This is a genomic window from Myroides guanonis (assembly GCF_900114085.1).
Classification (GTDB): domain Bacteria; phylum Bacteroidota; class Bacteroidia; order Flavobacteriales; family Flavobacteriaceae; genus Flavobacterium; species Flavobacterium guanonis.
This window is the reverse complement of the sequence record NZ_FORU01000003.1, coordinates 115,343-173,013: the sequence shown is the minus strand read 5'-3', so window position 1 is coordinate 173,013 and position 57,671 is coordinate 115,343. Positions and strand designations below refer to the sequence as shown.

The 57,671-nt window shown below is 33.3% G+C and carries 58 protein-coding genes (2 of these 58 running past the window's edge); 34 read left to right on the top strand and 24 right to left on the bottom strand.

From position 1 onward, the window contains the following. On the bottom strand, positions 1-125 hold the beginning of the coding sequence (gene tamL / locus BM024_RS04300; protein WP_394333267.1) for a translocation and assembly module lipoprotein TamL. Its footprint begins 2,440 nt before the window's first position; the window shows 125 of its 2,565 coding nt (coding positions 1-125); it begins with the start codon at positions 123-125; its stop codon lies off the left edge, out of view. A gap of 37 nt (positions 126-162) precedes the next feature. Between tamL and BM024_RS04295 the strand changes: the two genes are divergently transcribed. Beyond that, positions 163-894, top strand: a complete 732-nt coding sequence (locus BM024_RS04295) for a TrmH family RNA methyltransferase (RefSeq protein ID WP_090678224.1) — start codon at positions 163-165, stop codon at positions 892-894. Here the strand turns inward: BM024_RS04295 and porT are convergent. Together porT and ubiE are read right to left on the bottom strand one after the other, a co-directional pair. Beyond that, positions 891-1,619, bottom strand: coding sequence for a type IX secretion/gliding motility protein PorT/SprT (gene porT, locus BM024_RS04290; RefSeq protein ID WP_090678223.1), 729 nt, complete (start codon positions 1,617-1,619; stop codon positions 891-893). The genes BM024_RS04295 and porT overlap by 4 nt on opposite strands. Positions 1,620-1,621: 2 nt before the next feature. Then, entirely contained in the window at positions 1,622-2,350 is a 729-nt protein-coding gene (gene ubiE, locus BM024_RS04285) for a bifunctional demethylmenaquinone methyltransferase/2-methoxy-6-polyprenyl-1,4-benzoquinol methylase UbiE (RefSeq protein WP_090678222.1), read from the bottom strand. Between the two features lie 392 nt (positions 2,351-2,742). On the opposite strand from ubiE, the gene BM024_RS04280 reads away from it, so the two are divergent. After that, a complete protein-coding gene (locus BM024_RS04280; RefSeq protein ID WP_090678221.1) occupies positions 2,743-3,777 on the top strand; it encodes an AI-2E family transporter in 1,035 nt (344 codons plus the stop codon). A gap of 108 nt (positions 3,778-3,885) precedes the next feature. Here BM024_RS04280 and BM024_RS04275 read toward each other — a convergent pair whose 3' ends face one another. The 6 genes from BM024_RS04275 to BM024_RS04250 form a co-directional block, all read right to left on the bottom strand. Next, positions 3,886-5,880: a TonB-dependent receptor gene (locus tag BM024_RS04275; protein WP_090678220.1), complete on the bottom strand. Its 1,995-nt coding sequence runs from the start codon at positions 5,878-5,880 to the stop codon at positions 3,886-3,888. Positions 5,881-5,928: 48 nt separating this feature from the next. After that, positions 5,929-6,792, bottom strand: a complete 864-nt coding sequence (locus BM024_RS04270; protein WP_090678219.1) for a FixH family protein — start codon at positions 6,790-6,792, stop codon at positions 5,929-5,931. Between the two features lie 206 nt (positions 6,793-6,998). Further along, positions 6,999-7,361, bottom strand: a complete 363-nt coding sequence (locus BM024_RS04265; RefSeq protein ID WP_090678218.1) for a hypothetical protein — start codon at positions 7,359-7,361, stop codon at positions 6,999-7,001. Between the two features lie 65 nt (positions 7,362-7,426). Then, a complete protein-coding gene (locus BM024_RS04260; protein ID WP_143077716.1) occupies positions 7,427-8,821 on the bottom strand; it encodes a sensor histidine kinase in 1,395 nt (464 codons plus the stop codon). Further along, complete coding sequence (locus BM024_RS04255; RefSeq protein WP_090678297.1) at positions 8,814-9,497, bottom strand: response regulator transcription factor; 684 nt, start codon at positions 9,495-9,497, stop codon at positions 8,814-8,816. Before BM024_RS04255 ends, BM024_RS04260 begins: the two co-directional genes overlap by 8 nt. A gap of 421 nt (positions 9,498-9,918) precedes the next feature. After that, on the bottom strand, positions 9,919-11,610 hold the full coding sequence (locus BM024_RS04250; protein ID WP_245753857.1) for an LTA synthase family protein: 1,692 nt from the start codon (positions 11,608-11,610) through the stop codon (positions 9,919-9,921). 435 nt (positions 11,611-12,045) lie between these two features. Here BM024_RS04250 and BM024_RS04245 point away from each other — a divergent pair, with 435 nt between their 5' ends. Next, on the top strand, positions 12,046-12,489 hold the full coding sequence (locus BM024_RS04245; RefSeq protein WP_143077715.1) for an acyl-CoA thioesterase: 444 nt from the start codon (positions 12,046-12,048) through the stop codon (positions 12,487-12,489). A 54-nt stretch (positions 12,490-12,543) separates the two neighbouring features. Here the strand turns inward: BM024_RS04245 and BM024_RS04240 are convergent, their stop codons facing one another. After that, a complete protein-coding gene (locus BM024_RS04240) occupies positions 12,544-12,912 on the bottom strand; it encodes a hypothetical protein (RefSeq protein WP_245753856.1) in 369 nt (122 codons plus the stop codon). A gap of 330 nt (positions 12,913-13,242) precedes the next feature. After that, positions 13,243-14,907, bottom strand: a complete 1,665-nt coding sequence (locus tag BM024_RS04235; RefSeq protein ID WP_090678214.1) for a B12-binding domain-containing radical SAM protein — start codon at positions 14,905-14,907, stop codon at positions 13,243-13,245. A 170-nt stretch (positions 14,908-15,077) separates the two neighbouring features. Between BM024_RS04235 and BM024_RS04230 the strand changes: the two genes are divergently transcribed. The 10 genes from BM024_RS04230 (at position 15,078) to BM024_RS04185 (ending at position 20,749) form a co-directional block, all read left to right on the top strand. Next, a complete protein-coding gene (locus BM024_RS04230) occupies positions 15,078-15,851 on the top strand; it encodes a 3'-5' exonuclease (protein WP_090678213.1) in 774 nt (257 codons plus the stop codon). 88 nt (positions 15,852-15,939) lie between these two features. Further along, complete coding sequence (locus BM024_RS04225) at positions 15,940-16,551, top strand: fumarylacetoacetate hydrolase family protein (protein WP_090678212.1); 612 nt, start codon at positions 15,940-15,942, stop codon at positions 16,549-16,551. Between the two features lie 14 nt (positions 16,552-16,565). Then, the gene (locus BM024_RS04220; RefSeq protein ID WP_090678211.1) at positions 16,566-16,913 is read left to right on the top strand and encodes a hypothetical protein; all 348 of its coding nucleotides are present in this window, start codon (positions 16,566-16,568) and stop codon (positions 16,911-16,913) included. Next, positions 16,910-18,163 carry a CinA family nicotinamide mononucleotide deamidase-related protein gene (locus tag BM024_RS04215; protein WP_090678210.1) on the top strand — a complete coding sequence of 418 codons (1,254 nt, stop codon included), beginning with the start codon at positions 16,910-16,912 and terminating at the stop codon, positions 18,161-18,163. Before BM024_RS04220 ends, BM024_RS04215 begins: the two co-directional genes overlap by 4 nt. A gap of 76 nt (positions 18,164-18,239) precedes the next feature. Then, positions 18,240-18,476 (top strand): 50S ribosomal protein L28, encoded by a 237-nt coding sequence (gene rpmB / locus BM024_RS04210; protein ID WP_090678209.1) that lies wholly within the window; start codon positions 18,240-18,242, stop codon positions 18,474-18,476. A gap of 24 nt (positions 18,477-18,500) precedes the next feature. Next, positions 18,501-18,683, top strand: a complete 183-nt coding sequence (rpmG, locus tag BM024_RS04205; protein ID WP_090678208.1) for a 50S ribosomal protein L33 — start codon at positions 18,501-18,503, stop codon at positions 18,681-18,683. A gap of 9 nt (positions 18,684-18,692) precedes the next feature. Next, positions 18,693-18,848 carry a DUF4295 domain-containing protein gene (locus BM024_RS04200; RefSeq protein ID WP_090678207.1) on the top strand — a complete coding sequence of 52 codons (156 nt, stop codon included), beginning with the start codon at positions 18,693-18,695 and terminating at the stop codon, positions 18,846-18,848. Positions 18,849-19,007: 159 nt separating this feature from the next. Continuing rightward, positions 19,008-19,961 (top strand): signal recognition particle-docking protein FtsY, encoded by a 954-nt coding sequence (gene ftsY, locus BM024_RS04195; protein ID WP_090678206.1) that lies wholly within the window; start codon positions 19,008-19,010, stop codon positions 19,959-19,961. Positions 19,962-20,012: 51 nt separating this feature from the next. After that, on the top strand, positions 20,013-20,435 hold the full coding sequence (locus tag BM024_RS04190) for a hypothetical protein (RefSeq protein ID WP_090678205.1): 423 nt from the start codon (positions 20,013-20,015) through the stop codon (positions 20,433-20,435). After that, positions 20,435-20,749 (top strand): DciA family protein, encoded by a 315-nt coding sequence (locus BM024_RS04185; protein ID WP_090678204.1) that lies wholly within the window; start codon positions 20,435-20,437, stop codon positions 20,747-20,749. The genes BM024_RS04190 and BM024_RS04185 overlap by 1 nt, the downstream gene beginning before the upstream one ends. A gap of 58 nt (positions 20,750-20,807) precedes the next feature. Here the strand turns inward: BM024_RS04185 and BM024_RS04180 are convergent, their stop codons facing one another. The 4 genes from BM024_RS04180 to recF are packed head-to-tail and all read right to left on the bottom strand — an operon-like array spanning position 20,808 to position 24,708. Further along, positions 20,808-21,383, bottom strand: a complete 576-nt coding sequence (locus tag BM024_RS04180; RefSeq protein WP_090678203.1) for an RNA polymerase sigma factor — start codon at positions 21,381-21,383, stop codon at positions 20,808-20,810. Then, positions 21,380-22,489 carry a glycosyltransferase gene (locus tag BM024_RS04175; protein ID WP_090678202.1) on the bottom strand — a complete coding sequence of 370 codons (1,110 nt, stop codon included), beginning with the start codon at positions 22,487-22,489 and terminating at the stop codon, positions 21,380-21,382. The genes BM024_RS04180 and BM024_RS04175 overlap by 4 nt, the downstream gene beginning before the upstream one ends. Positions 22,490-22,546: 57 nt before the next feature. Continuing rightward, entirely contained in the window at positions 22,547-23,560 is a 1,014-nt protein-coding gene (murB, locus tag BM024_RS04170; protein ID WP_090678201.1) for a UDP-N-acetylmuramate dehydrogenase, read from the bottom strand. A gap of 53 nt (positions 23,561-23,613) precedes the next feature. Next, on the bottom strand, positions 23,614-24,708 hold the full coding sequence (recF, locus tag BM024_RS04165) for a DNA replication/repair protein RecF (RefSeq protein ID WP_090678295.1): 1,095 nt from the start codon (positions 24,706-24,708) through the stop codon (positions 23,614-23,616). 134 nt (positions 24,709-24,842) lie between these two features. On the opposite strand from recF, the gene BM024_RS04160 reads away from it, so the two are divergent. From BM024_RS04160 to BM024_RS04135, 6 genes are all read left to right on the top strand, one after another. Next, entirely contained in the window at positions 24,843-25,625 is a 783-nt protein-coding gene (locus tag BM024_RS04160; RefSeq protein ID WP_090678200.1) for a tetratricopeptide repeat protein, read from the top strand. A 2-nt stretch (positions 25,626-25,627) separates the two neighbouring features. Further along, positions 25,628-26,119 carry a 6,7-dimethyl-8-ribityllumazine synthase gene (gene ribH, locus BM024_RS04155; RefSeq protein WP_090678199.1) on the top strand — a complete coding sequence of 164 codons (492 nt, stop codon included), beginning with the start codon at positions 25,628-25,630 and terminating at the stop codon, positions 26,117-26,119. A 149-nt stretch (positions 26,120-26,268) separates the two neighbouring features. Next, positions 26,269-28,215 (top strand): DNA mismatch repair endonuclease MutL, encoded by a 1,947-nt coding sequence (gene mutL, locus BM024_RS04150; protein ID WP_090678198.1) that lies wholly within the window; start codon positions 26,269-26,271, stop codon positions 28,213-28,215. Further along, the gene (locus tag BM024_RS04145; RefSeq protein ID WP_177190161.1) at positions 28,215-28,958 is read left to right on the top strand and encodes a rhomboid family intramembrane serine protease; all 744 of its coding nucleotides are present in this window, start codon (positions 28,215-28,217) and stop codon (positions 28,956-28,958) included. The genes mutL and BM024_RS04145 overlap by 1 nt, the downstream gene beginning before the upstream one ends. Positions 28,959-28,965: 7 nt before the next feature. Then, a complete protein-coding gene (locus BM024_RS04140; RefSeq protein ID WP_245753855.1) occupies positions 28,966-29,835 on the top strand; it encodes a rhomboid family intramembrane serine protease in 870 nt (289 codons plus the stop codon). A 6-nt stretch (positions 29,836-29,841) separates the two neighbouring features. After that, entirely contained in the window at positions 29,842-30,879 is a 1,038-nt protein-coding gene (locus BM024_RS04135; RefSeq protein ID WP_090678195.1) for an endonuclease/exonuclease/phosphatase family protein, read from the top strand. Positions 30,880-30,956: 77 nt separating this feature from the next. On the opposite strand, the gene BM024_RS04130 is transcribed toward BM024_RS04135, so the two are convergent. Continuing rightward, the gene (locus BM024_RS04130; RefSeq protein WP_090678194.1) at positions 30,957-32,249 is read right to left on the bottom strand and encodes a UDP-N-acetylmuramoyl-tripeptide--D-alanyl-D-alanine ligase; all 1,293 of its coding nucleotides are present in this window, start codon (positions 32,247-32,249) and stop codon (positions 30,957-30,959) included. Positions 32,250-32,314: 65 nt separating this feature from the next. Further along, complete coding sequence (gldJ, locus tag BM024_RS04125) at positions 32,315-33,904, bottom strand: gliding motility lipoprotein GldJ (RefSeq protein ID WP_090678193.1); 1,590 nt, start codon at positions 33,902-33,904, stop codon at positions 32,315-32,317. Positions 33,905-34,108: 204 nt separating this feature from the next. Here gldJ and porU point away from each other — a divergent pair, with 204 nt between their 5' ends. The 5 genes from porU (at position 34,109) to BM024_RS04100 (ending at position 40,552) form a co-directional block, all read left to right on the top strand. Next, on the top strand, positions 34,109-37,948 hold the full coding sequence (porU, locus tag BM024_RS04120) for a type IX secretion system sortase PorU (RefSeq protein ID WP_090678192.1): 3,840 nt from the start codon (positions 34,109-34,111) through the stop codon (positions 37,946-37,948). Positions 37,949-37,984: 36 nt separating this feature from the next. Further along, positions 37,985-39,136 (top strand): type IX secretion system outer membrane channel protein PorV, encoded by a 1,152-nt coding sequence (porV, locus tag BM024_RS04115; RefSeq protein WP_090678191.1) that lies wholly within the window; start codon positions 37,985-37,987, stop codon positions 39,134-39,136. Between the two features lie 74 nt (positions 39,137-39,210). Then, positions 39,211-39,693, top strand: a complete 483-nt coding sequence (locus BM024_RS04110) for a cytidine deaminase (RefSeq protein ID WP_090678190.1) — start codon at positions 39,211-39,213, stop codon at positions 39,691-39,693. Positions 39,694-39,707: 14 nt separating this feature from the next. Next, positions 39,708-40,280: a sugar transferase gene (locus BM024_RS04105; RefSeq protein WP_090678189.1), complete on the top strand. Its 573-nt coding sequence runs from the start codon at positions 39,708-39,710 to the stop codon at positions 40,278-40,280. Between the two features lie 77 nt (positions 40,281-40,357). Then, positions 40,358-40,552 (top strand): CsbD family protein, encoded by a 195-nt coding sequence (locus BM024_RS04100; RefSeq protein WP_090678188.1) that lies wholly within the window; start codon positions 40,358-40,360, stop codon positions 40,550-40,552. A 55-nt stretch (positions 40,553-40,607) separates the two neighbouring features. Here the strand turns inward: BM024_RS04100 and BM024_RS04095 are convergent, their stop codons facing one another. Next, a complete protein-coding gene (locus tag BM024_RS04095) occupies positions 40,608-41,348 on the bottom strand; it encodes a CDP-alcohol phosphatidyltransferase family protein (RefSeq protein ID WP_090678187.1) in 741 nt (246 codons plus the stop codon). A 459-nt stretch (positions 41,349-41,807) separates the two neighbouring features. Here BM024_RS04095 and BM024_RS04090 point away from each other — a divergent pair, with 459 nt between their 5' ends. The 3 genes from BM024_RS04090 to BM024_RS04080 are packed head-to-tail and all read left to right on the top strand — an operon-like array spanning position 41,808 to position 44,798. Then, a complete protein-coding gene (locus BM024_RS04090) occupies positions 41,808-42,881 on the top strand; it encodes a putative type IX sorting system protein PorV2 (protein WP_090678186.1) in 1,074 nt (357 codons plus the stop codon). Positions 42,882-42,938: 57 nt separating this feature from the next. Next, positions 42,939-44,018, top strand: a complete 1,080-nt coding sequence (locus BM024_RS04085) for a lipoprotein N-acyltransferase Lnb domain-containing protein (protein ID WP_245753854.1) — start codon at positions 42,939-42,941, stop codon at positions 44,016-44,018. Positions 44,019-44,063: 45 nt separating this feature from the next. Next, positions 44,064-44,798 carry a tyrosine-protein phosphatase gene (locus BM024_RS04080; protein WP_090678294.1) on the top strand — a complete coding sequence of 245 codons (735 nt, stop codon included), beginning with the start codon at positions 44,064-44,066 and terminating at the stop codon, positions 44,796-44,798. Between the two features lie 76 nt (positions 44,799-44,874). On the opposite strand, the gene BM024_RS04075 is transcribed toward BM024_RS04080, so the two are convergent. After that, positions 44,875-45,264, bottom strand: a complete 390-nt coding sequence (locus tag BM024_RS04075) for a DUF1573 domain-containing protein (protein ID WP_090678184.1) — start codon at positions 45,262-45,264, stop codon at positions 44,875-44,877. A 221-nt stretch (positions 45,265-45,485) separates the two neighbouring features. Between BM024_RS04075 and BM024_RS04070 the strand changes: the two genes are divergently transcribed. From BM024_RS04070 to BM024_RS04060, 3 genes are read left to right on the top strand one after another with little or no spacing between them, the layout of a single operon-like run. Next, on the top strand, positions 45,486-48,119 hold the full coding sequence (locus BM024_RS04070) for a valine--tRNA ligase (RefSeq protein WP_090678183.1): 2,634 nt from the start codon (positions 45,486-45,488) through the stop codon (positions 48,117-48,119). A gap of 9 nt (positions 48,120-48,128) precedes the next feature. Continuing rightward, complete coding sequence (locus tag BM024_RS04065) at positions 48,129-48,800, top strand: TatD family hydrolase (RefSeq protein ID WP_090678182.1); 672 nt, start codon at positions 48,129-48,131, stop codon at positions 48,798-48,800. Next, the gene (locus tag BM024_RS04060; RefSeq protein ID WP_090678181.1) at positions 48,797-49,516 is read left to right on the top strand and encodes a tRNA threonylcarbamoyladenosine dehydratase; all 720 of its coding nucleotides are present in this window, start codon (positions 48,797-48,799) and stop codon (positions 49,514-49,516) included. The genes BM024_RS04065 and BM024_RS04060 overlap by 4 nt, the downstream gene beginning before the upstream one ends. A gap of 70 nt (positions 49,517-49,586) precedes the next feature. Here BM024_RS04060 and BM024_RS04055 read toward each other — a convergent pair whose 3' ends face one another. After that, positions 49,587-50,786 carry an aromatic amino acid transporter gene (locus BM024_RS04055; protein WP_090678180.1) on the bottom strand — a complete coding sequence of 400 codons (1,200 nt, stop codon included), beginning with the start codon at positions 50,784-50,786 and terminating at the stop codon, positions 49,587-49,589. Between the two features lie 22 nt (positions 50,787-50,808). Beyond that, the gene (locus BM024_RS04050; protein WP_090678179.1) at positions 50,809-52,014 is read right to left on the bottom strand and encodes an aromatic amino acid transport family protein; all 1,206 of its coding nucleotides are present in this window, start codon (positions 52,012-52,014) and stop codon (positions 50,809-50,811) included. 255 nt (positions 52,015-52,269) lie between these two features. Between BM024_RS04050 and BM024_RS04045 the strand changes: the two genes are divergently transcribed. Continuing rightward, positions 52,270-52,701 (top strand): Fur family transcriptional regulator, encoded by a 432-nt coding sequence (locus BM024_RS04045; RefSeq protein ID WP_090678178.1) that lies wholly within the window; start codon positions 52,270-52,272, stop codon positions 52,699-52,701. Here BM024_RS04045 and BM024_RS04040 read toward each other — a convergent pair whose 3' ends face one another. Beyond that, entirely contained in the window at positions 52,702-53,667 is a 966-nt protein-coding gene (locus BM024_RS04040) for a YpdA family putative bacillithiol disulfide reductase (RefSeq protein ID WP_090678293.1), read from the bottom strand. A 483-nt stretch (positions 53,668-54,150) separates the two neighbouring features. Here BM024_RS04040 and BM024_RS04035 point away from each other — a divergent pair, with 483 nt between their 5' ends. Further along, positions 54,151-54,876 (top strand): hypothetical protein, encoded by a 726-nt coding sequence (locus tag BM024_RS04035; protein WP_090678177.1) that lies wholly within the window; start codon positions 54,151-54,153, stop codon positions 54,874-54,876. 217 nt (positions 54,877-55,093) lie between these two features. Here BM024_RS04035 and azu read toward each other — a convergent pair whose 3' ends face one another. Both azu and BM024_RS04025 read right to left on the bottom strand, forming a co-directional pair. Next, positions 55,094-55,609 (bottom strand): azurin, encoded by a 516-nt coding sequence (azu, locus tag BM024_RS04030; RefSeq protein WP_090678176.1) that lies wholly within the window; start codon positions 55,607-55,609, stop codon positions 55,094-55,096. 102 nt (positions 55,610-55,711) lie between these two features. Beyond that, entirely contained in the window at positions 55,712-56,239 is a 528-nt protein-coding gene (locus BM024_RS04025; protein ID WP_090678175.1) for a hypothetical protein, read from the bottom strand. A 224-nt stretch (positions 56,240-56,463) separates the two neighbouring features. On the opposite strand from BM024_RS04025, the gene BM024_RS04020 reads away from it, so the two are divergent. Together BM024_RS04020 and nadC are read left to right on the top strand one after the other, a co-directional pair. Continuing rightward, positions 56,464-57,048 (top strand): DJ-1/PfpI family protein, encoded by a 585-nt coding sequence (locus BM024_RS04020; protein WP_090678292.1) that lies wholly within the window; start codon positions 56,464-56,466, stop codon positions 57,046-57,048. Between the two features lie 107 nt (positions 57,049-57,155). Further along, positions 57,156-57,671, top strand: partial view of a carboxylating nicotinate-nucleotide diphosphorylase gene (gene nadC, locus BM024_RS04015; protein WP_090678174.1) — the 5' portion only. 345 nt of this gene lie beyond the right edge of the window; the window shows 516 of its 861 coding nt (coding positions 1-516); it begins with the start codon at positions 57,156-57,158; its stop codon lies beyond the right edge, outside the window.

Here is a 57,671-nt window from a genome sequence, read left to right as displayed (position 1 = left end):
TTTTGGTATAGTGTGTTCTCTGTCAGAAGCCTTTGACCTTCTGGTACTCTCTTAGTGAGTGAACAGGAATAAAAGCTTACACAGATTAATATAAAAAGTGCTATTTTTGGTAAATCTTTTGTCAAAGTAGTTTCTTAATTGTAGTTCAAAAATACATTTTTTATGGTTACTAAAAACCAAATCAAGCGAATAAAAAGTTTGCATCAAAAAAAATATCGTAAGGAGTTTAATCTCTTTATTGCAGAAGGTGCAAAAGTAGTTCAAGAGCTATTGAATTCCAATTTTAAGCTTGAACATATATATGTTACAGAAAACTTACCTTTTAACGTAGAGAGTGATAAGATTAGTGTTATTTCAGAAAGTGATTTAAAGAAGATATCGGCATTGAGTACGGCAAATAATTGTTTGGCAGTATTTGAAACTCCAATCGAAAAAAGGGTTGAATTTAGTGATTGGGTAATAGCATTAGATGATATTAGAGATCCTGGTAACTTAGGTACTATTATCAGACTTTGTGATTGGTTTGGTATTGAACATTTAATTTGTTCTTCTCAAACGGTAGATGTTTATAATCCTAAAGTTGTTCAAGCAACTATGGGATCTCTATCTCGTGTAAATGTAGTTTATGGTGATTTAGCTACCCAAATTAGAGAATCGAAGGTGGAGCATGTTTATGGAACTTTTATGGATGGAGATAATATCTACCAAACTTCGGTTCAGGAACATAAAGGGATTGTTGTTATGGGAAATGAGGCTAATGGAATATCTGATGAGATTGAGAGGTTGGTTACTCGACGCATTAGTATTCCACGCTTTGGAAATACCCAACAGACGGAAAGTTTAAACGTGGCGATGGCTACTTCGATTATCTTAAGTGAATTGAGACGGTCTTAATGAAAGGTGAAGTTCACAAAAATACCACGTGTTCTCATTGATTCTATATTTCCTGTCCAAGGACTTGATTGATTGTCGTCTCGAATCATTTCGTCTTTCATTCCAAAGACACCTCTAATGGATGGGGAGAACTTGAAGTATTCGAAATAAAAATCAATTCCTACTCCAATTTCGTAATTACTTGTCCAGTCTTCCATTCGGAATACGCCTTCAGAATTGTCGTCTTTTGATTCGGAATTACTACTTAAGTTTAATGAAGTTGATAAACCTCCAACTATGTATGGACGAATGTTCCCAGAACGTTTAGTTGATAGTTTAACTAAAAGAGGAAAGTGAATGTAAGTAGAACTTACACTTCTATTGGCTAAACCTAAGGTTGATGGGTTTTTTTCTGCTATGGAAGGATAAAACAGATCTCTTTTGGAATAATATAAACCTGGTTCAAAACGTAAATCTACATACTCAACAATGCGTAAGTTTCCTACTAGACCAACATTAAAACCAATATTAGAAGTTACCTGAATTTCATTTTTTAAATGTTCTTCATAGTATTTGTCGTTATAGTTGAATTTGAAGTCATAGGAGTTAAAACCTAAAAAGTATCCCCAATGTACTCGTTGTTTATCCCAGTCTTCCATGTTTAATAAGGGGTCCTTACCAAATATGAATTGAGCAAAACTAGACGTGCTAAGGAGTAATGCAAATAAAACGAGTAGCTTTTTCATAATTATTTCGTTGCTGAATATATCGTTGCAATCCCCATAGTTTGTGGTTCGTGCTTTACACTAGTAAACCCAACTTTGGTCAAAATATTGTTCAACTCTATTCCAAATGGAAAGTTTTTAGCCGATTCGGATAAATAAGCATATGCTTTTTGGTCTTTAGAGAAGAGTTTGCCCATCATCGGAACGATTCTCTTTGTGTAAAAGTTGTATCCTTGTCTCAATGGAAATTTTGTTGGAACTGAAGTCTCTAAGATAACAAAAATACCATTCGGTTTTAAAACTCTTAAAATTTCTGTTAAGCCTTTTTCTAGGTTCTCAAAATTGCGTATTCCAAAACCAACTGTTATAGCATCAAAACTACTATCTTCAAATGGAAGATTCTCAGAATCTCCTTGAATCATTTCAATACGCTGATCTAGTTTTAATTCGTTTACTTTTTCACGACCTACTTCTAGCATTCCCGCAGATAAGTCTAAACCTATAATTTTAGAGGCTTTAGTTTGTGAAAGTAGAATGGCTAAATCCCCAGTTCCAGTTGCAATATCTAAAATGCTTTCGGGTTGCGTGTCAGATACTATTTTTAGAACTTTTCTGCGCCATCCTTGATCTGTACCTAGGGTAATCATACGGTTCATAGTGTCATAATTACCAGAAATAGTGTCGAACATCTGTTCTACTTGCTTTTTCTTTCCTAAGTCGGATTCTTTATAGGGGTTGACGTTTTTTGCCATGTTTTACTGTTTTGGACAAATATAAGTATTCTTTAATAATTTTTTACATTATTAGAGTTCCTTTAAAAGGGGAGGTATTTTTGTCTTAAAGATTTTTATAAAAGTGATTTCTTTCAGTTTTTCTATATTGTACCAAACGTCTTTGGTTTGGTTCTATCTAGAACTTGTCTATAGTGCATCTATAGTTAGTCTATAAAACCGCTTTAATCTATAGATGGAGTATAGATGGAGTATAGATGCACCCTTATGTAATACTAGTATTTTTACTGCTGTTTTTATTATCAAGGTCGAAATAATTGCAATGTTTCGAAAAATAATTTAGATTTATAAGAGTCTTTTTATTTGAAAAATAAGGGCTTAATTGCAGGTTTAATATAAAACAATACTTTTCCATGGAGAAACATCACAAGTCTTTTATACCCAACAACATATTGTTACAAGTACTTTTTTTGTTAGTCATACTTTTTCTGTTATTTCTCATAGCAAAGAATCTTGTTGCTTTTTTACCCGGTCTTTTAGGAGCGATTTGTCTTTTTGTTTTGTTACTGGCACCATATCGCTGGCTTTATGAAAAAAAGAAATGGAATAAGACTTTGAGTATAATTTCATTAATGTTTATCAGCTCTATCGCAATTATAGGCCCCTTATATTTATTGGTTCAAACACTTTCTAAAAAAGTAATGGTACTGCTAAATGATAAAGACAAAATCGAAAATAGTATAAACAAAGCGATCGAAGTTTTACGCAACAAATATCAAATCGATGTTTTTAGCGAATCTAGTTTGAACAAGGTTGCCGATGTTGGAGGTAAAGCTTTAGAATCTGTATTAAATGCATCTTTTAATAGCTTTGTTCAAATTGGGGTTGCTTATTTGTTGTTATATTTTATGCTTAGTGAGTATAATAGAATAGAGAAATGGTTCTATCATTTTATTCCATTAAGAAAAAACAATCTTGAGAAAATGAAAGTAGATATGAAAAAACTAGTCATTTCTAATGCAGTCGGTGTACCACTTACTGCATTTTTACAAGCTATTATTGCCTACATTGGTTATTTGATTTTTGGTGTTGATGATAGTTTTATGTTTTTTGTATTGACAATTTTTGCTGCTATGCTTCCTGTTGTTGGGGCTGCATTGATATATATTCCATTGGTGATTATGTTACTTGCACAAGGTGAAACTGGAAATGCAATAGGATTATTGATTTATAGTTTTGTGGTAGTTGGTTTGTCAGATAACCTCATCCGTTTCGCACTACAGAAGAAAATGGCTGATATTCATCCTTTGATTACCATTTTTGGTGTAATTGTCGGGTTGAACCTTTTTGGATTTATAGGAATTATCTTTGGACCGATACTCTTCTCTTTATTGATTTGGTTGTTAACAATCTATCGCAATGAATTTGTCATTCCTAACGAAGATTAATATTTAATAAATAATTATATAAACAAGAACCCCAAAACCTATAGGTTTTGGGGTTCTTGTTTATACTGTTCTGAAAAATGGTCGTGATCTAAATATATTATTCAATTATTACCAACTGTACTGTAAGTTAATTGATAAATTTCGTCCTGTTCTTGGAATTGAATTCCAATCAGAATAGGTTGTATAGTATTTGTCAAAAATATTGGATACACCACAATGTATAGTCATAGTGTTTCTATAGACACTCCATGAATGATTGATATTCCAATTTAAAATGGCATAAGAAGGAGTTCTTTGTTCTCCATAAACTTGAGCATTACTATTGTGTGTACTATTGGCTTGGAGTTCTAGACTAGTTTGTAATTTGTTTTTTGTGTAAGTAATAGAACTGCCGTATGATAATGGGCTTATGAAGGGGAGATGGTTCTTATCATTGTCTTCTCCGTAGTTATATCTGATGTTTATATTAAATCTCCATTGATTATTGATTTTATAAGTATTAGACCAATTTAGTGTTGCAAGTTGTGCGTAAGTAAGGTTGTTGTACTGCTTGACTCCTTTTGCCCCAATAGTCATTGCGCTAAGCTCTGGTATTATATTTCCAATGATATAATGTTGTATATGGAAAAAAGAACCAGAAAGCCGACTGCTTAGAGTAGGGGAAGTATAGGAAAGAAAGGCGTTAATCTCCGAAGAGATTTCATTTTTTAAATTTGGATTTCCAATATAATCAAATTGTTCTGAGCTATTGAATAAATAGAAACCATAGCCCTCTGAAACGGAGGGAGCTCGATTTCCAAGGGCTGTACCAACACCATAATTCCAATTAGATTTTTTTATTATGTAATTAACGGCAGCACTTCCAAGTAGTCTAGTCTTAGAGTTATTCATATCTGGATAAAATATCTGGAGACTTTCTAAGGCTATCTGGTTCTTGATTTGGTTAGCGTGTACTCCCATGCTAGCTGTAATCTGAAGACTTTTTTCTTTGTCTATTTCCCAATGGTCCTGGAGGTTTATTCCCGTATATTGGGTATGGACGTCTGGCCAAGTATACATAAACATTTCCTTTTCATTAGGATTGTTTGGATACATGGTCATTTCTGCTAAAGATTTATTGTAATAGGAATTTATTGTTCCTGAAAGATGATGGTTTTTTTGAGTAGATTTAATACTAGAATATAGGCCATACGTATTGCTCCAACCTGGCATATCCATATGTATTGCAATGGTTTCAGGAGGTCTTTTTGTGTCGTCCATTCGGTGAGTTATAGTATTGTAATATAGTTTTGTTTCCCAATTATCAATAAAAGAGAACAAGGGCTTCACTTCATAGCGGATTGAGGTAATTAATGCCTCTGCTAATGAAACATCCATCGGTAAGGCAGGATAACCAACATCAGTAGCTTTATCGTATATAACTTGTGTTTCTAAAGTTTTGTTCGGACTTATTGAATATCCCAAAACTCCAGAAGCGTTTGTTTTGGTGTATTGAGAGTATAATATTTCTTGTCTGTTTCCTGCTTTATAATTTCCTGCATCTCTGAGAGTTGTTTGTGTTTGGAAATACCATTTTGGAGAGGTATACTGTAAAATAATTCCCGCAGTTTTAAGTTGATTGTTTGTTTCGTATCCTAAATTAAGGTTTCCTTCCCATTGAGGAGAAGTAGTGAAATTAGGTCGTCTCGTTTGTAAATCGATACTGCCTCCTAAAGTAGGGCCATAATGATTTCCTTGCTGACCTGACTGTATGCTAGCCTGTTGAAGATTAGATGTTTCTACATAAGATGTTATGGGGTCCATTTTATCTGTGCAAGCGTTGAATATGTGCATTCCATCAATGGTTAATGAAATTCGCTCTGTCGCCATACTGTTTAAAGTGGGCTCCCATGCATAGTTTCCCCTCTGTATCATATCTATACTCTTAGCTTGCTTTAAGTAGTTTTCAATAGATGCTATAGGATTGTTAGGTGTATTGTTCTTTGTATTGCTTATTAATATGATTTCCTGTAATTCTTGAATACTGTCATTTTGAATAGATTGTGCCCATAAGGGGAGAGCTAGTACAGAACATAAGTAAGCTAGTCTTATTCTTTTTGCCATAATATAAAAATAAGGCACAGCAATCGTTGCTGTGCCTTCTATTAATGATTAAAACTCTAGTTCGAAATAAATGTCACTTGATTCTTGCTCTTCTGTTATAGGGTTTCCTTTTATAATGGTACCATGTGAATTTTCTATCATTAGATTGATTTTCCAATAGCCAGACATAGTTAATGAGAGTTGCCCTGTATAGAAGCCTTGTGAAACAGCCTGTGTAAGATTAATGTTGTTCGGAGAACCATGATTTTTCATACTAGGCATTCTTGGATCTATATGTATCGTATGTGAATCTACAATTTTGAAGGTTTCGTGATCTTCCGTAGTAAAGAGTAATGCGCTACTAGAGTTTAATCCTATTTTTGGAGTTTTTGGAGATATCAAGGCTACGGTATAATTAAGGTCTTGATAGTTAAAGGAAGTTATTGTTTTGTCTTTACTTTGTTTTACCTCTATATTACTTTCAAAAACGACTGTTTGTTTATCTACTGTTGCGGTTAAACGCAATACCCAATAATCACTGGTTCCATTGGAAGCCATTGTAGGAAAAATAAAACCTTCGTAGAATCCTTTGTGTTTAGTGGTTGTTAATTGGGTTACGGGAGCGCCGTGACTCATGTTATGACCATGTGAACTCATATACATAGTAATGCTGAGTTGTAGGTCTGTTGCAATTACAACTTTGTTGTTTTTAGTAATCGTAGCAATAAGAATGTTGCTTCCAGTTTGGATGTCTTTTTCGCTTGAATAAAATGCTAAATTATAACCTTCTGAATTTTGAGTTTCAATTACTTTATTTAAATTTTCCACAGGGTCTGTGTTGAAATCTTTTTCAGAATTTGAATCGTCTGATTGACAAGCATTGAATAGACTTACTATTGTTATTAGTATTGTATAATATTTTAAGTATTTCATTTTTTGATATAGGTATTCGAGTCGTTATTTAATTCTACGACTATTAATTATTTTTTAATTGAATGGATTAAGACTAAGGTTGTATTATATAAATCATGTTCTTGTTTATTTTAAACAAGAAAGATGACATAAAAGCATAGTTGTAACAACGAGACTATTATTATAATACGTTTTATAGGCTTAAAGCTATTAGCATTTTAAAAAAACTATACCAAAGGGGGTTTAAATAAGTCGTTACTATTTAAGTAACTATAAAAAGTGTGATAGGTATCAATAACTTTAGAATTGATAGCAAAGGAAGGGGTAATTATAGTCCAGTCTGTTTCTGTTAAGAATAAAATCTCTAGTTGCTGGCTGTGTAGTTTTTTATTATTTGAAATAGGGGTGTCACTTTCTGCTGTTTTAGCTAGCTCTTTTTTAAGGTGACAACTACCATTACATTGTAGTTCTGGTTTATTTCTATTTTCACACATTTCTTGAATAGCATCATAGTTGATAACAAAGTCCAAAAGGGGGAATATTGGCTTTGCAAAGAAAAGTACAACTAAAAATACTATAATTTTTTTCACAATGTAAATTTACGGAAGCTTTTTATAAAAGCACTAGCTAACGAGTGAATATTTGTCTTTTATAATTAATCTGTAAAAGAATCTATTGTTAGTGTTACCTCGGTGCCTTTTTCTTTTGTGCTTTGAATGCTGATTAAAGCGTTACAGAGTTGAGCTAATTTATAGGCAATGTTTAATCCCAAACCATAGCCAGATATGTCGTGACTTTTTTCATCAAGTACTCTAAAATGTCTTTCATGGAGTTCTTTTAAAAACTCTGGTTGAATTCCTTTGCCATTGTCCTGAAAAACAATATGGTATTTATTGTTTTTTAAATAACAAGATATAATAATGCTTCCGTGGATTGGAGTATATTTAATAGCATTGGATAAAATGTTATCAATGATTATTCCTAGATATTCTTTGGAATTATTAGCTAGCATTGGCTGTAGTCCTTCTAAAACGATTTTTATGCTTTTCTCTTTTATTAAAAAATCAAAACGTACCAAGCAATTTGTAATTTCTTCCTTTAGGTCGAAAGTGGATTTAAATATTTTTATACTGTTATTCTCTGTTCTTGATAATAGTAAAAATTGCTCTACTAATTGGTACAGCCTGTCTACTTGTTGTAAGGTGTATTGTATTTTATCTTGATATTCTTCTTGTTTGCGTTCTCTTCGGATTAATACCTCCAATGTGCCTTTAATGATTGACAATGGGGTTCTTAGCTCATGAGAAGCGTCTGCTGAAAATTGTTTTGCTTTTATGATTTGAAGTTCTAGTCTATCTAGTAAATCATTTATTGTTTTTGACAATTGAAAAAGTTCATCTTTGTTTTTGGGTAAAGGAATTCGCTCATTTAGATTGGTTTCAGTTATTTTCTGAGCTGTATCAATAATTTTAAAAACGGGCCTTATTGAATTAGAAGCGCTATACCGAGCTACAATAAAGATTAGTAAAACCGCAATAGGAAAGATGAACATTAAAGAGGTTTCTAAGTACTCAAGTGCTAATTGGTTGTGCTTTGTAGAGAGGGCGACAATTACATATCCTACTTTTTCACCATGATGTATAAGTTGAGCCTGTGACATCAACATTTTTATAGAGTTGACTTCAGTATAATAAGGAGTGTTTTCTGCTTGATTTTTTTTCCATTGAAATTTAGGGTCTACTAGATTTGGAGAATGTTCTACTAGATTAAAATCGTTGTCATAAATAGCTATAAAAACGGGGTTTAAAGCTAAATCGGTATGCTCTACTTCTTCCCATTCTCTTTCTGGTACATAGCTCTTAAAAATAGGTTCATGTAATACAAAGTTTACATGGCTGTTTATTTCTTCATTCAAGGTTTCATACATAACTTGATTGACTCCGTTTTTTACAACGAAGAATAAAACTCCAAAGATTAATCCGAGTATTACAGTGAATGAAAAGCTGTAGATTAAAGCAATTCTATTCTTTATAGATAATTTTTTAAACATTTTTTGATATATAACCAACGCCTCGAACTGTTTGTAGCCGTGAATCGTTTTTGTCAAGATTTAATTTTTTTCTAATAGCATTGATGAATACATCGATGACGCTGCTGTCATATTCAAAGTGAATGTCCCAAACATTTTCTAGAATTTCTTTTCTAGTACATGTTCTGTTTTTGTGTTCAAATAGATATGTCAATAGTTGGAATTCTTTTAAAGTTAGATTGATTTGTTTGTTATCTAAAAAACATTGTAGTGTGTTTAAGTCGAGTGAGATAGATCCGGAATTTACAAGATGGTCTTTACTGTTAGCTCTAAGATAAACTTGTATTCGAGCAATGAGTTCACTAAAGGCATAAGGCTTTTTTATGTAGTCATTAGCTCCCGCTTGTAGTCCCGTGATAGTGTCTTCCAAGGTGTCTTTGGCCGTAGTGAAAATGATAGGGGTTTTGGAGTTTATATTGCTTGTGGATCGAATCTGTTTACAGACTTCGAGTCCTGATATGTTTAGAAGTGTCCAATCTAGGAGTATAACATCGAATTTTTGTTTGCAAATTTCTTGTAATGCGTCTTCACCGCTGAGACAATGTGTGGGATTCATATTTTCTTCTTGCAATCCTTGTGTAAGGAAGCTTGCAATGCCTATTTCGTCTTCTATAATTAATATTTTGGGTATAAACATGCCTAGCGTTTCTATATGAAAGAATGAATTCTTATATAAATTAAATGATTTTCTTCTAATAAATCGAAATATTGTAGGGAAAGAATTATTTAGGTCCAAAATGCGTATGAGGCAGCTTATCTATTATTCTATAAAAAGAGCTATATATTTTGAATGGTATATCTATCATGGGGATAGTCTTTCTATGGAGTTACCTATATTGAAACTAAAATAAAGTACATGTTAAAAGGCTGTTTAAGACGAGATGTGGTTTTAAAATGCTGCTAGAAATGGAAATTTAATAAAAATTGATTTTGTGAGAACATAGGGAAGCGATTTTAATAAACCGCTTCTATGTTCAGAGATAACCATTGTAAAAAAACTAATATAAAAACAGATGAAATTTTTTACAGTACTTGTAAGAATGTTCTAAATGGAACTATTATTTTTCTTGTAACAGATTGTTAGAAAATAAGTAGTCTGCTGTTTGATAATGAGATATGATGCTTTTTTTGAAAGAAGGATCTATTGCTGTTTCCTTCAGGTTATTTTTGTCCCATTTATATTGATTGATTTTCATTTGATCTGATAGAATTATAACATCATCACCTTTTTTGTATCCCAACTTAATATATGTTCCAACATATGAATGTGGTTGGTATTGAGGGTCAAATATGTCTTTGCCGTAAAACTGCGAGGTGTAATTCCAATTTAGTAATGAGAAAAGAGTAGGTACTAGGTCAATTTGAGAAACCTCTTTTGAGACTACTTCATTTGGATGGTTTTTTAAGTTGTAAATCATTGCAGGTACGTGATGGTTTTTTACATCTATTGCATCTTTTCCTGCGCTACTTGCGCAATGATCTGCTACAAATACAAATACAGTATTTTCAAACCAAGGTTTGTTTTTAGCTTCTTCAAGGAATTTTCCGATTGCATAATCAGAATATTTAACGGCACCAGCTCTACCTGTTCCTGATGGGATATCTATCTTTCCTTCTTCATAAGTATAAGGTTTGTGATTGGATGTTGACATTACAAAAGCAAAAAATGGTTCTTTTGTTTTGTGTTTGAAATCTGCAACTTGTATTACTTTGTTGTATATATCTTCGTCACAAATACCCCATGCATTTTCAAAACTAACTTCTTTGTCATCAATGTTGTGGCGTTTAGTGTTTATTTTGTCACTTAAAATACTTCCTCTTCCGCGGTCGTATATATCAAAGCCATTTCCTCCAAAAAATGCGTTCATGTTGTCAAAGTAGCCATCTCCTCCATAGAAAAACATATTTTGATATCCTTTATCTTTAAAAACATTAGCAATTGTGTATAAGTTTTGATTGTTGACTCTTTTAACAATGCTATTTCCTGGTGTTGGGGGAATAGATAGTGCTATTGCTTCCATACCTCTAACAGTTCGCGTTCCGTTGGCAAACATGTTTGAGAAAAAAATACTGCTATCTGCTATTTTGTTGAGGTTAGGGGTAATTGATTTTTCATTGTATTGTTCTTTTAGAAAGGAGGAGCTCATGCTTTCCATTAGTACCAATATAACGTTGGGTTTTTGTTCAGGTTGTTCAGGATTGTTTGCTAGTATCGTTCTCCTAAGAGGATTTTTAAATGCTACATCATAACGTGTTTTCGAATCTTGTAGATCTGTTTTTACTTGTGCGAAAGCTTCTGAAATAGGTAGGGTTAAATAGTGTTCATCGAATTTCAAATGATTGTTTCTAAACGCTGAGAAAAAAGAGAATATACCATTTTTAGCAATTTCGCTAGTGTATCTATTCTTTGACTGAATTGTTGTTTCATTGCTTAGTATGTTTAGAAGTGTAACCGTAATTACTAGGTTTAAACAAAATACTAGTAGTTTTTTAGACCATTTAGGAGTTGAACTAAAACTGTTTTTAAATGCATTTCTTTTAAACGTAAAATAAATTGTAACAGCTGTTATTGTAATAATTCCGCCTATTAATAGGGGGAGAGGATAAGATTCTTGTATGTTTTTTACCACTTCATAAGTGTAGATTAAATAATCAACGGCTATGAAATTGAAGCGACTTTTGAATTCATCCCAAAAAGTTATTTCTGCGAAGAATGAAAAGTAAAGAATGATCCAATAAAGTGTATACATAAAGTATAACATTATTTGATCAAAAAGAGAGTTTATAAAACGGTTTGGTATTATTAACAGGTATAATGTGAATGGGATTGTAAAGCAACTTACAACGGTTATGTCGTAAAGAAGACCATAACAAAAAATGTGAAGCATTGAGGAAAAACTCCATTCGACATCGTTTTTGGCCCAAATTAAAAATACAATTCGGAGTGATGTAGATAAGAATATAAAAAGTGTGCTGAAAAAGAGCACTAAACTATATCTGTTTTTGAATATAGATTTCATTAGCATTATTTTTATATCAAAAGTACTCGAGTATTGGTGCTTGAAAAAGGGGAAGAGGCTATCTTAAGCGAATCTTAAGTTGGAGTAAAATTTATCCTTAACTATGCTTAGCTTTGGTGTATTTATGTATTTAGTTTTATCTTGCATAGTGAAAATTGTAGTATTATGAAAAAGGAATTAGAGTTGTCTGATTATAGGTTTTTTATGCCATTGCATTTGAGATGGAATGATTTGGATCCACTAGGTCATGTGAATAATGTAATATATATAGATTATTTTCAAATAGGCAGGGGAGAGTATATGACTACGGCTAGTAAAACCTGGGATTGGTTTCAGCATATGTTTGTAATTGCTAATATTAATTGTGACTATTTGAAAGAAATGCGCTTGGGTATTAAAGAGCCTAGAATTGGTGTGCGTGTTTCTACTATCGGGACAAAGAGTTTTGTTCTAGAATATGTTATAGTAAGTGAGGGAAAAAATAGAGTGCCTATCATACATGCGATTGGAAGCAGTACTCAAGTGTTGATAGATGTTAAAGAAGGAAAATCTATTGAGGTGCCTGAATGGCTTCGAGAAGAATTAAAAGTGTTTGAGCCTTCATTGTAAATAAAAAAACCTTCTGAATTAACGGAAGGTTTTTTTGGTTTATAGTTTTGGTTTTTATTGGTGTTCTTGTTTCCATATGTCGACATCCGCTAGTATTGCCTTGTTTTCTAAGGAAAGTACTGTTTCAATCGGATTGTTTCGCAAGGTATAACGCGTTTTGTCTAATTGCAAACGCACTTCATTCTCACTTATTATCTTGACAATAATACTGTTGCTAGAGTCAGTGAACTCTTGAAATTTTCTACTGTTTTTATTTTCTTTCAATGCTAAAAATATAGGCTCTGATTGTGGAGCTAATTTTACATCTTGTGTATAAACTAAGGTTGCTTGATTGTCTTTAAAAGTAAAATAGTAGTTTTTAAATAAGAATGTTTTTCCAGAATAGATAACTGTTTTTCCTTGGTCTAATTTATAGGTAGACAAAGTGTCAGAACTTTTGCATCCTATGAGTATGCAAAGAATGAAACAGCATGTTATTTTGGGAATAATATTCATATATCAATTTGTATTCAGGGTCTAAAATAAATGAATTTAATTTAATTGACCAAATTTTAATACGAATATGATTGTTTTTCTTTTTTAAGATTGATTATTTGACAATTTTTGGAGGTTGTTTTGTAAGAGTTTAATTGTTTGTTTTGTAAAATGTAGAGTTAGAAAAAGGAGGAGTTAATCGCTTTCTAGAGGTACTATAGATTGAATAGGGGGTAGTAAAAAAAGAAGGGATATCTTTAGAATATCCCTTCTTGTGTTTTATGCTTCGCATAGTGGTGCGAATTGTTCTATGATTGGTGCTTCCTTTCCATCGTAAGTAATGATGAGAAGGTGGTCGGATTTTACAATCTCTTTAGCAGATTGCCAATGATTCCAATCAAAATGAATCGGAAATATGGCAAATCTATATTTATGATGGTTAAGTTTTAAATAATTAACCCATTCAAAACGCTCTTGTTTGTCTACTTCTATTTCAAATAGGTCTTGTGGTTTCATTTTGCTATATGCATAGTAGTCCGTTGCCAATAACTCAGAAATTATTGGGTCATTGTAAGTTTCTTTACAATAATCGAATATAGCCTGATAGGTTTGGTTTAGAGAGTGTTTGTGGAAATTGAAACGGGTTTCAAAATAAGCTCCTAGTCCCATTAGAAAATCAAATATGCCATAGCTTTCTGTTATATAGCGCAATGCATTTGGCGTTCTCTTTTTATTCCAATAGATTTCTAAAGCTTTTTCTAATAAGGTTACCTTGTATATATCTTCTTCACTCATGAAATCACTTTTGATAATCTGGTAAGGAGGCTCAGGATCGAATACATAACCGTAGTTTTCGTATTTTTCACGTACAGGTGTTCCTTTTAGGAATTTTAAAAAACCAAGTTGTAGTTCTGGAGGGTATAGTTTAAAGGTCTCTTCAAAACTATATTTTAAATCTGATATATATTCCAAAGGTAATCCAACTATAAGGTCTAAGTGCATTTCTATGCGCTCCTCTAATTGACGAATCACTCGACTGGTTTTTTCAAAGTTTTGTTTTCTACTTACTTCTAGATTACTTTCTTGATTTACAGTTTGTATTCCTATTTCAAAACGAAAAAGCCCTGGTGGTACTTTCTCATTAACAAATGCAATGATGTCTGGGTGAACAATATCAGCAGTTATTTCAAACTGAAATATATTTCCTGGACGATGATTGTCAAGTATGAACTGGAATAATTCTAAAGTAAAAGCTTTCTTAACGTTAAAAGTACGGTCTAAGAACTTAATGGTTTTACCGTGATTCATCAGGTATAATAAATTCTCTTTTATAGTTTCCATTGGGAGATAGCGAACTTTGTTGTCTAAACTCGCCAAGCAGAATTCACATTTATAAGGACATCCTCTACTTGTTTCTATATAGCTTACTTTAGTTGCTAGTTCTTCTTTTGGGTCATATTGGTAAGGGTTTCTGCCTCCTAAGTCTGTGATATCAAAACTTACGTTCCTTTTGTTGAACTGTACGAAATCTTCTTGTTTATAAACTAGATTGGGAACATCAGAAAGGTTCGGGTATTGTTTTACAAAAGCTTCGAACGGAATCTCTCCTTCTCCTATCAATAGATAATCAACATAAGGTTTTGCTATAACATCTTCCCATTCATAACTTACTTCGGGACCTCCTAATAGAATTTTTATATCTGGACGGAGCTCTTTAATCATCTTACAAACGGTTAATGTTTCTGTGATGTTCCAAATATAACAACTGAAACAAATGATATCATAAGCGCTACAGTGTTCTACTATTTCTTCAGGTTTAGTTTTAATAGTAAATTCAAACCAATCTAAATCTGCGTTGTCTTTGTTTAAATCGTAGAGTATTCGAATCGCTAGATTTAAATGAATATACTTTGCGTTAAGTGTTGTAAGTAAAATTTTAGGCATGTCTGCGGATATTTATTGAATGCAAAGTACGTGTATTTTTGTTAGGTATAAAAGTGTTTGATGATATGCAGTTGAAGGATGTGATTCTTTAAAAAATATACAGATTGAGGCTGTATTTACCCGTCTTTCGAATCTAATTTTCTATATTTGTATGAACAGAAATAATAAAAATGGAATTAAAGTTACATAGACCCATCTGCTTTTTTGACTTAGAGACAACGGGTGTAGATGTGGTAAAAGATAGGATTGTAGAGATTGCAGTTTTAAAGGTTTTTCCAAATGGAAATAAAGAAAGTAAAACGTGGTTGGTGAATCCGGGTATGCCAATTCCGCCACAAACAATAGCGATTCATGGTATTACCGATGAGAAAGTGGCAAATGAGCCATTGTTTTCTGAACTTGCTCCACAAGTTCATGCTATGATTAAAGATTCTGATTTAGGAGGTTTTAATTCAGATCGTTTCGATATTCCTTTATTGGTTGAAGAGTTGCTTAGAGCTGGAATTGATTTTGAGATGGGGAATCGCGTATCTGTTGATGTGCAGACTATTTTTCATAAAAAAGAAGAACGTACTCTTAGTGCTGCTTATAAATTCTATTGTAATGAGATTTTAGAGAATGCACACTCTGCGGCTGCAGATACTCATGCGACTTATGAAATATTGAAAGCACAGCTAGATAGATATGACGATTTAGAAAATGATATGAAAGTGCTTTCTGAATTTACAACACGTAAAAAGTCAGTGGATTTTGCTGGATTTATTGGGTTAAATGATGATGGTAAGGAAATATTTGCGTTTGGAAAGCATAAAGGATGTTTGGTAGATGATATTTTAGAGCAAGAGCCTGGGTATTTTGGGTGGATTCAAAATGCTGATTTTCCTTTATATACAAAAAAGGTCTTAACAGCTATTAAGTTGAGAAAGTTAAATACTAAGTTTTAATAGTAGCCTCTTGAGATGTGTTTAAATAGGTATTGAATACTTGTCTAACATGTGAAGTAAAGGGTGAAAGTTTAAATAATATATACTGATGAAGATAATTTGTGTAGGTAGAAACTATGTGGATCATATTGATGAATTAAAGAATGAACGTCCTACTGAACCATTGCTTTTTATGAAGCCGGATACGGCTTTAGTATTGAAAAAGTTTCCTTTTGTAATTCCTGAATTTACAAATGATGTGCATTATGAAGTAGAGGTGGTAGTTAAAATTAATAAGGTTGGAAAGTATATTGAGCAAAAATTTGCGCATAAATATTACGATGAGGTTAGTTTGGGTATAGATTTTACGGCAAGGGATCTTCAAACTTCTTTAAAAGAGAAAGGACTGCCATGGGAAAAAGCTAAGGCCTTTGATCAGTCGGCTGTGGTTGGTGATTTCTTTTCTAAAACTGAATTGACTAATCTAGAAGATACGTCTTTTGAATTGTTGAAAAATGGTGAGGTTGTTCAAAAAGGTTCAACATCCCAGATGATTTGGAGTATTGATGAGTTGATTTCTCATATATCTAAATATTTCACCCTTAAAACGGGGGATTTAATTTTTACGGGAACTCCAGCAGGAGTAGGGCGTGTAAATCCAGACGATGTTTTAACTGGGATTATAGAAGGTAGAAGAATGTTCGAGATTTCTGTAAAATAAAATAACTACAGCTTATGGCATTGTATTATGATTTAGAGCCACTTTATGTTCGTTATAAACACGATGAGGTGTTTGTTCGTGATCACTTGATTGTTTTTTGTAAGGATGGAAGAAAGGTTCTTAAGAAAGTTAAGGTTGCGATTGCTGATAAAAAGCATCTTCAAGTAGAGAGGCAATTGCTTAAGATTAAGCCATATCTTGAGTTTTTAGGTATGGATTTGGCTCTTGATGAATTGAATGCAATGTTGATATGGGCGTCGATTGAAGGGAAAAAGAAAGAGGTGAAAGAAATTTTCAAGGCTTTTAAATTTCATTTGAAAAAGGGGATTAAGGAGTTGGAGAAAGATTTTAATTTACTATGAATTTAACAGCAACTATTGTGACGATTGGAGATGAAATCTTAATCGGTCAAATCGTTAATACAAATGCAACCTATCTTTCTAAAGAGTTAGATTCCTTAGGGTTTAAGATTAATGAGGTTGTGTCAGTTGCTGATACACAAGAGGCTATCCGTAATGTTTTAAGTCGGGTGAATGGTACTGCGGACTTAATTTTATTAACCGGAGGGTTAGGCCCAACGAAAGATGATGTTACTAAAAAGGTTTTCTGTGATTTTTTTAATGATGAACTCGTGCAAAATCCAGAGGTCCTTATGCATGTCACTATGTTATTGGAGAATTATTACAAGAGACCAATTTCAGAAGTTAATAAGTTACAAGCTTTAGTGCCATCGAAGGCGATTGTTTTGAAGAATAGGGTGGGTACTGCGCCAGGTATGTTGATGAAGTCGGGAAATACATTTTTTGTTTGTATGCCAGGAGTTCCCTATGAGATGGAAACTATTTTTCAAGAAGAATTAGTGCCTTTTGTTAAAGAGAATCTTGTAAAGGAATACAATATTCACCGTACTATAATGACTTATGGAGTTGGTGAAAGTTTGTTAGCAGAGTTTTTGCAGGAGTGGGAAGATGGTTTGCCAAATGATGTTTCTTTAGCGTATTTGCCAAGTCCTGGAAGTGTTAGACTTAGATTGTCTGTTCATGGAACTGATTACGATTTGCTGGAAAAAAAGATTCAGGACCTTGTGGATTTGTTGCCAAATGAGGTGTTGAAATATGTGGTGAGCTTTCAAGATGAAGGTATTGATAAAAATATCGCGAAACAGTTGTTGAATTTACAGAAAAGTATTTCATTTGCAGAGAGTTTTACGGGGGGTGTTTTAACACAGTTATTTGCGTCCGTTCCTGGAGCTTCTGCTTACTTTAATGGAGGTGTTGTAACTTACGCAACACAAAGTAAGATTGATGTGTTAGGAATAGACGAAACGTTGATTTGCAAAGAAGGGGTTGTTAGTGAAGCTGTAGCTATTGAAATGGCTAGGAATGCAAAACGCTTATTTAAATCGGATTTTGCTGTGGCGACTACAGGTAATGCTGGGCCGACTAAAGGAGATTTGAATGTTCCTCTAGGGACAGTTTTTATAGGTATTGCTACTCCTGAAGTTGTTTTTGCTAAAGAGTTTAACTTGGGTCAGCCTAGAGAAAAAGTAGTTCAGGAGGCAGTTTCAAAAGGATTGTTAATGGTCTACGAGGAAATGTTGAAAAATAAATAAAAAGATTTTGTTTAATCAGTTTCTTTTTTGTTTCTTTGCACCCTGATTTTGAATAATGAAATAAAAGATAAGAATAATGTCAAGAGTTTGTGAAATTACCGGAAAGCGCGCAATGGTTGGAAACAACGTTTCTCACGCGATGAATAAAACTAAGAGAAAGTTTTCTGTGAACTTAGTTAAAAAACGTTTCTACATTGCTGAAGAAGACAGATGGGTTACATTAAAAATCTCTACGTCTGCATTGAAAACAATTAATAAAAAAGGTATTACTGCTGTGTTGAAAGATGCAAAAGTAAAAGGATTATCGAAATAATTCTACCGCAAAAAATAGATCACAATGGCAAAGAAAGGTAACAGAATACAAGTAATCTTAGAATGTACAGAGCACAAAGCTTCTGGATTAGCAGGAACTTCAAGATACATTACAACTAAGAACAAGAAGAATACTCCAGATAGATTGGAAATTAAGAAATTCAATCCTATCATGAAGAAAGTAACTATTCATAAAGAAATAAAATAATAAGTAGTCATGGCAAAGAAATCCGTTGCGTCTTTAAGAACTTCATCTAAGAAGTTAGTTAAAGCTATCAAAATGGTAAAATCTCCGAAAACGGGTGCTTATACTTTCGTAGAAAGTGTTATGGCTCCAGATTTCGCAGATGATTTCTTCAACGCGAAGAAATAATTATCTGATAATCGAATATGAAAGCTGTTTTCCTGTGAAGACAGCTTTTTTTTTATACCTACTTCAGAGCATTGATTCATAATTAATGGCTTTTGTGGTTGGCTATTCAAATGATTTAAGTTTATTCTTTATATTTGTGTTTCAAACACCGATTATACTATGAGTTTTTTTAAAAGGCTGTTTACTTCTGAAAAGAAAGAAACATTAGACAAAGGTCTAGAGAAATCTAAATCGACCTTTTTTTCTAAATTGACTAAAGCAGTCGCTGGGAAATCAAAGGTTGATGATGATGTTTTAGATAATTTAGAGGAGATTTTGGTAACTTCAGATGTTGGGGTTGCTACTACTTTGAAGGTTATTGAACGTATTGAAGCAAGAGTTTCAAAAGATAAGTATGTAGGTACAGATGAGTTAAATGAAATTCTTCGTGAGGAGATTGCGAGTTTACTTTCTGAGACGGAATCTGGGGAAGAGACTGAGTTTGTTATTCCTAAAGATAAGAAGCCCTATGTGATAATGGTGGTGGGAGTAAATGGAGCAGGAAAGACTACTACGATAGGGAAGCTGGCATATCAGTTAAAAAAATCCGGATACAAGGTGGTTCTCGGAGCAGCGGATACTTTTAGGGCAGCGGCTATTGATCAATTGCAAGTTTGGGCAGATAGAGTAGGTGTTCCTATTATTAAGCAGCAAATGGGAAGTGATCCTGCGTCTGTAGCATTTGATACGTTGCAGTCTGCTGTTACTCAAAATGCTGATGTTGTTATCATCGATACTGCTGGACGATTACATAATAAAGTAAACTTGATGAATGAACTTTCTAAAGTGAAGCGAGTTATGCAAAAGGTGGTAGTTGATGCTCCGCATGAAGTGCTTTTGGTTTTAGATGGTTCAACGGGTCAAAATGCTTTTGAGCAAGCGAAACAATTTACGGCTACTACTGAAGTTACTAGTTTAGCGGTTACTAAATTAGATGGTACTGCTAAAGGTGGGGTTGTTATAGGTATTTCCGATCAATTTCAGATTCCTGTGAAGTATATAGGTGTTGGTGAGGGTATTGAGGATTTACAGGTTTTTAATAAATATGAATTCGTAGATTCTTTTTTCAAATAGTTTTTCAAAGCTATTGTTAATATTATTTACTAGATTTAAAAGAGTTATTGTATGCAGGTATTTAAATATTTTATCTTCTCATCCGTTTTGTTGTTGTTCTCGTGTCAAGAGAAAGTTGATCAAAGTGATTTACATCATTTAAATGGTTATTGGGAAATCGAAAAAGCTGAAATGCCAGATGGTGAGGTGAAGGAGTATACAGTTAATATGTCTATAGATTTTTTTGAATTGAAAGATGATACTGGTTTTAGGCAAAAGGTAGTTCCTCAGTTTGATGGTGGTTACCTGACAAATGATGTGAGAGAGGATATTAAGGTGGTTTTTGAAGGTAAAAAAGCTTGGTTAGATTATCATACTGAATTTGCTGATTGGAAGGAAGAATTGATTGTGGTAAAGCCGAATCGTTTGGTCGTGAAGAATGAGCATGATATCAAATATTATTATAAAAGACCTATAGCGTTTAGTAAAAAATAATGGCGAAAAGATTTAGCGATCTGAAAAGATTGAGAGAGGGTAATAGTATTCAAGACGTCTTGAAAATTTTTATAGAAGGAAATAATTTAGACGCAGGAATAGATAATATTGATGTTAAGGCTGCTTGGGTACGATTACTTGGGCCTGGTATAGAAAGCTATACATTGGATGTGTTTCTCAAAAGACAAACGCTGTATGTGGCTCTTTCTTCTCCTATTGTTCGTGAGGAATTGAGTTATGGAAAAGCTAAGATAATAAAGATGATTAATGATGATCTTCGCAAGGAGGTTATTAAAGATTTAATTTTAAGATAAAAAAAAGAGTCGATTTAATCGACTCTTTTTTTTGCTTTGACTTTAGGAAGAGATGGTGTTAAATTTCAAATCTCTTGTCTATTTGCTTTACAATAATCTCGGCTAATAGTTTTTTAGCTCTCATTATTTTTACTTTGACCGTGTTTAGAGGTTCTTGGAGTTGTTCTGATATTTCGTTGTAGCTCATGTCTTGAAAATACCTCATTTTGATTACTTCTTGGTAATGTGGTTTGAGTAGTTCGACGTAAGCTTCGAAAATTCTAAGTTTTTGTCTTTGAATAATTTCATCTTCAATAGAAGGGCTTTCATCAATTATGTTTTGGTATAAGCTAGAGTCTTCTTCGTTTATAGGGAAAACTGGATTGTTTCTTCTATTGCGTATTAAGTCTATATGGACATTCTTTGCAATGGTTAGTAGCCAAGTGTTGAATGCATATTCTGGATTATAGGTGGTAATGCGACTAAATGCTTTGGAGAATGTCTCTATCGTAATATCTTCCGTATCTGCTTCGTTCTGTGCGCTTTTTAAGATGAAGTGGTATACCTCGCTCCAATAGTGGTTAAGAAGAAAAGTAAAGGCTACTTGGTCTCCTTGCTTAGCGGCGTTTATGTGTTCGTCTACGACTTTTTTCAATTCTTCTTTTGTGATAGGAGGTTCTTAATAAATATAAAGCCTGTTGTAAATGTATGAATAAACTCTAATACTGGAAACCATAGACTTAAGTCTTTTTCTTGAAAGTGTTTTAGAAATTTATGAGAGTACAATGCTACTATAGTACTTCTAAGTATAAATAAACCTAGGACAATTTCCCAGTTGTATAAAAGAGATAAGAGTAAGGCTGTCAAAATAAAATAGGGTATTTTGGTAAAGCTGTAGATGTATACTTTTATTTTACTAGTGAATCCTAGTTTTGAAAATAAAATGGTTTGAGATTTCAGTCCCATTGTCCAATTTTCGAAACTTGGTTTTATGTAACTTGCGGTAAAGCTGGTTTTTGATGTTGAAGTTGTTGTGTTTTTAGATGTGGCAATTGTATTAGTAAAATAGAAGTCTTCTCCTCTATTTTGATTCATTTGATTTATAAATCCATTAATCTTATAGAATTCATCTTTTTTATAGGCTAGATTCTTGTTGTTTCCAAATAATGGTTTTCCAATACTTCCCCATGAAAAATTATAAGCAGCCCAAGATGCGTTGTGAAATCGGGTTAATTTATTCCATATTGATTTTTTAACTACTTCAATTCGTTGATGACCTAATACTATAGTTTTGCTTAAAGTGAAGTGAGAGGTCATGTTTGTAATCCACATTGCTGAATCTGGAACGGCAGTAGGTTCGCAAAATAATAGATAGTCGTACTTTGCGACTTTTATTCCTAGAGTTAGTGCATAGCGCTTATTGCCCCAAAACGATTCATTGTTTTCGACATTGACTATTTTGACGTTTTCTTGTGTTTGAGCAAATTGTTTAATAAGTTCCAAGCTTTCGTCGTACGAAGCATTATTTACTAGAATAATCTCAAATGTTGGGTAGGATTGATTGCGTATAGCAGCTAAAAAGTGCTTTAATTCTTCTTCGTTGTTTTCGATATAAACTATCAAAGAAACAGGTAATCTTTTTGCTTTTGGATCTTCCTTTTTGTTGAAAGAAAGTGATCCAAATACAAAAACATGATATAGTATTTGTAGTAATACTATGGAAACAAATAGATAGAATAATATCGGAATAATCGCAATCATAGATGGTGAATAAAGGCTGCAAATATACTGTTTTAGACTCCTAAATTTGATTAAAAATTAAAAGATATTTACTTCTGCTTCTATATTGATTTGAAACAATTCAAAAATATTCTTTTGAATAGTTTCTGCTAATCTAACTATTTCAATTCCAGTCGCTTTTCCGTAGTTTACCAATACAAGAGCTTGTTTTTCATGAACTCCTGCGTCTCCATATCTCACGCCTTTGAATCCAGCTTTTTCAATCAGCCAGCCTGCAGGTACTTTAAAGTGATTTTCATCGACCTGGTAGAAAGGTATATTGGGATAAGAAGTTTGAATAGTTTGGAATTGCGTTTTAGATACAATTGGGTTCTTAAAAAAGCTTCCGCTATTACCGATTTCTTTTGGATTAGGTAGTTTAGTATTCCTTATTTTGATTACAGCTTTACTGATATCTTGGATAGTAGGTTGTTTAATACCTTCTTGATCTAGTTCTTCTTGAATTGCCCCGTAAGATGTTTTTAGTTGATGGTTTCTTTTGCTTAGTTTGAAGGTTACGGCAGTTATTATGTATTGATTTTTGAATTCATTTTTAAATACACTTTCTCTGTAGCCGAACTTACATTCTTCATTTGTAAAAATTTGTTCTTTTTGAGATTTAATCTCAAGCGTATTACAAGAGGTCATGACGTCTTTTAGTTCCACACCGTAAGCACCAATGTTTTGGATAGGAGTTGTTCCAACGTTTCCTGGAATTAGTGAAAGATTTTCAAGTCCTCCATAGTTATTTTGGACAGACCATAAAACAAATTCATGCCAGTTTTCTCCTGCTTGTACCTCAATCCATACATGGTCTTCGTCTTCTTTTGTTATCTCAATACCTTTTAAATCTATTTTAACAACCGTGTTTTCTATGTCTTTTGTTAAGAGCATGTTGCTTCCTCCTCCTAGAAAAAAAAGTTGGTCGGCTGTGTTTGCTTTACATAGTTGGATAAGATCGGTTAGAGATTTGGCTTCTACATAGTTCTTTGCTCGAACATCGATTCCAAAAGTATTTAATTCTTTTAAAGAATGATTGGGTTGGATTTTCATTTTTTACTCCTTTGTTTTAAAAACACAAAATTAGGTAATCTATTTGGTTCGTTTTATTCTCTTTCTTTATCAATCTTAAAAATCTCGTAATCCTGCTGTATGCTTTTTAAAAGGTTTTCTGTTCTCTCTGCATGAGTGTCGGAAATGAAAAGTTGTCCAAAGGTGTCTTGATGAACAAGTTCAATTATTTTTCTAACGCGGTCTTCGTCTAATTTGTCAAAAATATCGTCGAATAAAAGGATAGGAGCAACTCCGCTTTGTTTTTTTAAAAATTCAAATTGGGCTAGTTTTAATGCTATTAGAAAAGATTTTTGTTGTCCTTGAGAACCGAATTTTTTAATGGGGTGATTTTCTAGCTCAAAGGATAAGTCGTCTTTGTGAATACCTACACTTGTATATTGCAATACTCTGTCTTTACTTAGGTTTTCTTCAAATAGTATATCCATGCCTTTTTCAAACAACTGGCTTTCGTAGTTTAATTGTACTTGGTCTCTTTGATTTGTGATAAGTTGATGGTAGTAATTGAAAATAGGTAAAAAATCATTAATGAACTCTTTTCTTTTTTTAAAGATGGGTTCTGCAAGTTGCGTAAGTTGTTCGTTATATACTTCTAAGGTGGTAGAGTCGAAGGTGTGATTCAGGGCAAAATACTTTAAGAGTGCATTTCGTTGTGAAATCAGCTTTTGATATTGAATTAAATGCTGTAAATAGTTTGAGTCTAATTGAGATACCACGCTGTCAATAAATTTACGGCGTGTTTCACTGCCTTCTGTTATTAAGTCTGCGTCAGATGGTGAAATTATAACAAGAGGGATGAGCCCAAAATGGTCTGATATTCTATCATAATTTTTCCCATTTCTCTTTAGTACTTTTTTCTGTCCTTTTTTAAGACTACATACTATGTGTTCTTCTTTGTCATCTTTAATGAAGGTACCATCGATTACGAAAAAGTCAGTCCCGTGCTGAATATTTTGGCTGGCAATCGGATTGAAGTAGCTTTTTCCGTAAGATAAATAGTAAATAGCATCGAGTATATTGGTTTTTCCAATGCCGTTTTTTCCGACAAAACAATTTATTTTCTTTTGAAAATGAAATGAATAATCGTTAATATTTTTAAAATGAATGAGGCTTAGGTTTTTTAGATACACAGAAAATGCTTTCTTTTTAGAGATTTCTAAGTGGAATTTTTTAATTGGCTGCAAATTATTAAAAATATTGATAGGAAGCACTTTTAAATTACAATAAAAATCCTATTTTTGCCACTCATTAAACTTTCAATAAAATGGCAACTTATAATAAGAGAGGTTATAAAGCACCAAAACCTAAAGATGGCTCAGAAGATGAGTTTGATCAATATAGCAATGTAAATGCAGCTGATAGTACAACTGCGGAGGTATTTGATTCTTTGGATAAAGGAGCAACTCGCGTAGAAGGATGGGCTGAAAAGAACCAAAAATACATCTATGGAGTGGTTGGTGCAATTGCATTGATTACTGTTGGGTATTTAGGATATGGGAAGTTGGTGATGGAACCGAAAGAAGAAGATGCAGCGAATGAAATATTTCAAGCTCAAAGCTACTTTAACGAAGCTACAAATAACCCTATCAATAGCGACTCTCTATACAATTTAGCATTAAATGGTGGTGAAGGTAAATTAGGAATGCTAGGTGTTATAGAAAGTTATTCAGGTACAAAAACTGCTAACTTGGCAGAATATTATGCTGGAATGTCTTATTTAAATATGGGAGATTTTAAAAATGCTATCTCACACTTAGAGAAATTCAAATCTGAAGATATGATTTTATCATCTCTTTCATTAGGTGGAATTGGAGATGCTTTTTCTGAGCTTGGACAATCTAATGATGCATTTGAATATTATAAAAAAGCAGCTTCAAATACTAAAAACGAATTCACTTCTCCAAGATTCTTGAAGAAAGCAGGTTTAATTGCTTTGGAGTTAGGTAAGAAAGATGAAGCGTTGAAAATGTTTAATGAAATTAAGAACAATTATCAAAGTGCAGCTGAGGCAAGCTCGGTTGATGCATTGATTGGTTTGGCTCAATAAATATGGCAACAGCGAATAAAAATTTATCAGAATACGATAAATCTACTTTGCCTGATGCAAAAGACTTCAAAGTAGGTATAGTTGTTTCTGAATGGAATGATAAAGTAACGAACGGATTGTTTTCTGGTGCTAAAGAAGCTTTGCTTGACTGTGGCATGAGTGAAGAGAATATTGTTCGTTGGGACGTTCCTGGGAGCTTTGAATTGATTTTTGGGGCGAAGAGAATGATTGAAGTTGATGAAAACTTAGATGCTGTAATTGTTATAGGTTGTGTTATTAAAGGAGAAACAATGCATTTTGACTTTGTATGTCAGGGTGTTACTCAGGGGATTAAAGATTTAAATTTAATATCTGAAATTCCTGTAATCTTTTGTGTACTTACGGATAATAATGAACAACAATCTTTAGATAGAAGTGGAGGAGTCCATGGAAATAAAGGAACAGAGGCTGCAATAGCAGCTTTGAAAATGATTGAATTGAATACTAAATTTTAGAGTATATCACAATAAAGAATAAAAAAACCTGTAATCTTTACAGGTTTTTTTATTTTTAGAATAATTTACAAAATGGCAACACCTATAGCAGATAATTATTCTTTAAATTTGTTTGGTATATACGTTAAAACGAGAAAGAATCTAAATAGATGTCAAATATAATCCGATTGCTTCCAGATCACGTTGCAAATCAAATCGCAGCAGGTGAAGTTGTTCAAAGACCAGCTTCAGTTGTTAAAGAATTGATTGAGAATGCTGTTGATGCAGGAGCGACTGAAATTAAATTAATTGTAAAAGAAGCTGGTAAAACTTTAATTCAGGTTATCGATAATGGGAAGGGAATGAGTGATATTGACTCTCGTATGGCTTTTGAAAGACATGCGACTTCGAAAATTACGATGGCTGAAGATTTGTTTGCGCTGCGTACGAAAGGATTTCGTGGAGAAGCTTTGGCTTCCATCGCGGCTATTGCACATGTTGAATTGAAAACTTGTGAGGCAGGAGCGGACTTAGGTACACATTTAATAATTGAGGGCAGTAAGTTGGTTTCCCAAGAAGAGGCTGTTTTAATTAAAGGTACTTCGTTTTCTATAAAAAATCTTTTCTTTAATATTCCAGCCCGTAGAAATTTCTTAAAATCGGATACTGTTGAGTTTCGACATGTAGTTGATGAATTTGAAAGGGTTGCTTTGGCTCATCCGAATGTTCATTTTATTCTTTTACATAATGGAAGTGAGATGTTTAATCTTCCAGAGTCTAATTTACGTCAGAGAATCGTAAATGTATTTGGACCTAAAACGAATGAGAAACTAGTTCCTATAAAAGAAACTACTGAAATTGTTTCAATAGAAGGCTTTGTAGGTAAACCTGAATTTGCTAAGAAAAGTAGGGGGGAACAGTTTTTCTTTGTAAACGATCGATTTATAAAAAGTGCTTATCTTCACCATGCTGTTCTAAATGCTTTTGAAGGATTATTGAAAGAAGGTACTCATCCTAGCTATTTTCTGTATTTAACGTTGCCTGCTGATGCAATTGATATCAATATACATCCAACAAAAACGGAAGTTAAGTTTGATGATGAGCAAGCTTTGTATGCTATTCTTAGAGCGGCGATTAAGCATAGTTTAGGGCAATTTAATGTAGCACCGGTTTTAGATTTTCAAAGAGATTCTACTATGGATACTCCTTATGAGTTCCTAGATAAAAAAGCAGAAACTCCTACTATTGAGGTGGATATGAATTACAATCCTTTTAAAGAGGATAGTGTTTCTATGAAACAAGCGTATAATCCTTTTGAACATAATCAAACGTCTTATGTTTCTGGTAGTAGGTCGAGTTCGAATTCTAGCAAGGGAGATTCGTTTTTGTCGAAATCTCCTTTTGAAAGTAGTAGAAGGGAACAGATTGAAAGTACAAATAATATGTATGAAGATTTAAGGTCTTCTGCTAATGAATTAGATTTCTCAAAAATTGAAATAGAAGAAGATGTGAAAGAAATTTCACTGTTTGATGGCGCTTTGGATGATATTAGTACAAGTAAGTCTTTTCAATTGCAGAGAAAGTATATTGTGAGTCCTATTAAAACAGGAATGGTTGTGATAGATCAAGGCAGGGCTCATCAACGTATCTTATATGAAAAGTTTTTAGAGAATATTACTATAAAACAAGCAGCTAGTCAACAACTATTGTTTCCTTTGACTTTGTATTATTCAGCTTACGAAATTCAATTACTTAGAGATTCAGAATCTGCATTAAAGTTAACGGGATTTGTTTTTGATTCTATCGATAAAGAACAATTAGTTATTTCTGGTTTACCGGTTCACGTTGCAGAGAGCGAAGCGTCAATTGTATTGGATGAATTGATTCAAGAGTTGCAGGGGTCTCCTTCTGAAACAAGTTTTAGTATGAATGATAGGATTGCTAAATCCTTAGCCCATAGCTTATCTGTTAAAACTGGAACGGTCTTAAGTGAAGAAGAACAAGAAAATATGGTTAACGCACTTTTTGCGTGTAAAGACCCGAGTATTTCACCATTTTTAAAACCTACTTTTATTACGATGAAGGTAGATGATATTGAAAAAAGATTTACATTATGATGAAAATTACAGAAGCTGTAAAGCAGCTATTGATTATTAATATTATATTTTATGTAGGTTCTGTTTTTGTTCCTGCTACATTAGATTTTCTAGCGCTTTATTATTTCGAAAGCCCTAGTTTTCAGTTTTGGCAACCACTCTCTCATATGTTTATGCATGGTGGATTGATGCATTTGTTTTTTAATATGTTTGCTCTGTATTCTTTTGGTTCGGCACTAGAGCATTTTTGGGGTAGTAAAAAGTTTATCTTTTTCTATCTTTCGTGTGGTCTAGGAGCTGCCGCTCTTCATACTGGAGTGAATTATTATTTAGTTCATGAAGGAGTCTCCGCTCTTGTTCAGAATGGTTTCGATAAGCATGAAGTAATGAGTATTCTAGCAGAAGGAAAGTATATAATGCAGTGGAAAGACATTCTAGGTGATAGTACATTTATGAATATGGTGAGTGCTTATAATACTCCTGCTGTTGGTGCTTCAGGTGCTATTTATGGATTATTAGTTGCATTTGCTTTTATGTTTCCAAATGCGGAGTTAGCATTAATGTTTATTCCTGTTCCAGTTAAAGCAAAATATTTTGTTCCTGCGATATTAGGTATTGACTTATATTTAGGGATTAATGGAGGGTCTATATTTGGAGGGTCAACAGGTGTAGCGCATTTCGCGCATCTTGGTGGTGCTTTAATGGGGTATTTGATGATGTGGTACTGGAAAAAAAATCAATTTAAAAGTAATAGATGGGATTAAGGGTATTATGAAAGTATGGGATGATTTAAAGCTACAATACCGAATAGGTGGAGTTGTGCAAAAAATATTGTTTTGGAATATAGGAGTTTCTTTAATCTTCTTGATATTGCAGACTCTTTTACCAAGTGTTTATGCGTTGCTACTTCCTTGGTTTAGTTTGTCTTCAAATTTCGCTAATCTTATATTGGCTCCATGGACTTTAGTTACTTATTCATTTCTACATGCTGGAATAGTACATCTTATTTTTAATTTATTAGTATTGCATTTTGTCGGTAGGATGTTTACTACCTATTTTACGCAAAAGCAGTTCACAACTGTGTATTTTTTAGGTGCAATATTAGGTGGATTATTCTATTTAATCGGAGGACTCTTTTTTTCTGTTGGAAGTGTGTTGGTTGGTGCGTCAGCAGCGACTATGGCACCTTTGATTGCTTTAGCGGTGTATGCGCCTAATATGGAAGTGCGCTTAGCACTTATAGGAGTTGTTAAGACTTGGCATATTGCTGCTTTTATTATTGTATTAGATGTTATACAACTTTCGACTCATAACACTGGTGGACACTTGTCGCATCTAGGTGGAGCATTTATGGGGTTTTTATACATTAAATTAATAAATCAAGGAATTGATTTATCTAAAGGGATTGATAATTTCAAGGGGGCTTTATTGAGGTTGTTTAAGAAGAAAGAGCGTTCACCGTTTAAAAAGGTATATGTTAGTAAAAACAAAACTACTAAACGTGAAAATGTTGATTCTAAGGATTTTGCTAGGACTGTAGAACAAAAGAAAATAGACGAAATACTAGATAAAATTAGTAGGTCGGGTTATGAAAGTTTGACTAAAGAAGAAAAAGAGTTTCTCTTTAAGGTTGGAAAGTAACAATATATGAAAAAATTGTCTTGGTTTAATAGAGTTGTTTTTGGTGTCACGGTGTTTATCTCTTTGATAACACTGATGGGCTATTTATTGCCTTTCTTAGCTCCAAAACTTTTTCCTTTTTTATCGGTTGTTACTCTGGTTCTTCCTTCTTTGTTAATAATTAATGTACTATTGTTTTTCTATTGGGCACTTCAATTTAAGAGACAAGTGATAGTACCGTTTTTAGTTTTAATGGTTGGATTGACATCTTTTTCTAGATTTTATAAGTTTACAGAGAAGGAGGAAGAAAAAGATATTGAAGACTTTGTTTTGATGAGTTATAACGTTCGATTGTTTAATTTGTTCGAATGGATACCCGATCAAGCTGTACCAGAAAAAATTAAGGATTTTATCGAAGTTCAGGACCCGGACGTTTTGTGTTTACAGGAATTTTCTAAAAATGCAAAATTGAATTTCCCACAGTATAAGTATCGTTATATAACAACCCATGGGAAGAAAATTAAAACTGGACAGGCTATATATTCTAAGTTTCAAATTATTGATAAAGGTGAGATAAATTTACCAAATTCAAATAATAACGTAATTTTTGTAGATATTTTGAAAGGAAAAGATACTATTCGTATTTATAGTATGCATTTGCAATCAGTTAATATTAGTCCAGATATACATGAAAAGATTGATGAAGCAAAGTCGAAAAAGATTCTAAATAGGTTAAGTAAGGCATTTAGAGAGCAGCAACTTCAATCAGAATTGATGCAAGCGCATAGAATGGATGCTAAATATCCTATGATTGTTTGTGGCGACTTGAATAATAGTGCCTTTTCGTATGTGTATAGAAATATAAAAGGAGAGTTGAAAGATGCGTTTGTGGAGGCGGGAAGTGGTTTTGGAGCTACTTATCACTTTCCTTATTACCCTGCTCGAATAGATTACATCTTTGTGGATAAAAGAATGGAAGTAAAATCGTTTAAAACACATTCAAACTTTATTAATTCAGATCATTATCCAATTACAACTAGTTTGAAAATTAGGCGTTCTGAGTAGAAATAGTATTGTTGAGATATCAAAAAAAGGGATTAAAATTTCACAATTTTAATCCCTTTTTGATTTATAAGAAATTTCTAATTTATGTATTCTAATATGCGTTCCAAAGCCATACCTCTAGATCCTTTAATAAGTATAAGTGAGTCTTTGAATAGTGGCTTGTTTTCTAATGCTTTCGAAAAATCTTCAAAAGATTTAAAAAAATGTTGATTTGACTCGTCAGTTTTATATTGGAAGAAAATAGAGCCAATATTATAATTGGTAATATCTTTATGCTCTTTAAGTCTTTCGATAATTGCTGTGTGTTCTTTGCCGCTTTCTTTTCCAAGTTCAAACATATCACCGAGTATAATGATTTTGTTTTTAGTTGTATCTAGCTGCAAGAAGTTAGAGATAGCTACCTCCATACTGCTAGGATTGGCATTGTAAGCGTCTAGTAGAATATCATTAGATCCTTTTTGAAGCCATTGGGAGCGGTTGTTGTTTGGTGTGAATTGACTTACTGTATTTTTAATAACCTCTAAATCAATTCCGAAATATTTTCCAAATGCTATTGCAACTGCAATATTTGTCGAATTGTATATACCAGTAAGCTTAGACGTGAAGGTGTGGTTGTCAAGTTCTACAGTTGCGTTTGGTTGTGCACTATATGACTTAATAACTAAATCATTTGATTCATCCAGGCCGAAGGTATAACGACTGAAAGTGAGTGTTTTTGCATCTTGTCTTGGGTCATCTGTATTTGCGAAAGCTATTTTGCTATTATCTTCAAGGTAGTCATATAGTTCGCTTTTTGCTTTGATAACTCCTTCAAAACCGCCGAAACCTTCTAGATGTGCTCTACCAAAATTTGTTATATAACCATAATCGGGTTGTGCTATTTGGCAAAGGTGTGCTATTTCTCCAATGTGATTTGCTCCCATTTCAACAATTCCTATATCTGTATCATCGTTGAAAGAAAGAAGTGTTAGTGGAACTCCAATATGATTATTTAGATTGCCGATAGTTGCTGCTATATTGTACTTTGCAGCTAAAACTGTAGCTATTAATTCCTTGGTGGTTGTTTTGCCATTACTACCAGTTAAAGCAATAACAGGAAGACCTAGTTGTTCTCTGTGGTATTTGGCTAATAGTTGTAATGTTTCAAGGCTATTGCTTACTAAAAGCATTTTCTCTTTATCTGTATGGTACTTTTTATTGTCGACTATAGCGAATAAAGCACCTTTTTTCAAAGCTTCTTCTGCAAATTGATTTGCGTCAAAATTATCCCCTTTAAGGGCGATAAACAAAGAGTTTGGAGTAATGTTACGAGTGTCGGTTGAAATGCCGTCACACTGTAAAAAACACTGATATAATTCTTCTATTCTCATTTTTCAAAAGTATAAAAAAAAGCCCTAATAAATAGGGCTTTTATAAAGAGTAGAATGAAAATATTCTATTTTTTTGTACGTTTCGTTCCTGGTTTAGCACCAACTTTAGTCATTGCTAAACGGAATCCAATGTAATCTGTTGCTTGATCTTCTGAATAGAATCTTCTAGTTGCAGGGTCTAACCAATAAGCTCTATCTTTCCAAGAACCACCTTTGTAAACTCTAGATTTGTTATCTACTAGAGTAGTTCTTTTAGCGCTATCGTATTTACCATATACAGAACCATCCTCGTCAGTTACTAGAGTGTGTTCAGGAGCGTTGTAACCTCCGTCTTTGTATTCTCTATTATCTCCACTATTAAAGTTTTGTCTTAAGAATGTATCTGATTCGTCAACCATAACTTGAGCAACTTGTCCAGGTAAATTTCTAGCACGTAGTTTACCATTAGCTAATGTGTCGAACTGCATTGTTTCTGAAGTAACGATAACAGTTTTTCCATCAGGTCCAATTTGGTTTTTGTAATATACATTACCTCTGAAGTAGTTGAAGTCGTTGTTGTCGTCTGTGTCTATAACTGGACGATATACGTCAGCAACCCATTCAGCTACGTTACCAGCCATATCGTATAAACCAAAGTCATTTGGAGCATAAGATTTAACTTGATTGGTTATGTCAGCACCATCTGTTGACCAACCTGCGATACCACCATAGTCAGCACGTGCTTGCTTAAAGTTTGCCAATTGGTCTCCTTTATTTTTACGTCCTGTAGATTTGGTTTGACCACCTTCCCAAGGATATTTTTTTCTTCCTTTATAAGAGTTGTACTCGCGATTTCCAACTAAACCAACAGCTGCATATTCCCACTCAGCTTCTGTCGGTAAACGGAATTCTGCTGTGAATAAACCAAACTCTTGTGTCGCATATACATGGCGAGAACCATCTTTAGCTTTATTTTTAACTCCTTGGAAAACAACATCTCTGTTTCCTCCATATACTAAGTCTGGATTAGCTAAGTAAGCATCAGTACTAAAGTGTGCGTCACCGTAAGCTTCCATAACTTTAGCATTCTTTTTAAGGTAGCCAGCGTTTTCTAAAGCAATTTCATTAACACGATCAGTTCTCCATTTCGCATAATCATTAGCTTGTAACCAAGTTACCCCAACAACAGGATAATTTGCGTAAGCAGGGTGTCTTAAATAAGTAGAAGTCAATGTTTCACTGAATCCTAAACGTGACCTCCATACCATAGTGTCTGGTAAGGCACTCTCATATATATGTCTGTAGTTTGCTTCTGATACAGGAAAAACAGATTTTAACCAATACAAATACTCGTTATACATTAAGTTAGTTGTTTCGGCTTCGTCCATATAAAAGGACTGAACATATTGCTGTGTTGGATTGTTATTCCAATCATACATTACGTCATCTTGTACCCTTCCCATGGTGAATGTCCCTCCTTCAACAGCAACCATTCCTAGAGGTGCTTTCTGGTCACCATAGTTGGTGTTGTATTGAAAACCGCCCTTTTTGTCATTAATTTTCCAGCCTGTTGCAGTTGATACACCAGTTGAATTAGTATTGCTGCAGCTTGTAATACCGATTGAAGCTATAACTCCAGCAATCAGTCGCAATGTCATAAGTCTATTAATCTTCATGTTTAGTGGGTAAATAATTTGAACGCAATATAATAATTAACGTTTAATTAGCAATGTTTAATTTGAAAATATTTAAAAAAAACTTAAAATTTTCTTCTACTTGTTTACTGTAGACATATTTAACGTTGAAAATATGACTATATTGTGTCGAGAAATTTTATTTTCTTTGCACGAATATATAAAGAAAATCCGTTATAAAATTATATGAAAAGATTATTTTGCTTTTTGCTGTTATTGAGCGGTTTCAGCCATTGGGGGCAACAAAAAGAAATTAAAATTGAGTGGGGTGAACTGGCTCCTTTTTCCAATTTAGAGTCAGGGGAATTGTATCCTTATTTTGAATCACCGAACTATGATTTTAATCCTGTTAATGGTAAGTTAAATTTTCATTCGATTATAGAGAATGAAAAGAGTATTGATGTGTCTTCTTTGAAAATTAGTAATGTTAGATATAAAAATTTGACAGTTTCTGAGCTTGGAGCTTTACATAAATATAATCTTCCTACAACACTTGATGCAGTTATTAAGAAAGTGAGCGCTAGAGAGGATGTGAATTATATTTTATCCTTTAATCCTATTATTAAAGAGGGAGGTTCTTATAAAAGAGTAGAGTCTTTGAGTTATTCATATAGTAGTGGTGTTAATAGAGATAGTAGATATTCTACATTCAAGTCGGCAGCTAGAGTTAACTCTGTCTTAAAAACGGGTAATTGGTTTAAATTCTCTATTGTCAAGACTGGGGTTTATAAAATATCTAAGCAGTATCTAAGACAATTAGGTGTACCTGATAATATAAATCCTAGTACAATTAAAATATATGGTTCTGGTGGTGAAATGCTACCTTTAATAAACCAAGATAATTATCAAACAGATCTTGTTGAGAATGCAATATATATTAAAGGAGAAGAAGATGGTGTTTTTAATGATGATGATTATATTCTTTTTTACGGTATAGGTGTTGATCAGTGGAGTGATGAGAATCTTACTCATTTAAATTTATATGAGAATGAGGCTTTTTATTTTTTGACTTTTAGTGGGGGTGATGGAAAAAGAATACAGATGTTAAATCAACCTAGTGGTTCTGCATCAAAAGTTTATACGACTTATGATGCATCGGTATTTCATGAAAATGATTTAGTTAACGTTGGTAATTTAGGACGTAAATGGTTTGGAGAGCGATTTAATATGAGTCCAAAACAAAGTTTTTCTTTTGAATTGATGAATTTGGATAAATCAATACCTATTCAGTTTTTAGTAAATGCGGCTTCTTCTTCTTATGGGAATACCTCATTTAGCTATAGTGTGAATCAACAAGATGTAGGTAGAGTTTCATTTAGTAAATTAAGTGGACAAACAATAAGTGGTTTTGAAAGCTTTCTTACTAAAGAAATGTTATTATCCTCTGAATCTGTGCAAGTCGATGTGAATTATAATAATGGAGGAGTACCTACGTCAGAAGGTTATCTTGATTATATTCAATTAGACTATACGGCTATTTTGAAGGGAGGGGCTAAACAATATGGATTTACAAACAATAATTTGGCATTTGAAAATGGAGTTGTAGAATATAGGATTTCAAATGCTTCTACTATTAAAGAAGTGTGGGATGTTACAGACCCAAGTGCTGTTGAAAAAGTAAATAACCCCAATCAAGGAGTCCTTTCCTTTAAGGTTTATGGTGGGGTTGAACGAAATTTTCATGTTTTGAATGAACAAGATTACTATGAACCTTTACAATCTCAAAATTCAAGAGTTAGCAATCAAGATGTAAAAGGAGCTGTTTTTTCAGAAGGTGATGTAGATTATTTAATCGTTACTAAATCCAGTTTGCGAAATGCAGCAGAAAGACTAGCTGACTTTCATAAAAAAGACAGTGGCTTGAAAGTAAAAGTAGTAATATTAGAAGAGTTGTACAACGAATTTAGTTCTGGGAAGCAAGATGTTGCAGCTATTCGGAATTTTGTCCGTTATGTTTATCAGAATGCTACTTCGGAAACAAAGAAATTGAAGTATTTGAATTTATTTGGAGAAGCTTCTTTCGACTACAAAAATAGAATACCTAATAATAAAAATACAGTACCTGTTTTTTATGGGATGAGTACTATACGAAATGTTATTAATAGTGCTAGTAATTTTTCTTCATATACTACGTTCATGTCAGATGATTTTTATGTGCAAATGGATGATGGAGAAGGATTGATGAGTGATGTTTCTTATGGCTTAGATTTAAGTGTAGGGAGAATGTTGGTCAGTACTCCTGAGATGGCAAATGCAATGATTGAAAAATTGGAAGATTATAGCAATATTGAAAATCAAGGCAGATGGAGAAATACTATAGTTGCATTGGCAGATGATGTAGATAGAGAAAGTGACATCGTTTTACAATCAGAGTTAAATAGCATAGTCGATACTTTAGTGGCTCAGCATCCTTTCTTTAATGTAAAGAAAATATTTATGGATTCCTACACTCAAGAAACATCTGCTGGAGGTAAGAGGTATCCGAAAGCTAAAGAAGAGTTTATTAATTCTATTGAAAGCGGTTCTTTGTATGTGAGTTATCTTGGGCATGGAGGAGAAGATGGTTTGGCTCAAGAACGTATTTTCGGAATAGAAGATGCGGGAAAATTAAACAATTTTAAAAAATACCCGCTCTTTGTTACAATTACTTGCGAATTTACTCGTTTTGATAATCCATATCGATTAACTGGAGGAGAGAGAATGTATCTGAACAAAAGAGGTGGAGCGATTGCTCTAGTAGCAACAACAAGAGAAATTGGAATTGAGGCAGGGAGACAGTTAAACAAAGAGTTTAGTCAAACTTTGTTCAATAAAGAGGGGGTGTATCCTACTGTTTCAGAAGCTTTAATGTTAACGAAAAACAAGACTTTTAGCAGGGATAAGAATGTGGTGTTTTATATAGGAGATCCTGCGATGAGATTAGCTATTCCTAAACCTAAAGTAGTGTTGACAGAGATTAATGATAAACCTTTGGATGCGGATAACGACGCTTTAGAAGCTTTAGGTTATATTAGATTGGGAGGTAAGATTTTGGATGAAAATGACAATTTTCTTTCCAATTTTTCAGGAGACTTGGCGGTACAGATTTTTGATAAGAATATCGATAGAAAAACGTTGGGAAATGATGGAGTAGTTAGAAATGGAGAGCTCGTTATTATGGATTTTCAAACATTAGGAGAAACCATTTTTCGAGGTAATGCTAGCGTTACTAATGGCTTGTTTAATTTTGATTTTGTAGTACCTAAGGATATTAATATTTCAAAAGGAAAAGGAAAGGTAAGCTTCTATGCAAAAGATGTAAAACAAGATTACACAGGACATAATTCAGACATATTAATTGGTGGAGTTAATAAAGATGCACCAGATGATAAGACATCACCTATAGTAAGTTTGTATATGGACAATGAAGCTTTTGTTTCTGGAGGGATTACGACAGATGCACCTGTGTTTTTGGTTTTTTTAGAAGATGAGAATGGTATCAATACCGCAAGTGGAATAGGTCACGATATAGTAGCTTATTTAGATGGTGACGAGAGGAGTTCATTTGTTTTAAATGATTATTATGAGACGGAGGCAGACAATTTCAGAAAAGGAAAAATAACATATCCGTTTAAAGATTTAGAAGAAGGACTTCATACTTTAACATTTAAAGTGTGGGATGTATACAACAATTTGACAACTTCTGAGTTACAGTTTATAGTAGCGAAGAATGAAGGGGTTAGTTTGGAAAAGGTTTTGAACTATCCAAATCCTTTTGTCAATTATACAGAGTTTTGGTTTGAGCACAATAGACCCTATGAGACTTTGAATGTACAAGTTCAGATAATGACCATAACGGGAAAAATCGTTAAAACAATAAATCAAACGGTTCTCACAGAGGGAAAATTGAGTAGAGAAATAGTTTGGGATGGGAAAGATGATTTCGGAGATAGGATAGGAAAGGGAGTTTATATTTATAAATTAACTGTTCAATCTACATTAACAAAACATCAAAGTGAGAAAATAGAGAAGTTAGTTATACTCTAAAATAGTATATTTGTTAAATAAAACATATAATAACACATGAAGAAAATAACCTTAGTAGCGTGTTTAGCACTTGTTGGGAATGTAGCACTTGCTCAAAGAACTATTACGACAGGAGTTCCATTTTTACAAATTGCGGCAGATGCGCGTTCAGCGGGTATGGCAGATATGGGAGTTGCAACCACTACGGATGCTTTTTCACAGCAATATAACCCTGCAAAATATGCTTTTGCAGTAAAAAACCAAGGATTAGCGGTTAGTTATACTCCTTATATGAGTAAGATTACAAACGATATATCCTTAGCTCAATTAAACTATTTCAATAAGTTTAATGAGAGAAGTGCTATTGGAGCTAGTTTGCGTTATTTTGGAATGGGTGATATTGTAATGCGACAAGATTATAATGACCCAGGACTTACTCGTAGTCCAAATGAATTCGCTATTGATGTTTCATATTCACTGAAATTGACGGAACGTTTTTCAATGGCTGTTGCAGGACGTTTTATAAATTCAAATTTAAAAGTACCTGAAGAAATGGGAGGCGATTCTTCTGCGGCAAGTAGTTTCGCAGTAGATGTTGCAGGTTTCTATGAATCAGAGCAAATGACTTTCAATGGTTTCGACGGCCGTTGGAGAGGAGGATTTAACTTTCAAAATCTAGGACCTAAAATCAACTATGACGAAAGTGGTCAAGACGCAGCGTTTTTACCTTCTAATTTAAAATTAGGAGCAGGATTTGATTTTATTTTAGATCCTCACAACACGATTACGGTTACAACTGAGTTTAATAAATTATTAGTTCCAACACCTATTAAGCCTAAAAGCAATTCGGCAGCAGATATGGAAGATGCTCGAAGAGAATACAATGATATAGGATGGTTCTCGGGAGTGTTTAAATCTTTTGGAGATGCACCTGATGGATTAAGTGAAGAAATGAAAGAAGTAACTTGGGCTTTAGGAGCAGAGTATTGGTATGATAATGCTTTTGCATTAAGAGCTGGTTATTTTCATGAAAGTGAAGAAAAAGGAGCTAGAAAATTTGCAAGTTTAGGTGCGGGATTCAGATATAATACAGTGACTGTAGATGTCTCTTATTTATTTTCTACATCTAAAGTAGCGAATCCATTAGAGAATACTTTGCGTTTTTCATTGACTTTTGATTTTGGAAATAAAACTTTTGATAGAAGTTAAAAGAATTAAAACAAAACATACAAATTAAAAATCCAAACCTTGTCGTTTGGATTTTTTGTATTATCTTATTTGGTATGAAAAAAGTAGAGATAAATACTGTTTTTTACGAGTTTGACTCAATGAATGAGTTGGAATTGGAAGACATGAAGTTAATGGAAGCAGCTATTGAAATTAGGAAAAAGGCCTATGCACCATATTCTAAATTTAGAGTAGGAGCAGCAGTTTTAATGGACAGTGGCACTATTGTGCTTGGTTCTAATCAAGAAAACGCGGCCTATCCTTCTGGTTTGTGTGCTGAACGTACAGCTATTTTTCAAGCAGGTGCTTTGTATCCTGACGAAACAATAAGAAAGATAGCTATTTCTGCTTCTTCAGATTTGAAGGAAACCAAGACACCAATTCCACCTTGTGGAGCTTGTAGACAATCTTTGTTAGAATATGAGACCAAACAGACAGAACCAATAGAAATGTTTTTTATGGGAGCTTCAGGCGTTGTTTTTAAATCACCTTCTATATTAAATATACTTCCTTTTCATTTCGATAAAGATTCTTTGTAAAGATAGATTAACATATGTCTAAGCGTTTTTTTGATGTGCTTTTAGCTGTTCTATTGAGTGTCTTTTTGGTTTTACCCATGCTTTTAATTTGGATATTAATAAGTGTCGGTATGAAAATGAACGGTTTGTTTTGTCAACAGCGAATCGGACAGTATGGAAATACGTTTACTATTTATAAATTTAGAACGATACTTTGGGATTGTCAAGGGCCACGAGTTACTCGTTTGGGTGGTTATTTAAGAAAATACAAAATAGATGAATGGCCTCAGCTCTATAATATACTTAATGGAACGATGAGTTTTGTTGGGCCTAGACCTGACTTGGAAGGGTTCTATGACAGTTTAGAAGATGAGGATAGAAAAGTACTCTTGTTGAGACCGGGATTAACTTCTCGTGCTTCCTTGATTTACTTCGATGAAGAGATTTTGTTGAGTAAGCAACAAGACCCAGTGGTCTATAATAAAAACGTAGTGTTCCCTAAGAAAGTAGCCATGAACTTAGATTATTATTATGACAATTCGGTTTTTAAGGACTTGGTGATAATTAAAGAGACTGTGTTTTTTTTTATGAAAATTCTAATTAAATAAGTGCTAAATAACATTTTGTTAATATATTTTCATTGATTTATTCTTATATTTAAGTATTAATCAAAAAAACTTAAATTATGAACAAGCAAGAATTAGAAGGAAAATGGAACCAAGTAAAAGGAGCTGTAAAACAAAAATACGGTGAATGGTTTGACAATGATGAAGCCTTGATAGAAGGTAAATTCGATGAGGTTGTAGGTAAATTACAAGAGAAATCTGGTAAGACAAGAGAGGCTATTGAGAAAGAAATCCGCGATTGGAAATCAGAATAAAAGTATTTTATAAATTGAAAAGGCTGTCATTAGACAGCCTTTTTTTATTTGATATTTACAGTTCTTGTAAATCTTTCTTTGAAAGTAAGTGTTTTAGTAGTGAAATAAGAATGTAACTTATAATTATAATTGGAATAGCCGTGTATTGAAAGAAAATCAATAAAATCACGGAATAGATAACAAATAGATATGGTAGTTTATTTGCAGCAAAAGCTCCTTTGTCTTTCATTTTTAAAGAGAAAAGAGGTAATTCAGCGTTTAGAATATAAGCACTAAATGCACTAATCCCTATTAAAATATAAGGATTGGTAAGTATACTATCATTAACCCAACCTACATTAATGATGGCTAAACTCGAAATAAAAAGTGCATTTGCAGGAGTTGGTAGCCCAATAAATGAATCAGTTTGTCTAGTATCAATATTAAATTTAGCTAAGCGGTATGCAGATCCCAATGTGATTAAGAAACCGAAATAAGGTAAAATACCCATAAAAAGGTTTTCTGAAGATAGGTTATATACATCGTGATTTGACTGTATGTTACTTAATAATTTATACATAATAAGACCTGGAACAACTCCACTTGTAACCATATCAGCCATAGAGTCAAGTTGTAAGCCTAGTTCGCTTTTTACATTTAGTAATCTAGCAACAAAACCATCCCAAAAGTCAAAAAAGATTCCAAGGCAAATCCAAAGAAAAGCCATGTTATAATTGTCATCGAATGCGTATATCAATGCAATAACTCCAGAACTGAGGTTAAGTAAGGTTATAAAATTAGGTATATGTTTTTTCATTAGTGTATAGGATTTTAAGAGTAAGTCTCTTAGTATATAGCAAATGTATCACAAAAGAATTGAATAATTAAACTTGGTTTAGGAGTTTAATTGCGTGTGTTTTTTAACAATAGTAAAAAAGCAATTTATTTCATATTCAATATACGGATTGTTTTTCTAGTTAAAAAAAAAAGAAAAGCAAATGAGTTTAAAAAGTAATTATAATGTAGTTGATTTTAATTTGTTGTCTGGGAGATGTTTGTGTTGATGGATGTAAAGAAAGACTAGTATATTTAATCAGATTTTTTCTTCGTTGGATGTTTTAGGTATAGGGTAATGGTAATGTGCTATGAGGTCGCTAGGTGATTCAAAAGAAAAAAACAGAAAGAGAACTTAAGTACTTGAAAAGTATTTCAGACTAATAAAAAAAAATCGGAGGCTACTAGAATTTTTAGCATCTTTGTATTAAACCTATAGAAAGTGAAATATAAAATATTAGTATTTCTTTTTGTTGTTTCTTATACCCTGCATGCACAAAAGGTGCGCAAGTATTCTAATGAATTTTTGAATATAGGGGTAGATGCAGCCGCAATGGGAATGTCAAATAGTGTGGTAGCTTCAACACAAAACGTTAATTCAGTATACTGGAATCCTTCTGGCTTAATGAATCTTCAAGATAAACAAGTGGCATTAATGCATGCTAGTTATTTTGCTAACATAGCTCAATATGATTATGCTGCATTTGCAATGCCAGTAGACGAGAAAAGTGCTGTTGGTATTTCGATAATACGATTTGGAGTAGACGATATTATGAATACAACAGAGTTGATAGACCAAAATGGAAATATTAACTACGATAAAATAAGCTTGTTTTCGACTGCTGATTATGCATTTTCAGTTTCTTATGCTAGAAAAACACCTATTGAAGGTTTGAATTGGGGTGTAAATGCTAAAGTAATACGTCGTGTTATAGGTAAGTTTGCTAATTCTTGGGGCTTTGGCTTTGATTTAGGTGCTCAATACGCTTTACCTTCTGGTTGGAAGTTTGGAATCATGGCTCGAGACATTACGACTACTTATAATATGTGGACTATAAATAAGAAGGAATTTGAAAAAATAAGCAATGCTATTCCTGGTCAAAATACTGAGCTCCCAGAAACAACTGAAATTACTCTGCCTAAACTACAATTAGGTGTGGCACGAAAATTTAATTTCAGTAGTGATTTCTCAATGCTTTCAGAAGTAGGGTTACAGATGGAGTTTGCTCAAACTCAAGCATTGGTTTCTTCAGAGAATTTTAGTTTATACCCAAGTTTGGGGTTGGAATTTGCATATACCGATATGGTGTTTGTTCGCGGAGGGCTAGGAGGTTTTCAGCATGTAGAACAATTGGATGGAACAGAAAAAGTAGGGTTTCAACCTAATATAGGAGTAGGGTTTCATTATAAAGGTATTCAAGTAGATTATGCGCTTACAGATATTGGAGATCAAAGTGTTGCTTTGTACTCGAATGTCTTTTCACTTAAAATAGATTTGGGAATTTTTTCAAAATAAAGTATGAGAGCTAAAAGGTTTATTCAATTTTTCTTTTTGTTAATAACACAATTACTGTTGGCAAATACAGTAAATAATCCACTTTCACCTAGAGCGGAAATTAGTATATTAACTTGTGGTGTAGGTGATGAATTGTATTCGTTGTATGGTCACACAGCTATTCGTGTTTCAGATCCTTTGCAAGGTATTGACCGTGTTTATAATTATGGGTTATTTGATTTTGCTACAGATAATTTCTATGTAAAATTTATTAAGGGCGATTTGCTTTATTTTGTAGATTATGATAATTATGAACGATTTGTTCGTGCATATATTTACGATGATAGGTCTGTTTATGAACAGGTTTTACAGTTGTCTTCTTCTCAAAAGGAGAAAATTTGGCAAAAGTTGAATCTTTCTATGGAGAAGGAGAACAGAGAATATGTTTATCGATTTGTGGATCAGAATTGTACTACTAAAGTAGTGGATTTAGTAAATGATGTTTTGGAAACCCCTGTTGTTGTAGATGTGGAAGGGAACCGATCTACTTATCGCTCAGTTTATAGTAAGTATCAAGAGAATAACTATTTTGTCAATCTAGGAATAAATCTAGCATTTGGAGCTAAGATGGATCATAAGTCAGCGCTACTGTCTTTGCCTATCAATTTCATGAATGGATTGGCGGAAACTACAGAAAATGGGGTTCCGCTAGTTAGTAAGACAACGGTTCTATACGAAAGAAAAGAGGTTCCTGTTCAGACATGGTGGAATACGCCTTGGTTTTTTTCTGTTCTGATGTTGATCTTAGTATTTGCAATGAGAAACTCTGTTGTTAGAAACACCTTTTTTATAGTTTTAGGATTGCTTGGCTTGTTTTTTATAGCTGTGGGGTCTTTTTCCTTTCACGAGGAATTGATGAATAATAACACTGTTTTTTTATTTAACCCTTTGTTTATTTTAATTCCTTTTTGGAGTTCTGAAAAATATAGAACCAAGTTAAATCTCTTAATTTCTTTATTATTGATGTCATTGGTTTTGTTTGTTGGGTTGAATTTGAAATCTGAAAAATTAATACTCTCACTACCATTGCTGCTAACTATATTGTTGAGTCTGTTATTCCTAAAAAAAGCCAAAAGAGTTAAGAGGTTCATGAGGTAGTGATATTATTCATACCTTTGCACTCCTAAAATTGTTATGCTAGCTATGTTTTCATTTTTTAAAACAAAACCTTTATTAAAGGAATTAATACCGTCTGGTTTCGTGGATATTCATTCCCATATTTTATATGGAATTGACGATGGTGCCAAGACTATTGATGACACGAGAAATCTTATTGACTCAATGAAGTCATTGGGGTTCTCAAAAGCGATAACAACACCTCATACTACACCTTTGGTATGGGACAACAGCAAAGAAGAAATTTTAGATAAGTTTACTGAGACTGTAACTGCACTTCCAGAAGAAACAACATCTATACAATTGGGAGTGGCTTCGGAGTATTTAATGGATGAGAGTTTTTTAAGACGTCTAAATGAAGAGTCTTTGCTAACTCTTAAAGATAAATATGTATTGGTTGAAATGTCTTATATCAATCCTCCAATACAGTTATTTGATATCCTATTTGAATTGCGAACTCAAGGTTATGAAGTTATATTAGCGCATCCAGAGAGATATAATTTCTATCATTCAGATATGGCTATGTATAAGAAGCTGAAAAAGGCTGGTTGTCATTTTCAATTAAACTTATTATCGGTTACTGGTTATTATGGAGATCATGTTTTAAAAGCTGCCGATATACTACTTAGAGAAAACTTGTTTGATTTTGTAGGTTCAGATATACATCATTCAAGACATATAGAAAGCTTCGAAACAAAAGTAAGGGTGAAAGATTTGGAGATTTTAGAAGCGTGTATTGCTAAAAATCAGTTCTTTTTATAGATTCTGGTTGTCAAAATAGTTTAATAAAAAAAGCAGCAATTAATTGCTGCTTTTTTTATTGAAATCAAATAAGTGATTATTTTTCAACTACTTCTCCTTTAATGCGAAGGGCAACTTTACCATCTGTATGGTTAACAGCATTAGTTTCAACTGTAATAGTTCTACTAATTCTACCAACAGACATGTTGTATTTTACATCAATTTTCCCCTTTTTTCCTGGCATAATTGGTGCTTCTGGTTTAGAAGGAACTGTACATCCACAAGTTGAACGAACGTTAGAAATAATCAAAGGAGCGTCTCCAGTGTTTGTGAATTCGAAAGATCTTAGTCCATCGTCATTTCCTTTAATAACTGTACCATAATCGATCGTGTTGTTTTCAGCTGCGAACTCGATTTTAGGACCAGATTGTGCAAATGTTACTGCACTTACTAAAAGCATAGTAAATACTGCTAATAATTTTTTCATGTTCAAAGTTTTTTATGATTTGTAAATTTAAAAACTTTTGATAAACTCACAAATAAATTAACAAGTTAGAATCAAAAACTTTGTTTTTATTATTCCTGAGATATCGCTATTTTTGCTAATCAAATTACAAAAAACGTACCAAACAAATAAGTCGACTTTTAAAAGAGTGTTTCTTTAGTTTATGTAATTTAGATATTTCAAAATTTAATAATACAAAGCAAATGACAATTCCTGCACAATTTGATGCTAAGCAAGTAGAAGAGAAGTGGTATTCGTATTGGATGGAGAATAATTATTTTCATTCTACACCCGATCACAGAACACCTTACACTATTGTAATTCCTCCGCCAAACGTAACTGGGGTACTACACATGGGACATATGTTGAATAATACTATTCAAGATGTTTTAATACGTCGTGCACGTTTAAAAGGGCTCAACGCTTGTTGGGTTCCTGGAACAGACCACGCGTCTATTGCTACAGAAGCTAAAGTCGTCGCAAAATTGAAAGAGCAGGGTATCAATAAAAACGACTTAACACGTGAGGAATTTTTAAAGCACGCTTGGGATTGGACCGATCAATATGGTGGTACTATCTTGGGACAGCTTAAAAAATTAGGGGCTTCATGTGATTGGGATCGTACGAAGTTTACAATGGACCCAGAGATGTCTGAACAGGTTATTAAATCTTTTGTGGATTTATACGAGAAAGGATATATCTACCGTGGTTTCCGTATGGTTAACTGGGATCCCGAAGCGCAAACCACACTTTCTGATGAAGAGGTGATTTATGAAGAACGCCAAGGGAAGTTATATCATATTAAATATCAAATAGAGGGTACTTCTGATTTCTTAACAATTGCAACAACTAGACCTGAAACTATTTTAGGTGATAGTGCTATTTGTATTAATCCAAACGATGAGCGTTATACTCATTTGAAAGGAAAGAAAGCAATTGTACCTATTTGTAATCGAGTTATTCCAATCATATTTGATGAATATGTAGATATGGAATTTGGAACGGGATGTTTAAAAGTAACACCTGCTCACGATATCAATGATAAAGCACTTGGAGAACGTCACAATTTGGAAATCATAGATATTCTAAATGCAGATGCTTCTTTAAATGATTTCGGATTGCACTATAAAGGAAAAGATCGCTTTGTAGTTCGCAAAGAAATAGAAGTAGAGCTTCAAACAATTGGTGCTTTAGAAAAAGTAGAAAATCATTTAAACAATGTTGGAACATCAGAGCGAACAAAAGCTGTGATTGAGCCAAGATTGTCTGATCAATGGTTCTTAAAGATGGAGGAGATGGTAAAACCAGCTTTGAAAGCCGTTTTAGAAACCGAAGAGATAAAATTATACCCAAGCCGTTTTAACAGCACATATAGAAGTTGGTTAGAAAACATCAGAGATTGGAATATTTCTAGACAATTGTGGTGGGGACATCAAATACCTGCATATTATTACGGGGATGGGAAAGAAGATTTTGTGGTAGCAGAGACTAAAGAAAACGCTTTAGTATTAGCACAAGCAAAATCAGGTAAGAGCAACTTAACTCTAGAAGATTTAAGACAAGACGAAGACGCTTTAGATACTTGGTTTTCATCATGGTTATGGCCAATGTCTGTTTTCAATGGAGTTAGTCAACCTGAGAATGAAGAGTTTCAATATTATTACCCAACCAATGATTTAGTGACTGGTCCAGATATTATTTTCTTCTGGGTAGCAAGAATGATTTTTGCAGGTTATGAATATACAGGTAAGAAACCTTTTTCAAATGTTTATTTTACGGGAATTGTTCGTGACGCACAACGCAGAAAGATGTCAAAATCACTGGGGAATTCACCAGATCCGTTAGACTTAATTGAGAAATTTGGCGCAGATGGGGTGCGAGTTGGATTGTTGTTAAGTGCTTCGGCTGGAAACGACATTTTGTTTGATGAAGAAATGTGTAATCAAGGAAAGTCGTTTACGAGTAAAGTATGGAACGCTTTCAGATTGATTAAAGGATGGGAAGTTTCAGAAACTATTGCACAACCAGAATCTGCAAAAATAGCGGTGGAATGGTATGAAGCAAAACTTCAGAAAGCATTAGTAGAAATTGAAGACCATTTTGAAAAATATCGTATTTCAGATGCTTTAATGACGATTTATAAATTGGTGTGGGATGATTTCTGTTCATGGTTCTTAGAAATGATTAAACCAGGATATCAACAACCAATAGATTCAGTAACCTATGCAAAGGCGATTGAATTGTTAGAAGCTAACTTAAAGTTGCTTCATCCGTTTATGCCTTTCTTATCAGAAGAAATATGGCAACATATTGCAACGCGTTCTAAAGAAGAAGCTCTAATCGTTTCTACTTGGCCAGAAATTAAAACCGTTGATACTGCTATCATCGCTTCTTTTGAATTTGCATCTGAAGTAATTTCGGGTATTCGTACGATTAGAAAAGATAAAAATATTCCTTTTAAGGAGGTTATAGAATTAAAAGTAATCAATCACGAAGGGAGTTCTAAGATTTTTGATTGCGTAATTCAGAAGTTAGGTAATGTTGAGGCTATCGAATACGTAACTGAACAAGTAGCAGGTGCATTATCTTATAGAGTGAAATCTAATGAGTATTTCATTCCTATTTCAGGTTCAGTAAATATTGAAGAGGAAATAGAAAAACTGGAAGAAGAATTAAAGTACTTGAAAGGATTTTTAAAATCTGTACAAGGAAAACTTTCTAATGAGAAGTTTGTAAGTGGAGCGCCAGAAAAAGTAATTGAGAATGAACGCAAGAAAGAAGCAGATGCGCTTTCTAAAATCGCAACCATTGAACAAAGTTTGCAAGGCTTGAAATAATAATTTTCAATGAAAATTAATCTTCATACACATCAGAAGTCGAAAAATCAACATACGGTGGATATTGTAAATCAGTATCCAAGGGAGTTTGATTTTTCGGCTTCTTTTTTTTCTGTAGGGATTCACCCGTGGTACGTTGATAAGGACGAGCAAGAGAATGAACTTAAACTAATAGACGAGTACCTACAACAAGACAACGCTTTGGCTTTGGGAGAATGTGGGCTAGACAAGCGAACAGAAGTTCCTTGGGATCTTCAAATAGCTGTTTTTGAGAAGCAATTACTCTTAGCAGAAAAGCATAGAAAACCAGTAATTGTGCATTGTGTTGCTGCATTTCAGGAAGTTGTGGAGTTGAAAAAGAAAAATCGTATTTCGGTACCTCTTATCTTTCATGGTTTTTCTAAGAACAAACAAGTAGCTACTATGTTGTTAAAAGAAGGTTGCTATTTGTCTTTCGGAAAATATTTATTGAGAAATCCTGAATTAAGTGAAGTTTTTAAAGCAATGCCTTTAGAACGTATTTTTTTGGAAACAGATACTATGGAAGAAACTATAGAAGAGGTGTATGCTAAGGCAAGCGAAATAGTAGGATTAAGTGTGTTGGATATAGAAATACAAATAAATAAAAATGCCCAAGTTGTTTTTGGGTTTTCAGAATCATTACAAAAAGTTATTAAATGAGTCAATGGCAGGAACGAGCAGCCTTACTTTTTAAAGAAGAAGGACTTGAGAAATTAAAAAACGCCAATATTTTAATTGTTGGTTTAGGAGGAGTAGGATCTTTTGCAGCAGAGTTTTTAACAAGAGCTGGAATTGGTAATCTGACCATAGTTGATGGAGATACAGTTGATATAACTAATATTAATAGGCAATTACCTGCGTTACATTCTACAATTGATCAACCTAAAGTAAAAGTGGTTGGTGATAGATTAATGGATATTAATCCTGAATTGAATTTAACGCGTATTGAAGAGTTCATCTCACCAGAGCGTGCTCATGAAATCGTTACATCAGACTTTGATTATGTGTTGGATTGTATTGACAGTATAACACCAAAAGTAAATTTAATCCTTGCTGCTAAGCGCAAAAAAGTAAAAGTTATTAGCGGAATGGGAGCAGGAGGAAAGTTCTTAGCGAGTAAGGTCGTTGTAAAGGATATTAGTAAAACAGAAGTATGTCCGTTGGCGAAACAAATTAGAAAGCGATTGAAGAAAGAAGGAATATCTTCTGGAGTAAAAGCTGTTTTTTCTACAGAAGTTCCAGATGTGACTAGTTTGAAAATGACAGATGGTAAAAATTATAAGAAGTCTTTTTTCGGGACCAATAGTTGGATTCCTGGATTATTTGGCTTGCATGCCGCGGAACACGTGGTTCGCTATTTGTTAACAAGAGAGTAAGTAAAAAAAGGCTATATAGCCTTTTTTTGTTTTTGGAATAGATTTGTTTTCTGTTATTTTAGACTCAATGCTACATAGACGGAATAATCTCCAAACTCATTAAGATTTGTAGCGCGATGATACTAAAAGAGAGAATCCATAAGGATGTAAATATAATTTTTTGACGAATACTACCTTCTATACCTGCTTGTTTTTGTGCTTTTTGTAACATCAACATAGGCATGATTAGGGCTAAGACAACCAAAGAAATTGAAGCATAACCCAATGCGATTATAAAACCATCAGGATAGAATAAAGCAAAGATTAACGGAGGTAAAAAAGTTAGTACTAATGAAGTAGAAGACTTCTTTATAGTTGGTTTGTTCTTAGCTAGATCTTTAATGTAATGGTAAAGCGATAAAGTAACGCCCCAAAAAGAAGTTAGAATAGCAGCAGCTGCAAAAATATTCATAGCGATTCGTATAAAACTGCTTTCTTGAATTTCTCTAATAGCTAATAACAAGCCTTCAAGTCCAGAGTTGTTTTGAAGTATAGCAGCAAACGCAGTATTGTCGATACTTCCCAATACAGCCAATTCCCAAATGAGATAAATGAATAGAGGTATAGCACTCCCTGTTATAAACACGAACTTTAGTTTTTTTGAGTCTCCATGTAGGTATTGAACCAAGCTAGGAATGACTACATAAAAACCAAAAGAAGTGAAAATAATAGGAATGGTAGAAAGAACAATTAGACCGTTACTAGGTAGTTGTAAAAGATTCTCTGTTTTCACATGAGAACTTAGAAAAAGAATAACAAAAAAGAGAAAAATCAATTTTATAGTAAAAACAACTTTGGTTCCCATGTCTACTACTCGAGTACCTAAACTGATGATACCACCAAAGACTAGGGCAAAGACCAGTCCGCTCCATTTTGGGTCTAGGGTAATTCCTAACCACTGTTCTAGACTAGTTCTAAGGATATCGCCACCTCCAGTTATATAAGCGCTTACTAAAGCATACATAAGGGTAAGCATACTAATAGCTGTTATAACCGCACCTCCTTTACCTAAATATTTTTTTGTAAGTGTGTTTAATCCGTCCTCTGGTTTATTGTACTTGTAAACATCAACCAAAATCATAGAAGTATAACACATAGCTAACCATATAGAGCATAGAATAAGGGTCATAGTTCCAAAACCTACATTTGCTGAGATGATAGGCATAGCCAACATTCCAGCCCCGATAGTGGTTCCTGCTACAATTAGTATACTTCCTATAATTCGATTCATTGTTTTGTGTTTAGCGTAGGTATTAACCTATATTAGGTAATTCACCAATGGATATGAGGGTTTGAATAACTAAAATTAGTATTCCTAAAATAAAAATTGGTACAAAACTCAATTTTCTTAAAAACGAAATGTTGTTTCCTTGAGATTTTTCTGCTTTAATGTAAATAAATACTGGTAGGAATAACGAAGTAATAGCAACGGAAACAGCTGCGTATCCCAATGCGATAATAAAACCATCTGGATAATATAAAGCGAAAATCAGGGGTGGAATAAAGGTGATGAATGAAATGGAAATAGGTCTCTTTAGTCCACTTCTCTTCTTACATAGGTCTCGAATATAGTCATAAAGAGCTAATGCTACTCCCAAAAAAGAAGTTAGAATAGCTGCGATTGTAAATACGTTTACTGGAATGCTAATACTCTTAGAGTCGGAAACACTTTCTACGGCTTTTAACATTCCTTGAAGTCCGGTGTTTTCATTTAAAATTGAATTAAAAATAGCAGGTTCAATACTGCCTAGTATTGAAATTTGCCAGAGAATATAGACAATTAAAGGTAATAGACTTCCTCCTATAAAAGCAATTTTTAAGTGTTTGGTGTTGCCGTTGAGGTAGCGAACTAAACTAGGTACCACTATATGGAACCCAAAAGAAGTAAATATTACAGGAATAGATGTGAATATAAGTAGTCTTTCGGTTGGCATTTGAGCTAAATTATCCAGTTTTACAAAGGGAATCATGCTCAGAATCACTAAGAGTAAGAATATTAATTTAATCACAAAAATCCATTTTGTACAAATATCAACGACACGAGCACCAAGACTTACAACTCCTCCAAATAGTAAAGTGAAGATTAAAGCAGCTGCTTGCGGGGAAATTGTGATGCCGAAAATAGTAAACGCATTTAGTCTCAATATGTCACTGCCACCAGCTATGTAAGCACTTACTAAAGCATACATTAAGGTTAACATACTAATACCCGTAATAACAGAACCAATTTTACCTAAATATTTAAAAGTAATGGTGTTTAGGCCTTCATCTGGATCACTATATTTATAGGCTTCAACCAATAAAATTGCTGTATAACACATGGTTATCCATATTAGTATCATTAATAAAGTTATGCCTCCAAAACCTACACCAGCAGATATAATGGGCATGGCTAACATACCACCGCCGATGGCAGTTCCTGCAACAATCAATATGCTGCCTAGTATTTTACTATTCACTATAGAATTTATTTTATGCTTATTGTCCGTTTAAAGATAGTTTTTAATTTGAATAAATAACTATTCAAAAGGTGATTTAATCTTTTTAAAAAGACTCTAAAACTGTGCTATGATTGAAATATAATAAGTGTTTATGTTTAAAATCTCGATTTTTTTATTTGCACTTTGGAATAGTCACTTTAGTGTTAAATAAAAAATATATTTCGTATCTTCGTAGAAATCAGTTGATTTAATTTAGGGTTAATAATTTTAGTTATGTATCAGAATCCGAAGAATATTGCAGATTTAGAGCAAGATTTACTTGCTAAAAATATCAATCCAACAGCTATGCGTTTGCTGGTTTTAGATGCGTTAAAGCAAAAAAGCGAAGCAGTAACTTTTTCTGATATCGAAGGCAGCTTTGAACAATCAGATAGAGTGACTATTTATAGGACACTGAAAACTTTTGAACAAAAGGGACTAATTCATACAATAGTTACAGGTAACGTTACACAATATGCACTGTGTTCAGAGGATTGTGATGAAACCAAACATCGGGACACCCACCTTCACTTCATATGTAGGGTTTGCCAGAAAACCATTTGCTTGACACAGTTTTCAATACCTGAAGTAGAAATACCTAAAGGTTTTCATGTAGACGATGTGGAAGTTACTATAAAAGGAGTTTGTGAAGACTGCTTTTCTTGATTATCCTTTAGTTGTAATATGACCTATAATTTGCTTTGCGTGAACGCGTGAATTTTCAATAAACCAAAGGTGAGTGTTTAATCCGCCACATACAACACCTGCTAGGTAAAGATTTGGGATATTGGTCTCCATAGTGTCTTTGTTATAGGTCGGAGTTTGCGTTTCTTCGTCAGCTATTTCAATTCCCAATTGTTTTAAAAAACCGAAATTAGGTCTATATCCAGTTAGAGCTAAAACAAAATCATTTTCAAGTGTCACCGTTTCGGTTTCAGTTTCTATTATGACACAATCTTCTTTAATATCCGATAAACAGCTGTTGAAAAACACAGCGATACTACCCTCTGCAATACGGTTTTCTATGTCGGGTTTTACCCAATATTTTACGGTTTCTCCTATGCTATCGTTGCGAACTACCATTGTTACATCTGCTCCTTTTCTGTAACATTCTAAAGCGGCATCTACAGAAGAGTTACTAGCTCCCACAACTACTACTTTCATACCTGCATAATAATGAGGGTCATTGTAGTAATGACTCACTTTAGGCAGGGATTCACCTGGAATATGCATCAGGTTTGGTAAGTCATAAAAACCAGTTGCAATCACAACATTTTGTGCAGTATAGCTGTTCTTCGAGGTTTGTATGTTAAAAGTGTTGGATTCTTTTTGTACATCCATTACTGTTTCAAAAAGACGTATGTTTAATTCGGCATGAAATGCTATTCTTCTATAGTATTCCAAAGCTTCGTTTCTTCGCGGTTTTTTCTCAGTAGAAATAAAAGGGATGTTGTCTAATTCGAGTCGTTCCGAGGAAGAAAAGAATTGCATGTTAACAGGGTAGTTGTAAATAGAATTCACCAAACATCCTTTTTCAATTATCAAATAGTCCAAACCTTTGCTTTTCGCTTCCAGACCACAAGCCAAACCAATTGGGCCAGCTCCAATAATAATAACATCGTATTTTTTCATCATTCTTCTATCTATATGTATTTGCTTTTCACAAAAAGCAATACGCAAAAATACTCTAAAAGAATGAATTGGAAAAAGGAGCTTGTTCGTTGAAAAGGATGTAAAATGAATTAAGATATATCCCTAGATATTTTGACTAAACTTTACGTAATAAGGTATGATAAAGTTCTAAAGGTCCATTTAAGGTTTATTGATATTCTATTTAAAGTTTATTTATAAAATGAAATTTAAATATACTTTAAATGGACTTTGAACTGAATTTTATTGAATTCTAAAGAAAGTATCTTAGTCTTTGATTTTGTTTTCGAAATAAGTAGTCTTTGTTTTATTAACTGAATAATAGTTTGTACATGTTTTTTTAAATGATGTAATAATTGGAGTTTTTCAGTGTTTTAAAAAATGGATTTGTAATCGCTAAAAATAGAAACTTAAAAAAATAAAATTATTTCATATATTGATGTCTAATTTTTATTTTTTTATATCATGGCTATAAGAGATGCTCAAGGATTAATTAGGGGGAAAATGGGGGATATTATTTTTAAGGTGGTTAATGGAAAGCAAGTTGTGTATCCAGCTCCTGAGAAGGTAAAGCGATCCGTTTTAACTAGAAAAAGCGCTAAAATGTTTGGAGTTTGCAGTACTCAAACTTCTATACTAATGGGGAAAATGCGACCGTGGACTGGAGGGAAAGTTGATAGTAGGCAAGCGGCTCGATTACGCGGAGCTTGTTTGAATATTTTAAGAAACAATGAGAAAAGGGGAGTAGTAGCTGCTGATTTAGATACAGCGGATATGTCTGATTTGAAAGGTTTTGAGTTTAATATACATTCTCCTTTTACAAAGTATTTTCAACCCGAAATAAGCGTAGTCGAGAATCAGGATAATGATGTGAATATAAAAATTTTGGGTTATGTTCCTGCTCAAGAATTGGAGTTTCCCAAACTATGTGGTCATGTTGATGTACAGATTTTGGTGCTTCATCACAATTTTTCTAGCAATAAAACATTACACGTTTTGGATGAACATTGGGAGGTGAAGAAAAGTGCTGATTTTGAAAAAGAACGACAGTTTACATTTCCGTCAATGATAGATTCGGGAATTACGTTGGTTGTTGTACAATTGCTTTTCTTTAAAAATAAAAGCAAGTTTGGTAAAGAATATTTGAATGATAAAAATTGCTTTCCTGCACAGATAGTATATGCAAGATAATTTCTAAGTTATTTAAAAGGATTTTGTTCTATTGATTTAGGGGCGTTTTGTACTTGTATAAAATATTAGTGAATCGCAAGTCATTCTGGACTTGCTCCGTCTTGTTTCTCAAATCTGCCATAGTGGGTTTTACAGATATCAATGTATTATGAATACAAAAAAGCCTGTTTGATATGAAACAGGCTTTTTATTATAAGATTTTATAAGTCGTATTGACTTATTCAGCAATTAGTTTTCCTTGCATTAATGCATAGTGTGCTGGGAAAGAACACAAGAAATCATAAGTTCCTGCTTTGTCAACTGTGAATTCAATCGTTGTTGATTCTCCTCCTCCAATCATTTTTGTATGTGCTAAAATGTTTGACAATTCATCTGCTGGTATATGGTCGCTATCTGTTGAGGTTGCTGCTTTTTGAGCAAACGCCGCCATATCCACCCCTTGGTTTAACAATACAAAATTGTGTCCCATTAGTTTCTTGTCCATTTTACCAGTGTGTTTTAAAGTCAATGTTACTTTTTCGCCTACTGGTACTCGGATTTCTTTTTTGTTAAACTGCATCGAGTCATCAGCTGAAATCTCTACCGTTACACCTGAAACTGCTTCTGGAGTTGTTGTGGTTGTTTCAGTAGGAGTAACCTCCGAAGCTGGTGTAGTATCTTTTGTTTTATCTCCACAAGAGAATAATAGAAAACTTGCTGCCGTAAGGCTTAAAAGGGTGTTTACTTTTTTCATCTTTTTTGTTTTAAATAGTTTTGATTTTAATCCTTAAAATTGATTCTTATAAAGATACGTAAATGTGTTTAAATCTCTTTAAAAACAGGAGTTAATTAAGTGTTATAACTCTTTAAAGCTTAAAATCATCTTCTCCATGGTTTCGTTCTGAGCATCTTTGTATTTTTCTAATGTCCAGCTTATTATGCGATAGTAATTGGCTTTTCCTTCAACGATTCCTATTTTGTAATAGATGTCTATTCCTTGTACATTGGCTTTAATATCTAAAAGCTTTGCATTGTGACCATCTATTTGTAAGTCCTTTTGATTAAGTAACTCGTAGTTTTTAGTACCTGTATAATGAGAAAGTACCTCTGCTTCATAGCTAGCTAAATCTCCTTTTTTACCCAACGCTTCTATGGTTTGATTAAAGGTGTTTTTGTCTTCATCTATTGCTACGATGTAAAGCTCCTTGAATTTATTTCCATATTGCAATGAGGCTTCTGGTTGCAAATCGGTGATTTCAGCAAGTGTACTTGAAACTTCAATGGTGTATAAATCTTTAACTTTGATTTCTTTTGGTGGTTCTACTTTAGTGTTACACGAGATAAAGAAAACGGATGCCAATCCAAGTGTGATTAATTTTTTCATAATAATGTTGCGTTTAATTATTTTTCTATAAAGATACATAAAGGCGGGTTTTTATGAAATCTATTTTTAATGTAAATGATTGGTGAGATGTAATGTTGAAATCTATATGCTTGTGTATGTAACATTAATAAAAACAAGTAAAAGTGATTGTTTTAGATGTTGCTATTCTTTTAAAAGTACTTTGTTTTTTCTATATTTATAGAGTTGAATCTAAAGAGATAAGTATGAAAAAAACAGTTTTAATGTTAGCAGGTGATTTTGTAGAGGATTATGAGATCATGGTTCCTTATCAAGCACTATTATCAGTAGGTGTAGATGTTGATGTAGTGTGTCCAGGTAAAAAGGAAGACGACGTTATTGCAACAGCTATTCATGATTTTATAGGGTATCAAACCTATGCTGAATCTAGAGGACATAATTTTGTGTTGAATAAAACATTTAATGAAGTTAAGTTAGAGGATTATGATGGTTTGTATGTTTGTGGTGGAAGGGCTCCAGAGTATATTCGGTTAAATCAACGTGTATTGGAAATTGTAAAATATTTTTTCGAAAAAGATTTACCTGTTGCTGCTATTTGTCATGGTATTCAAATATTAACGGTTGCTGAAGTGTTGAAAGGACGTACCTTAACTGCTTATCCTGCCGTGGGACCTGATATTGCTTTGGCAGGTGGTGTTTATAAAGAAATAGGAGTTGATGAAGCTATTACAGATGGTAATTTGACTACTTCACCTGCTTGGCCAGGACACCCTGCTATTTTGAGGGAATTTTATAAACTGTTAGGAGTTGTAATTGTCAAGAATAAATAGGTTCTATGTAAAATAGCGGTTTTATAATTGAAAACTGTAAAACTGCTAGGTATTGTGAAAGTGTTTCTGTGAAACATTTTATATTTTAGCCTTTCAAATTATAAGTGATGATTTCAGAAGAACAATTTCAAAAAGAATTAGATATTATTATTGTAAATGCTTTACGCGAGGATATTGGAGATGGAGATCATAGCTCATTGGCTTGTATTCCTGCGGATGCGAAAGGGAGTGCTGAAATAGTAGTGAAAGAGGCTGGTGTGCTTGCTGGCGTTGAATTTGCTAAAATGGTGTTGAAATATGTAGATGCCGATTTGAAAGTTGAGGTTTATATTAAGGATGGCTCTCCGATTGTAGTTGGTGATAAAGTTTTGCGTATTACCGGAAATTCACAATCAATCCTTAAAGCAGAGCGTTTGATTTTAAATGCAATGCAACGCATGAGTGCTATTGCAACGAAAACAAAAGTGTTTGTCGATTTGTTAGAGGGAACTGGTACTAAAATATTGGATACTCGTAAAACAACTCCAGGTATTCGTGCACTTGAAAAGTGGGCGGTTAAGATTGCAGGGGGAGAGAATCACCGCTTTGCATTATATGACATGATTATGTTGAAAGACAATCAT

What these genes read in the sequence shown, in the direction of transcription:
- BM024_RS04070 (WP_090678183.1), top strand. Translation starts at nt 45,486, where the DNA reads ATGACAATTCCTGCACAATTTGATGCTAAGCAAGTAGAAGAGAAGTGG.
- BM024_RS04200 (WP_090678207.1), top strand. Translation starts at nt 18,693, where the DNA reads ATGGCAAAGAAATCCGTTGCGTCTTTAAGAACTTCATCTAAGAAGTTA.
- BM024_RS04160 (WP_090678200.1), top strand. Translation starts at nt 24,843, where the DNA reads ATGGCAACTTATAATAAGAGAGGTTATAAAGCACCAAAACCTAAAGAT.
- ribH (WP_090678199.1), top strand. Translation starts at nt 25,628, where the DNA reads ATGGCAACAGCGAATAAAAATTTATCAGAATACGATAAATCTACTTTG.
- BM024_RS04260 (WP_143077716.1), bottom strand. Translation starts at nt 8,821, where the DNA reads ATGTTTAAAAAATTATCTATAAAGAATAGAATTGCTTTAATCTACAGC.
- porV (WP_090678191.1), top strand. Translation starts at nt 37,985, where the DNA reads ATGAAGAAAATAACCTTAGTAGCGTGTTTAGCACTTGTTGGGAATGTA.
- rpmG (WP_090678208.1), top strand. Translation starts at nt 18,501, where the DNA reads ATGGCAAAGAAAGGTAACAGAATACAAGTAATCTTAGAATGTACAGAG.
- rpmB (WP_090678209.1), top strand. Translation starts at nt 18,240, where the DNA reads ATGTCAAGAGTTTGTGAAATTACCGGAAAGCGCGCAATGGTTGGAAAC.
- BM024_RS04055 (WP_090678180.1), bottom strand. Translation starts at nt 50,786, where the DNA reads ATGAATCGAATTATAGGAAGTATACTAATTGTAGCAGGAACCACTATC.
- BM024_RS04215 (WP_090678210.1), top strand. Translation starts at nt 16,910, where the DNA reads ATGAATTTAACAGCAACTATTGTGACGATTGGAGATGAAATCTTAATC.
- BM024_RS04100 (WP_090678188.1), top strand. Translation starts at nt 40,358, where the DNA reads ATGAACAAGCAAGAATTAGAAGGAAAATGGAACCAAGTAAAAGGAGCT.
- BM024_RS04280 (WP_090678221.1), top strand. Translation starts at nt 2,743, where the DNA reads ATGGAGAAACATCACAAGTCTTTTATACCCAACAACATATTGTTACAA.
- BM024_RS04035 (WP_090678177.1), top strand. Translation starts at nt 54,151, where the DNA reads ATGGCTATAAGAGATGCTCAAGGATTAATTAGGGGGAAAATGGGGGAT.
- BM024_RS04245 (WP_143077715.1), top strand. Translation starts at nt 12,046, where the DNA reads ATGAAAAAGGAATTAGAGTTGTCTGATTATAGGTTTTTTATGCCATTG.
- BM024_RS04065 (WP_090678182.1), top strand. Translation starts at nt 48,129, where the DNA reads ATGAAAATTAATCTTCATACACATCAGAAGTCGAAAAATCAACATACG.
- BM024_RS04135 (WP_090678195.1), top strand. Translation starts at nt 29,842, where the DNA reads ATGAAAAAATTGTCTTGGTTTAATAGAGTTGTTTTTGGTGTCACGGTG.
- BM024_RS04025 (WP_090678175.1), bottom strand. Translation starts at nt 56,239, where the DNA reads ATGAAAAAATTAATCACACTTGGATTGGCATCCGTTTTCTTTATCTCG.
- BM024_RS04190 (WP_090678205.1), top strand. Translation starts at nt 20,013, where the DNA reads ATGCAGGTATTTAAATATTTTATCTTCTCATCCGTTTTGTTGTTGTTC.
- BM024_RS04255 (WP_090678297.1), bottom strand. Translation starts at nt 9,497, where the DNA reads ATGTTTATACCCAAAATATTAATTATAGAAGACGAAATAGGCATTGCA.
- BM024_RS04270 (WP_090678219.1), bottom strand. Translation starts at nt 6,792, where the DNA reads ATGAAATACTTAAAATATTATACAATACTAATAACAATAGTAAGTCTA.
- BM024_RS04080 (WP_090678294.1), top strand. Translation starts at nt 44,064, where the DNA reads ATGTTTTCATTTTTTAAAACAAAACCTTTATTAAAGGAATTAATACCG.
- BM024_RS04045 (WP_090678178.1), top strand. Translation starts at nt 52,270, where the DNA reads ATGTATCAGAATCCGAAGAATATTGCAGATTTAGAGCAAGATTTACTT.
- ubiE (WP_090678222.1), bottom strand. Translation starts at nt 2,350, where the DNA reads ATGGCAAAAAACGTCAACCCCTATAAAGAATCCGACTTAGGAAAGAAA.
- BM024_RS04145 (WP_177190161.1), top strand. Translation starts at nt 28,215, where the DNA reads ATGAAAATTACAGAAGCTGTAAAGCAGCTATTGATTATTAATATTATA.
- BM024_RS04235 (WP_090678214.1), bottom strand. Translation starts at nt 14,907, where the DNA reads ATGCCTAAAATTTTACTTACAACACTTAACGCAAAGTATATTCATTTA.
- azu (WP_090678176.1), bottom strand. Translation starts at nt 55,609, where the DNA reads ATGAAAAAAGTAAACACCCTTTTAAGCCTTACGGCAGCAAGTTTTCTA.
- BM024_RS04075 (WP_090678184.1), bottom strand. Translation starts at nt 45,264, where the DNA reads ATGAAAAAATTATTAGCAGTATTTACTATGCTTTTAGTAAGTGCAGTA.
- BM024_RS04140 (WP_245753855.1), top strand. Translation starts at nt 28,966, where the DNA reads ATGAAAGTATGGGATGATTTAAAGCTACAATACCGAATAGGTGGAGTT.
- BM024_RS04275 (WP_090678220.1), bottom strand. Translation starts at nt 5,880, where the DNA reads ATGGCAAAAAGAATAAGACTAGCTTACTTATGTTCTGTACTAGCTCTC.
- BM024_RS04175 (WP_090678202.1), bottom strand. Translation starts at nt 22,489, where the DNA reads ATGATTGCGATTATTCCGATATTATTCTATCTATTTGTTTCCATAGTA.
- BM024_RS04095 (WP_090678187.1), bottom strand. Translation starts at nt 41,348, where the DNA reads ATGAAAAAACATATACCTAATTTTATAACCTTACTTAACCTCAGTTCT.
- BM024_RS04040 (WP_090678293.1), bottom strand. Translation starts at nt 53,667, where the DNA reads ATGAAAAAATACGATGTTATTATTATTGGAGCTGGCCCAATTGGTTTG.
- BM024_RS04060 (WP_090678181.1), top strand. Translation starts at nt 48,797, where the DNA reads ATGAGTCAATGGCAGGAACGAGCAGCCTTACTTTTTAAAGAAGAAGGA.
- BM024_RS04185 (WP_090678204.1), top strand. Translation starts at nt 20,435, where the DNA reads ATGGCGAAAAGATTTAGCGATCTGAAAAGATTGAGAGAGGGTAATAGT.
- BM024_RS04020 (WP_090678292.1), top strand. Translation starts at nt 56,464, where the DNA reads ATGAAAAAAACAGTTTTAATGTTAGCAGGTGATTTTGTAGAGGATTAT.
- porT (WP_090678223.1), bottom strand. Translation starts at nt 1,619, where the DNA reads ATGAAAAAGCTACTCGTTTTATTTGCATTACTCCTTAGCACGTCTAGT.
- mutL (WP_090678198.1), top strand. Translation starts at nt 26,269, where the DNA reads ATGTCAAATATAATCCGATTGCTTCCAGATCACGTTGCAAATCAAATC.
- ftsY (WP_090678206.1), top strand. Translation starts at nt 19,008, where the DNA reads ATGAGTTTTTTTAAAAGGCTGTTTACTTCTGAAAAGAAAGAAACATTA.
- BM024_RS04220 (WP_090678211.1), top strand. Translation starts at nt 16,566, where the DNA reads ATGGCATTGTATTATGATTTAGAGCCACTTTATGTTCGTTATAAACAC.
- BM024_RS04130 (WP_090678194.1), bottom strand. Translation starts at nt 32,249, where the DNA reads ATGAGAATAGAAGAATTATATCAGTGTTTTTTACAGTGTGACGGCATT.
- BM024_RS04110 (WP_090678190.1), top strand. Translation starts at nt 39,211, where the DNA reads ATGAAAAAAGTAGAGATAAATACTGTTTTTTACGAGTTTGACTCAATG.
- BM024_RS04225 (WP_090678212.1), top strand. Translation starts at nt 15,940, where the DNA reads ATGAAGATAATTTGTGTAGGTAGAAACTATGTGGATCATATTGATGAA.
- BM024_RS04250 (WP_245753857.1), bottom strand. Translation starts at nt 11,610, where the DNA reads ATGTATACACTTTATTGGATCATTCTTTACTTTTCATTCTTCGCAGAA.
- BM024_RS04105 (WP_090678189.1), top strand. Translation starts at nt 39,708, where the DNA reads ATGTCTAAGCGTTTTTTTGATGTGCTTTTAGCTGTTCTATTGAGTGTC.
- BM024_RS04230 (WP_090678213.1), top strand. Translation starts at nt 15,078, where the DNA reads ATGGAATTAAAGTTACATAGACCCATCTGCTTTTTTGACTTAGAGACA.
- gldJ (WP_090678193.1), bottom strand. Translation starts at nt 33,904, where the DNA reads ATGAAGATTAATAGACTTATGACATTGCGACTGATTGCTGGAGTTATA.
- murB (WP_090678201.1), bottom strand. Translation starts at nt 23,560, where the DNA reads ATGAAAATCCAACCCAATCATTCTTTAAAAGAATTAAATACTTTTGGA.
- porU (WP_090678192.1), top strand. Translation starts at nt 34,109, where the DNA reads ATGAAAAGATTATTTTGCTTTTTGCTGTTATTGAGCGGTTTCAGCCAT.
- BM024_RS04295 (WP_090678224.1), top strand. Translation starts at nt 163, where the DNA reads ATGGTTACTAAAAACCAAATCAAGCGAATAAAAAGTTTGCATCAAAAA.